Origin of the sequence: Microbacterium sp. NPDC056057, from assembly GCF_042266945.1 — a bacterium.
In the GTDB taxonomy this organism is placed as follows: Bacteria; Actinomycetota; Actinomycetes; order Actinomycetales; family Microbacteriaceae; genus Microbacterium; species Microbacterium trichothecenolyticum_C.
In genome coordinates, this window is the sequence record NZ_JBHJWS010000001.1 from 1,027,804 (window position 1) to 1,084,305 (window position 56,502).

The window sequence follows — 56,502 nt, forward strand, 5'->3', positions numbered from 1 at the left end:
CCTCACGAGCGTGCTGACCGTGATCGGCGTGCTCATCATGATGCTGACGATCTCGTGGCAGCTGACCCTCGTGGTGCTGGTGAGCTTCCCGCTCATGGGCATCCTGTTCGGCGTCATCGGGCCGCGCTCGCAGAAGGCGTTCGGCATCCAGTGGCGCAAGGTCGGCCGGCTCAACGCGCGTGTCGAGGAGTCGTTCTCGGGGCATGCGCTCGTCAAGGTGTTCGGCCGCGAGCAGGCGTCGCGCGAGGCGTTCCGCGAGGAGAACGAGGAGCTGTACCAGGCCTCGTTCAAGGCGCAGTTCCTGTCGAACATCATGATGCCGGCGATGATGTTCATCGGGAACCTCACCTACGTGGGCATCGCGGTCTTCGGCGCGCTGATGGTCGCGGGCGGCCAGCTGCGCCTCGGCGACGTGCAGGCGTTCATCCAGTACTCGCAGCAGTTCACGCAGCCGCTGGCCGAGCTCGGCGGCATGGCGGCGGTCGTGCAGTCGGGCACGGCCTCGGCCGAGCGCGTGTTCGAACTGCTCGACGAGCCCGAGCAGGAGCCCGACGCCGAGGACGCCCCGGCGCTCGTCGAGGGCGACGGCACGATCGAATTCCAGGACGTCGCCTTCTCCTACTCGCCTGACCGGCCGCTCATCCACGACCTGTCGTTCCGGGTCGAGCCGGGGCAGACGGTCGCGATCGTGGGTCCGACCGGTGCCGGCAAGACGACGCTCGTGAACCTGCTGATGCGCTTCTACGAGCTCGACGGCGGTCGCATCCTCCTCAACGGGCAGAACATCGCCGACCTCACGCGCCGCGACATCCGCGCCGAGACCGGCATGGTGCTGCAGGACCCGTGGCTGTTCGCCGGCACGATCCGCGAGAACATCCGCTACGGTCGGGCCGACGCCACCGACGACGAGATCCTCGCCGCTGCGCGGGCGACCTACGTCGATCGGTTCGTGCACTCGCTGCCCGACGGGTACGACACGCTCCTCGACGAGGACGCGTCGAACATCTCGGCGGGCGAGAAGCAGCTCATCACGATCGCGCGAGCGTTCGTCGCGCAGCCCTCGGTGCTCATCCTCGACGAGGCGACGAGCTCCGTCGACACCCGCACCGAGCTGCTGCTGCAGCACGCGATGGCGGCCCTCCGCGAAGGACGCACGTCGTTCGTGATCGCGCACCGCCTGTCGACGATCCGCGACGCCGACCTCATCCTCGTGATGGAGAACGGCGGGATCGTCGAGAAGGGCACGCACGACGAGCTCATCGCGGCGAAGGGTGCGTACTTCCGCCTCTACAACTCGCAGTTCGAGCAGGCCGCGGCCGATCTCGACGAGGAGGCCCGCGCCCTGTCCATCGACGCGGAGTCCGGCGAGCGCACCGCGCCCGCTGAGGACGACGCCACCGAGGACGAGACCGCACCGGTCGTCTGATCCCAGCGACGCTGCCCGTCCCGATGCACCCATCGGGGCGGGTAGCGTTTTCTCATGGTCAATTACCGGTACCTCGGAAACAGCGGTCTCAAGGTCAGCGAGATCACCTACGGCAACTGGGTCACTCACGGCTCGCAGGTCGACGACTCGGCCGCCATCGCGACGGTCCACGCGGCGCTCGACGCCGGCATCACCACATTCGACACGGCAGACGTCTACGCCAACACGGCCGCCGAGGAGGTCCTCGGCAAGGCGCTCTCGGGTCAGCGCCGCGAGTCCCTCGAGATCTTCACGAAGGTCTACTTCCCGACCGGCCCCCAGGGGCCGAACGACACCGGCCTCAGCCGCAAGCACATCTTCGAGTCCATCAACGGGTCGCTCAAGCGCCTCGGCACGGATTACGTCGACCTCTACCAGGCGCACCGCTTCGACTACGAGACGCCGCTCGAAGAGACCTTCCAGGCCTTCGCCGACGTCGTGCGTCAGGGCAAAGCGCTCTACATCGGCGTCTCGGAGTGGACGGCCGAGCAGCTGCGTGAGGGCCACGCCCTCGCCAAGAGCTACGGCGTGCAGCTCATCTCGAACCAGCCGCAGTACTCGGCGCTGTGGCGCGTCATCGAGGGCAAGGTCGTGCCGGCGTCGGAGGAGCTCGGCATCTCGCAGATCGTGTGGTCGCCGATGGCGCAGGGTGTGCTCTCGGGCAAGTACCTGCCGGGTCAGCCGGTGCCCGAGGGCTCGCGCGCGACCGACGACAAGAGCGGCGCCCGTTTCATCCAAGGCTTCCTCCGCGACGACGTGCTCGAGGCGGTCCAGCGCCTGAAGCCGGTCGCCGAGCAGGCGGGCCTGTCGATGCCGCAGCTCGCGATCGCGTGGGTGCTGCAGAACAAGAACGTCGCGTCCGCGCTGGTGGGGGCATCCCGTCCCGAGCAGCTCGCCGAGACCGTCAAGGCCTCGGGTGTCGTGCTCGACGCCGACACGCTCGCGGCGATCGACACCGCCCTCGGCGACGTCGTGTTCAGCGACCCCGAAGACACCTACACGGTGTCGCCCAAGACCCGTATCGTCTGAGCCGTGATCACCAGCGCCGGCATCCTGCTCTACCGGATCGCGCCCGAACCCGAGGTGCTCATCGCACACATGGGCGGGCCGTTCTGGGCCAGCAAGGATGCCGGCGCGTGGTCCGTCCCCAAAGGCGAGTTCACCGAGGGGGAGGAGAGCGCGCTGGATGCTGCGCGCCGTGAGTTCCGCGAAGAGCTCGGCATCGATCCGCCTGAGCCGCCCTACGCCGAACTCGGCACGTTCGCGTATTCGTCGGGCAAGCGCGTGACCGTGTTCATCGCCGACGGGACCGGGTTCTCGCTCGACGGCCTCGAGTTCGGCGAGTTCGAGCTGGAGTGGCCGCCGCGTTCCGGGAAGACGGCGCGCTTCCCCGAGGTCGACCGCGCGGAATGGACCTCCCTCGGCACCGCCCGCGACCGCCTGGTGAAGGGTCAGCGTCCTGCGATCGACGCCATCGAGCGCCATCTCGCCGAGGCCGCGTCCGCCGGCTGACCCGCCTTTCCCGCGAGAGTACAGCTGGTCGCCGAGAGTGTGGGTGGTTCCCCACCTCTCGTCCACCAGCTGCACTCTCGCGGTCTCTTGCGGGGCGGGCGAGCGCGGCGGAGACTGGCCGGGTCCCAAGCCGAACGAGAGGAAACCCCATGGCTCACGGCGACATCACGCACATCGACATCCCGGTCAGCGACTTCGGCAAGGCGACCGCGTTCTACTCCGACCTCTTCGGGTGGCAGATCGCCGAGGTCCCCGGGTTCGAGGGGTATCCGATGTGGCAGGCGCCCAACAAGATCTCGGGCGGCGGCCTCGCCCCGCGCGAGGACGGCTTCACCCAGCCCCGCTCCTACGTCGAGGTCGATTCGATCGACGACGCCGTCGCGAAGGCGACGGCCGCCGGCGGAGAGCTGCTGCGCGAGAAGGGCGAGATCACGCCGACCAGCTGGTGGGCCGTCATCAGCGACCCCGACGGCAACGCGGTCGGTCTCTTCGAAGGCACGATGGAGGGCTGAACCCGGCCAGGATCGAGATCCTCATTCGAGGGTGAGAGCCGAGATGAGGGGCCGCGAGGCGCATCGGCTCCGCATCCCGGCCCACGTCCTCAGTTGAGGACCGCCGCTGTAGGCAGCACCGGCCGGGTCAGCGCCCGTTCTTCGGGCGGGACGAGACGTCGATGCGGTCCTGCGCGCCGAGCGACGACCATGCGCTCGCCGTGCCCTTGGCCGCGTGCTCGGAGGCGCGCACCGCGCGCTCGTCGGCCCATGCGTTGAGCACGTGACCGGAGTGGCCGCGCACGTGCTCGAGCTGGACGTCGGGGAGGCCGGCCGCCCGGCGGGCGTCGCGCGCGACGATGAGCTGCTCGAGGATGTCGACGTTCTTCGTGGGCGCGCCCGTCGATGTCTTCCAGCCGCGGCGGCGGTGGCCGTCCATCCACTTCGTGTACGTGTCGATCGCGTATTTGGAGTCGGCCTGGATCACGAGGTTCGCGACGTCGCTGTGGTCCTCGATGGCCTTGAGCAGGCCCATCAGCTCGCCGACGTTGTTGGTGCCCGAGGGGATCGCGCCGGCTGCCCAGTGCCCGTCCTCGCCGACCCACGCCCACCCCGTCGGTCCGGGGTTGCCCTTGCAGGCTCCGTCGGTGGCAACGATGTAGCGGGTCGCGTCGGTCACTCGGGCAAGGCTACCCGGCCGCGGTCCCTTCCCCGGGCGCGTCGCGGCCTGCACGCCACTCGGCCGCGAGCTGCGGCATCCGTTCCGCGAGGTAGCGGAGGAAGTCCGCGATCTCGTGCGCCCGCGCGGCTGACGCCGGAGCCCCGGGGTTCTCGTCGGCGATCCGGTCGAGCGACGCCGCCAGGGTCCCGTACAGCGGTGCGTTCGCCGTGATCATGCCCGACCAGGAGTCCTCCGCGAGGTCGTAGCGGTCGCGCCGATCGCCGGGGCGCGAGAGCCGGTGGATGAGGCGCATCGAGACGAGGTAGCGCACCGCGCCCGACACGGCCGCCGCCGACACCCCGAGGCGGTCGGCGAGGTCGGCGGCGGTGTACCCCTCATCGGGCGAGCCGGCGAGGGCCATCATGACCCGCGCCGGCATGCGCGGCATGCCGACCGCGGTGAGCATCGCCGCCGCCTGCTCCGCCGCCTCCGCGCCGGGGTGCTCGTTCGTCATCGCGGTCGCCTACCCGGCCGAGGCCAGTTCGCGCCGCCGCATGAGGGTGAGGGATGCTGCCGCCCCGACGCCGACGGCGAGCACGAGCCACCACATCCCCCGCAGATCCACGTCGCTGCCGCTCGGCACCGGCGCGACCGAGAACGGCGACAGGTTCGTCACCCATTCCGGAAGGCCGAGGAGCGGACCGAAGAGGCCGAAGACGATCGCGGCGGTGACGAGGGTCCACCCGAGCGGGATCGTCCAGCGCGGGGCGATCGCGAAGACGAGCGCGGTGAGGACGAGGAACACGGATGCGGCGATGACCTGCCCCCACGCCGCGACGAACGCATCGCCGGTCAGGGCACCGTTGTCGAGGTTCGCGGCTCCGGCCCACGCCCCGACGAATGCGGCGGCGCAGGTCAGGACGATCGCGATGAACCCCACCACGACGTAGTCGGCGAGCCACCGCACCCGCTGTACGGGGGTCGCGAGGACCGGCTCGGCGGTGCCGTGCGCCTCTTCCTGGCGAGCGCGGGCGACGGTCTGCACGCCGGCGCAGGCGGCGAGGAGCCCCACCATGGTGAAGAAGACGACGATGACCGCCTGCTCGAGGTCGGCCTCGGCCGAGAGTGCCTTGAGCATGTCGGCGACGGCCGGGTTGTCCGACCCCATCTCGTTCACGACCGCGCCGAGCGAGGTCGAGAGGGCCCCGGCGAAGAAGGCGCCCGCCATCCAGCCGATCGTCGAGCCGGTGGCGAGGCGCGTGACCAGCGCCGTCGGCGTCGACAGGGTCGCGCGCGCGGCGGCGCGCCCCCGCCGCTCGGGCACGATGCTCGCGCCGAGGTCGCGCACGGTCTGGAGCGCCAGGGCCACTCCGGCCAGCACGACGAACGCGGCGAGGCAGAGGAACGCGGGCCACCACAGGTTCTCGTCGAAGGCGCGGGTGTTCTCGGCCCAGCCGAAGGGCGAGAGCCACGTCAGCCACGAGCTCTGCATGTGGGTGAGGTCGTCGCTCGGGGTGCCGAGGGCGTTCCCGATCCCGGCGATGAAGTAGGTGACGACGAGCACCCACACGGCGAGGGAGTTCGCGCCCCGCGAGGTCCGCATGAGCTGTGCCGCCAGGAGCGCGACGCCGAGGTACGTCAGCCCGCCGCACGCCGCGGTGAACCCGGCGAGCCACGACCCCTCAGCGGGCGAGCCGCCGGCGAGGAAGGCGGCGGCCACGAGGACGCCCAGCACGACGTTGGCGAGCACGCCGTGGACGATCGTCGCGACCGTCGGCACGGCCCTGCCCGCCGTCGTCGCCGCGACCGGTTCGAGACGCCCCGCCTCCTCGTCGCCGCGCGTGTGGCGCACCGCGAGGAAGGTGCTCATGAACGCGGGCATCATCACGAGGAACGGCATCAGGAGGAAGACGATGAACGCCTGCTCGCCCGGCCCGGACGGCAGCCCACGGAACAGCAGGATCACCGGGTTGGCCATGACGGTGGCGAGCAGTGCCGTGCGCTCCTGCTCGGTGCCGTAGGTGTTCGCCGCGCCCGACAGCCCTGCGAACGCGAGCGCCAACGTGCCGAAGATCCACAGCGTCAGCTGCAGCCAGTCCCGCCGCAGCCGCTGCCCGAGCAGCGTCGACAGTCGGCTCATCGTCCGTTCCTCTCCAGCACGGCGAGGTCGTCGCCGTAGTGGCGCAGGAACAGCTCCTCGAGCGACGGGGGAGCGACGCGCAGTCCCGCCACCCCGAGGCGCGAGAGCTCGGGCAGCACGCCGGTGACCTGATCGCTGTCGACCGTGAAGCGCACGCGGCCGTCTTCGACCAGCGCGTCATGGGCCGCCGCGAGCGTGGCCACGGGCGCAGCATCCGTCCCCTCGAAAGAGACCTCCGTGCGCGTGAGGTGACGCATGTCGGCGAGGGTGCCCGATTCGACCACGCGCCCGGCGCGGATGATCGAGACGCGATCGCACAGCTGCTCGACCTCGGAGAGGATGTGGCTCGACAGCAGCACGGTCGCCCCCGCGGCGTGGACGCGCGAGACCTCGCGGCGGAACATCACGTCCATGAGCGGGTCCAGGCCGCTGGTCGGCTCATCGAGGATGTAGAGGTCGGCGGGCACGGCGAAGGCGGCGATGAGCGCCACCTTCTGCCGGTTGCCCTTCGAGTAGGCGCGACCCTTCTTGCGCGGGTCGAACTGGAACGCCTCCATGAGGCGCGCCTTCTCGTCGGCGTACGCCCTGTCGTGGCGCGCGGCGCCGCGCAGACGGGCGAGGAGGTCGATCGCCTCGCCCCCCGACAGGTTCGGCCATACGCTCACATCGCCGGGGATGTACGCGACGCGCCGGTGGATCTTGACGGCGTCGCGCCACGGCTGGAGACCGAAGACGGATGCCTCGCCCCCGGTCTTGCGCGCGAGTCCCAGCAGGATCCGGATCGTGGTGGACTTGCCCGCCCCGTTGGGTCCGAGGAACCCGTGCACCTGGCCCTCGTCGACAGCGAGGTCGAGTCCGTCGAGGGCGTGGACGCGGCCGTAGTGCTTGGTGAGGCCGCTCGTGCGGATGACTGTGGTCATGGCGCTGAAGCTACGCCGGTTTCACAAAGTTGTGAATACTCCTCACGCTTTCCTCACGGCGCCCCGATCGATCAGGAGTTCAGGGCGCCGAGGGTGTGGTGAACTCGATGAGGTCGTCGCAGAAGTCGCGCCCCTCCGTGTCGCCACGTCCGCGGAGGTGGTCGTCGATGAACTCGACGAAGTCACCGTTCTCGTCCACCTCCACGGTGACGGTGTTCGCGCCGGCGTCGTGGAACGCGGCCCGACCCAGGTCGTCCGTCCAGAAGACGTTGAAGCGGTCCATGAACGTGACGGTGAGTCCGCCGATGTCGTTGGGCACGAGCTTCTGGTCCTTGCTGTTGACGCGCTGGTCGTAGTGGTAGGCGAGGCCGGTATCGACGTTCGTGTAGGAGCCGACGAGCGTCGCGTTGTATCCGCCGTACCCCTGCCCTTGACGCTCGGTGATCCGGAACGAGCCGACCTCGTGCTCCTCCCACTCGACCGGGAAGTCGAGCAGGCCGTCGCAGAGGTCGGGATCGTGTGCGGTGAAACTCTCCTGGTGGACCTCATCGAAATGGTCGACGTGACCGGGTGCCGCGGAGGCGGCAGCGGTCGCTCCCATGCCGAGAACGACTCCCGATACGGCGGCGATGGTGGCGGCCGCTCGCATGTGCTTCATGGCAACTCCTTCGTTCAGCGCCCCGGTGATGCGGAAGCTACACCTGTTGAACGCGCGCCGACATCGGGCGATTTCCCTACGGAGTGCGTTTGTATACGCATGGCCCTCGATTGGGGCACCCGGTAGGTTTGCAAGAGCTTTGTGTATACACTGGCCGAGGTGTCGAACGAGGAGGTGATGCGAATGCGTGCCAGTGACCGCGCATACGCGACCCTCCTCGACGAGATCCAGTCCGGCGTCCTCCGACCCGGCGCCGTGCTCGGCGAGGTCGAGCAGGCCGCCCGCCTCGGAGTCAGCCGCACGCCGCTGCGTGAAGCGCTGGGCCGGCTCGCAGCCGACGGGCTCGTCGCGCAGCAGTCGCCGCGCGTCACCGTGGTCACCGCGATCGACGCCGACGACATCCGCGAGATCTTCGAAGTGCGCCGCGCCCTCGAGGAGTCCGCCGCGCGGCTCGCCGCAGAGCGCGGAGATGCCGCGGCCTTCGCGGAGCTCGCCCACGATTTCTCCCGGGTCGATCTCGACGGCCACGATGCGGGCGCGGACGGGCGCGACGCCTACTACGCCCTCATCGCAGACTTCGACCTCGCCCTCGACGCCGCCGTCGCGAACGACTACCTCACCGCCGCCCTGCGCACGGTGCGCACGCATCTCGTCCGGGTGCGACGGCTCGCACGCGACAATCCCGCCCGGCTCGCCGCATCCGTCGCCGAGCACCGGCTGATCGCCGCCGCGATCTCCGCGCGCGACGCGGATCTCGCCGCCCACGCGACGCACGTCCACCTGCACAACGCGCTGCACAGCATCCTCGAATCCCTCACCGCCTCGACAAGCTCCGCGACCGGTGCATCCGCTGCTCCGGTCGCTGAGTCTGTCGAATCGCGCCCCCGACTCTGAAAGGCCGGTCATGACCGTCATCCACCACCTCCGCGTCCACCGCAGCGACGAGCACCTCGCGCGCGAGGGGCAGCTCGCGTGGCACATCGCCGAAGTCGCCGCCGACCCCGTCGAGGTCGACGCGGATGTCGTCGACATGATCATCAACCGCGTCATCGACAACGCGGCGGTGGCCGCAGCATCCCTCACCCGTGCTCCGGTGAGCGCAGCCCGCCAGCAGGCTCTCGACCACGCGGTGTCGGTCGGCGGCTCGGGGGCCACGGTGTTCGGCTGCGCCCTGGACCGCAAGACGAGCCCGGAGTGGGCGGCGTGGGCGAACGGCGTCGCCGTGCGTGAGCTCGACTACCACGACACATTCCTCGCGGCCGACTACTCGCACCCGGGCGACAACATCCCACCGATCGTCGCGGTCGCCCAGCACGTGGGCGCCGACGGCGCCGCGCTGGTGCGCGGACTCGCGACCGGGTACGAGATCCAGATCGACCTGGTGCGCGCCATCAGCCTGCACAAGCACAAGATCGACCACGTCGCGCACCTCGGCCCGTCGGCCGCGGCCGGCATCGGCACGCTCCTCGGCCTTCCCGTCGAGACGATCTACCAGGCCGTCGGCCAGGCGCTTCACACCACGACGGCCACGCGCCAGTCCCGCAAGGGCGAGATCTCGACGTGGAAGGCGCACGCCCCCGCGTTCGCGGGCAAGATGGCGGTCGAGGCCGTCGATCGTGCGATGCGCGGCGAGACCTCGCCGAGCCCGATCTACGAGGGCGAGGACGGCGTGATCGCGTGGCTGCTGGACGGACCGGACGCCTCGTACGAGGTGCCGCTGCCGGGTCAGGGCGAGCCCAAGCGGGCCATCCTGGACTCGTATACGAAGGAGCACTCGGCCGAGTACCAGGCGCAGGCCTGGATCGACCTCGCGCGCAAGCTCCACGGCGAGCACCCGGAGCTCACCGACCCGGCGAACGTCGAGGCGATCGTGCTGCACACGTCGCACCACACGCACTACGTCATCGGCTCCGGCGCGAACGACCCGCAGAAGTACGACCCCACCGCGTCGCGCGAGACGCTCGACCACTCGATCCCGTACATCTTCGCGGTCGCGCTCCAGGACGGCGGCTGGCACCACGTCGACTCGTACCTTCCCGCGCGGGCAGGGCGCGAAGACACGGTCGCGCTGTGGCACAAGATCACCACCGCCGAGGATGAGGAGTGGACCCGCCGGTACCACTCGGAGGACCCGGACGAGAAGGCGTTCGGCGGCCGCGTCGAGATCCGCCTCACCAACGGCGAGACCATCGAGGACGAGATCGCCGTCGCCGACGCACACCCCCTCGGCGCCCGACCCTTCGTCCGCGAGGACTACGTGCGCAAGTTCCGGTTGCTGGCCGAGCCCGTGCTCTCGTCCGATGAGATCGAGCGCTTCCTCGACCTCGCCCAGCGCCTGCCCGAGCTGACGGCCGAAGAGGTGCAGCAGCTCTCGATCGTCGCCGAGTTCGGCGTGCTCGCCGCAGCGCCGGCCCCGAAGGGCCTGTTCTGATGCTGTACTCCACCGTCCCCGCGCACGAGAAGCGGCGGCTGTTCCGCAAGCGGCTCGCGAGCGGAGAGCTGCTGCGGTTCCCCGGCGCGTTCAATCCGCTCAGCGCGCGGCTCATCGAGCGCAAGGGCTTCGAGGGCGTCTACATCTCGGGTGCCGTGCTCAGTGCCGACCTGGGCCTGCCCGACATCGGCCTGACCACCCTCACTGAGGTCGCCGCACGGGGCCAGCAGATCGCGCGGATGACCGACCTGCCCGCGATCATCGACGCCGACACCGGGTTCGGCGAGCCGATGAACGTCGCCCGCACGATCCAGACGCTCGAAGATGCCGGCCTGGCCGGCACGCACATCGAGGACCAGATCAACCCGAAGCGGTGCGGTCACCTCGACGGCAAGGCCGTGGTCGACGAGAACACCGCGATCAAGCGCATCCGGGCGGCGGCCGACGCACGCCGCGACCCGAACTTCCTGATCATGGCCCGGACGGACATCCGCGCCGTGGAGGGGATGGATGCCGCGATCGACCGTGCGAAGGCGCTCGTGGACGCGGGGGCCGACGCGATCTTCCCCGAGGCGATGCGCACGCTCGAGGAGTTCGCTGCGATCCGCGCCGCCGTGGACGTGCCGATCCTCGCCAATATGACCGAGTTCGGGAAGTCGGAGCTCTTCTCGGTCGACCAACTGCAGAGCGTCGGCGTCAACATCGTGATCTGGCCGGTCTCACTCCTGCGGATCGCGATGGGCGCGGCATCCCGCGCTCTCGATACGCTCATCGACGACGGACACCTCACCTCCAGGCTCGGCGAGATGCAGCACCGCGCCGACCTCTACGACCTCATCGACTACGAGCAGTACAACCACTTCGACCAGGACGTCTTCAACTTCCAGATCCAGCGCTGAGTCACCGACCCGAAGGAGCAGTCATGACCGATCCCGACATCAAGAAGGGCCTCGCCGGCGTCGTCGTGGACTACACGGCGGTCTCGAAGGTCAACCCCGAGACGAACTCGCTGCTGTACCGCGGGTATCCGGTGCAGGAGCTCGCGTCGACGCAGCCGTTCGAGGCGGTCGCCTACCTGCTGTGGTACGGCGAGCTGCCGACCGATGTGCAGCTCGCGCAGCTGCGCGCGACCGAGCGCGCCTACCGGCACCTTCCCGCCGAGGTCCGTGCGGCGATCGACCTCGTTCCGATCGACGCGCACCCCATGGACGAGGTGCGCACGGCCGTGAGCCTGATCGGCGCGCGCGACCTCGCCGGCACGGGCTCCGTGCTGGAGGTGAGCGGGAGCGCGGAGGAGAACCTGGCCCGCAGCATCCGTCTGTTCGCGGTACTCCCCGCGATCGTCGCCTACGGTCAGCGCCGCCGTCGGGGCCTGCAGCCGGTCGCACCCCGCGACGACCTGGACTACGCGGCGAACTTCCTCTGGATGACGTTCGACGAGCAGGCCGACGACATCGTGGTCGACGCGTTCAACCGCTCGATGATCCTGTATGCCGAGCACTCGTTCAACGCCTCGACCTTCACGGCGCGCGTCGTGACGTCGACCCTCAGCGACCTCTACTCGGCGGTCGTCGCGGCGATCGGCGCGCTCAAGGGCCCGCTGCACGGCGGGGCGAACGAGGCCGTGCTGCACATCTTCGACGAGATCGGCACCGCCGACAACGTCGGGCCGTGGCTCGATCAGGCGCTCGCCGAGAAGCGCAAGATCATGGGCTTCGGACACCGCGTGTACAAGAAGGGCGACTCGCGCGTGCCCACGATGAAGGCGGCGCTCGACACCCTCGTCGAGCACTACGACCGACCCGATGTGGCCGCGCTGTACGAGACGCTCGAGAGCGAGTTCGTGAGCCGCAAGGGCATCTACCCGAACCTCGACTATCCCTCGGGTCCCGCCTACAACCTCATCGGCTTCGACACGCTGACCTTCACGCCGCTGTTCGTGGCGGCGCGCGTCACCGGCTGGACCGCCCACATCATGGAGCAGCTCGCCTCGAACGCGCTCATCCGCCCGCTGTCGGAGTACAACGGCCCCGACGAGCGCCACATCGAGGGCTACGTGGCGGATGCTGCGCACCTGGCCGCCGTCGACCGTGAAGAGGAAGCCGCGGGGTGAGGCCGTGAGCCTCTGGTTCGGCGACGTCGCCGCGATCGACCTTTCGGCGATGGCGCCGGGCACCCTCATCGAGAACCTCGGCATCGAGATCGTCGAGATCCGCGACGACGCGCTGGTCGGACGGATGCCTGTGGACCACCGCTCCGTGCAGCCCGCGGGTGTGCTCCACGGCGGGGCATCGGTCGCGCTCGCCGAGACCCTCGCGTCGTGGGCCGGCTACCTCGCCGTGGACCGTGAGCGGTTCCACGTCGTGGGCATGGAGATCAACGCCAACCACCTGCGCCCGATCTCGTCCGGCTGGGTCATCGGCACGGTCACGGCGATCAACGTGGGGCGTCGCGTGCACGTGTGGGAGATCCGCATCGCCGACGAGGCCGGGCGCCTCGTGTGCGTCTCCCGCTGCACGCTCGCGGTCATCGAGCAGCGCAGCACCTACGCGACTCCCGACGCGCGCGCCTGATTCCGGATGCCTCGACCCGCGGGCGTGCGGTGGGTCGAGGCATCCGTCATCCGTGGAGGGCGACGGGGCGGTCCTCCACGTGCTCGAGGACGAAGTAGAAGGCGCGGCCGCGGTCGTCGGTGTCGCGGCCGGTCATGACGCCGAACACCGTGCCGGGCCCGAGCCGCACGAAGTGGTCGATGATCGGCTGCCCGTCGTAGACCATCGACGCCGTGGCGACGCCGTCGTGCACGATGGTGCGCAGCGTCGCACCTCCGCGGGCGAGGCCTGCGTCGGCGACGAGCGTGCCGTCCTCGGTCTCGCACACGAGGGGTGCGACGTCATCGTCGGAGCGGAAGAGCTTGCCGTACCACCGGCTGCGCTCGAGCAGTCGCCCGGCGCGGTGGCCGCGCGTCGCGGCCCAGCCGCGCCAGAGCCCGCGCAGTTCCGCCGTCCGGACCGGGGGGAGCGAACGCCACAGCGCGGCGAGGTCGTCGTCGGGCACGCCGTCGCGGAGCCGGTCGACCAGAGGGCGGACGGATGCTGCGGCCGCAGCATCCGTCGCCATCTCCATCTCGAGCACCGGCTTGACGACGCGTCCCGCGCGGGCGTCGGCGATCGCGGCCTGCGCGTCGGCGAACGCGTACGTGCCGATGAGACGCTCGACGGGGAGCCGGCCCGCGCGCCACAGCGCCGCCATCAGCGGCACGTCGCGGGCGACGTCGGCGTCGCCCTCGATCACACCGGTGAGAGTGCGGCCCCACAGCAGGCGCGATTGCGACACGGTCACCGGGTTGGCGCCCGGCTTGAGCGCGACGGTGGCGGCGATGCCGCGCGGCGCGACGACGGCGAGGGCGGCGTCGATCGACGACTGCGTGCCGGCGGTGTCGAGCACGTGGCTGAACGACGGGGCGGGACGCTGCGCCGCGAGGTCGTGGGGGGAGAGCGCCTCGGTCGCGCCCACCTCGAGCGCGAGGACGCGGCGCGCCTCGACCGGGTCGCTCACGACGATGCGCGCGACGCCCCGGTGCGCCGCAGCCAGGACCGCCGCGAGCCCGGTGGTGCCGGCGCCCAGAACGAGAAGCGCGTCGCCGGGGGCCGGGCGCAGCACATTGAGCACGGTGCCGGCGCCGGTCAGGATGCCGCAGCCCAGCGTCGCGGCCACCGCCCAGGGCACGTCGTCGCCGATCGGCACCGCGCTCGACTCGTGCACGACGACGCGGGTCGCCCAGGAGGACTGGGCCATCCACCCGGTGGTGACGCGCTCGCCACCGTCGGCGGCCGCATCGGAGCGCGGAGCGTAGTTGAGCTCGGCGAACCGGTCGCAGTACGCGGAGTGGCCGTCGCGGCACGGGCCGCACGCGCCGCACGAGCCGAAGCCGAGCACGACCCGGTCGCCGGGCCGCACGCGCGTGACCTCCGCGCCGACGGCTTCGACGACGCCGGCGCCCTCGTGGCCGAAGACCGCGGGGAAGCGGTCGCCGGCCCCGCCGTCGATGCCGAACAGGTCGGTCGGGCAGACGCCGGAGGCCATCACCCGGACGACGAGTTCGCGCGGGTCGGGGGAGCGCAGGGTGACGTTCGTGAGCGCGACGGATCCGCCGCGCTCACGAACGAGCGCGGCCACAGCAGCTGTCATGGCCTACGCCGGGGTCAGCTCGCGGTCGGCCGCGCGCAGCGCGACCTTGTTGACCTTGCCGCCGGCGTTGCGGGGGAGGGCCGACACGACGACCAGCGCCTTGGGCTGCTTGAAGCGCGCGAGCTTGTCGCTCAGCCACGCCTGCAGCTCGTCGATCGTGAGCTCCTCGCCCGGTGCCAGCGCGACCGCCGCGACCGGGACCTCGCCCCAGCGCTCGTCGGCGCGGCCGTAGATCGCGACGTCGAGGATCTTCGGGTGGGCGAACAGCACGTTCTCGACCTCGGCGCAGTAGATGTTCTCGCCGCCCGAGATGATCATGTCCTTCTTGCGATCCACGACCCAGACGAAGCCCTCGTCGTCCTGGCGGACCAGGTCGCCCGAGTGGAACCAGCCGCCCTCGAAGGCCTCCGCGGTCTCGGCGGGCTTGCGCCAGTACCCCTTCATGAGGGTGGGGCCGCGGTACACGATCTCGCCGACCTCGCCGGGGGCGACATCGTTCATGTCGTCGTCGACGACGCGGTACTGGATGGTGGGGATCGGCCGGCCCACCGACCCGAGCTTGCGGAGGGAGTCCTCGCCACGGAGCACGCACGTGATCGGCGACAGCTCGGTCTGCCCGAACACGGCGACGTTCGTCGCGTGCGGGAACGTGTCGGCCATCGCGTGCAGCAGCGTGTCGGACGCGGGAGCGGCGCCCCAGCTGATGATGCGCAGGTGCAGGTCGCGGTCCGCGATGGTCGGGTCGGCGCAGATCACCTGCCACTGCTGCGGCACGTTGAAGACGATCGTCGCCTTCTCGCGCTCCCACGCGTCGAGAAGCTCGGTGGCGTTGAACGCGCCGAGCGGGTGGATCACCGTCGGGATGCCGAGGATGAAGTTCGGCGCGATCGAGCCGAGGCCGGCGATGTGGAAGAGCGGCGCCGTCAGGAACGAGATGTCGCTCTCGTCGACGACGTTGTTCGCGCGGATGCAGGTGATCGACTGCGCGTAGAGGTTGATGTGATCGAGCATCGCGCCCTTCGGGCGCCCGGTGGTGCCCGAGGTGTACATGATCAGCGCCGTCGTGTCTTCCGGGATGTCCTGCCCCTCGAACCCTTCGGGGTCTTCGGCGACGAGATCCGCCCAGGACTCCTGCCCGTCGCCGGCGTCGCCGATCACGATGACCCTCTTGATGCGGTCGGTGATCTGGGCGACCGCGCCGACGAGCGGGGCGAGCGGCCACTCGACGATGAGCACGTCCGCGTCGGCGTCGTCGACGATGTAGGCGATCTCCGGCGGTGTGAGCCGGATGTTGATCGGCACGGCGATCGCGCCGATCCGGTTGATGCCGAACACCGAGATCACGACCTCCGGGCGATTCAGCGTGAGCAGCAGCACGCGGTCGCCGGCGGCGACGCCGCGGCGCGCGAGGGCCGCCGCGAACGCGTCCGTGCGGTCCCGCGTCTCGCGCCACGTCGTGGTGGCTCCGAGGAAGCGGAATGCCGCGGCATCCGGCTTCATCTCGGCGTGCGTGGCGACCTGGTTCATCCAGTGGTTGCGCCGCGCGGATGCGGGGATCGCGGTGGGGGCGGAGTCGTTCATCGGGTGGCCTCTCGTCACGTCATCGTCAACGGATGCCGCGACCCTGCGGCACCGGTGGCTCGTGTCGAGTATGGCAGGCGCGTCGCCGGATGTCACGACTTTTGTTAACCGGAATTCACATCACGTGCCGCGTCGGAAGTGAACGCGGCGTCGCAATCTAGGCCGCCCGCTGAAGCCCGCGAGTAGGCTGTCCGCATGCCCGCTGCCGCGCCACCCGCCTCACGCACGAGGCCGCGGGACCGCAAGCGCCGCATCGAGGAAGCCGCCGCCCTCGCCTTCGCGCAGAACGGCTATCACGCCGTCGCCATGCAGGACATCGCGGCGGCCGTCGGCATCTCGGCGCCCGCCCTGTACCGGCACTTCCCGAACAAGTACGCGCTGTTCGTGCAGACCGCGTTCACCATCGCGCATCGCCTCATCGAAGACACCGACGCGGCCGCCGCGCTCCCGCTCGACTCGCCCGATGAGGCCCACGCGGCGCTCGACGCCCTCGTCGACGCGGTCATCGCGACCACCGTCGAGCTCCGCGCGACCGGCGGGATCTACCGGTGGGAGGGGCGCTACCTCGAGCACGACGACCGCGAGCTGCTCACCTCCGAGTTCCGACTCCTCCGCCAGCGGTTCGAGGCGGCGCACGTCGTCTACCGACCCGACGTCGACGAGACCGACCGCCGGCTGCTCGTCCTCGGGGCACTGAGCGCGGTCGCGAGCATCACCGCGCATCGCACGGTGGTCGGCGCCAGGGCCTTGCGCGGCCTCCTGGCGGGGGCCGGGTGGCACGCGCTCGACGGCTCGCTTCCGGCTCCCGACGCGGTGACGGCGACGGATGCTGCGCCCCCGCCTCCGCCCGACGACGAAACCGCCTCCGAGCAGGGACGCCGGGCGCGTCTCATCGACGCCGCGATCCGCCAGTTCGCCGCGCGCGGCTACAACGAGGTCACCATCGAGGACGTCGCGGTCGAGGTCGACCTCACGCCGTCGGGCGTGTACCGCCACTTCGACGGCAAGTCCGCGCTGCTGCTGGCCGCGTGCGATCGGGCCGCGGTGGAGCTCGAGCGCGCAGCGCTGCACGCACGGGAGTCGGCGTCCTCGCCCGAGGACGCGCTGCGCCGCCTCTGTCGCGCGTACGTCGACCACACGTTCTCGCACCTCGCGCTGATGCGCATCTACTTCTCCGAGATCGGCAACCTCGCGCCGGAGGAGCAGCGGCGCCTGCGCGCGATGCAGCGGGCGCACATCGCGGACTGGGCGGCGCTGCTGCAGGCCGTGCGTCCCGAACTCGGCGGGCGCGAGGCATCCGTCCTCGTCCATGCCGGGCTGGGCGTGGTCGCCGACCAGGCGCCGCTGCTCACGATGCGCGACGACGCGGCTGCCGCGCGGCTGACGTGCCTGGTCGAGATCGTGCTGGGCATCGACGCGCGTTGACGCCCCGCGGTGGGGTCAGCGCGCCTTGCCGTGGAGCATCGGGATCATGCGCTCGACCATGTGCATGTCCTTGGGGGACCGCTCGAGCGTCAGCAGGTTGAGGGCCGCCTTGCGGGTCTGGCGCGCGATCGACTTCGGCACGCTGAACTCGCGCAGGCCGTCGGCGCCGTGGATGCGGCCGAAGCCCGACCCCTTGACGCCGCCGAACGGGAGTGCGCCGATGGCCGCGAAGCCGAGCACGGAGTTGATCGTGACGACGCCGGCGCGCAGCTGCGCCGCGATGCGCTCGCCCTTCTTCGCGTCCTTCGTGAAGACGGCGGCACCGAGTCCATACTCTGTCGCGTTGGCGCGGGCGACGGCTTCGTCGAGGTCGGCGACGGCGTTGATGACCACGGTCGGTCCGAAGGTCTCCCGCTGCACGGCGTCGGAGTCCTCGGGGACGTCGACGAGCACGATCGGCGTCACCGTGCGGTCGGCGACCGACTCGGGGCCGCCGAAGACGGCCGTGCCGCCGCGGGCGAGGGCGTCCTCGACGTGGGCGGAGACGACGTCCGTCTGGGTGGCGAGGGTCATGGGCCCGTACGTCGGGGCGTCGCCGGTCACGACGATGCGCTTCGCTCGTTCGACGACCTTGTCGACGAGCGCATCGCGCACGCGCTGCTCGACGTAGACGCGCTCGACGCCCACGCAGGTCTGACCGGCGTTGCCGAGAGCGCCGAACGCGATGAAGTCTGCCGCGGCGTCGAGGTCGGCATCCGTCGCGACGATCAGCGCGTCCTTGCCGCCGCACTCGGCGACCAGCGGGGTGAGGGTCTCGGAGCACGCCGCCATGACCTTCTTCGCGCTGGCGGTCGAGCCGGTGAACGCGACCTTGTCGACACCTGCCCGCACCAGGTCCGCGCCGGTCGCGCGGCCGCCGGTCACGACCTGGAGAACCGGTCGGTCGCACACCTCGCGCCACTTGTCGGCGACCCAGACGGCGGTGCCGGGCGTCAGCTCGCTCGGCTTGAAGACGACGGCGTTGCCCGCCGCGAGCGCGTACGAGATCGACCCCATCGGCGTGTAGAACGGGTAGTTCCACGGGCCGATCACGCCGACGACGCCGTAGGGCACGTACCCGAGCGTCGCGTGCTGGTTGTAGTTGACGAGCCCCGCCTTGACCTTGCGCCTCTTGAGCACCGGCTCCGCGTTCTTCGCGGCCCAGTCGAGGTGACCGAGCGTGAGCATCACCTCGAGGAGGGCATCGCCGTCGGGCTTGCCGGTCTCGCGCGCGATCATCGCGGCCAGCGCTTTCGCGTCGCGCGCGATGGCGGCCTTGAACGCGATCAGCACGCGCCGGCGCTCGGAGAACGAGAGACCCGCCCACCACGTCCCGGCTTCGCGGCCGCGATCGACGGTGCGCCGCACGTCGTCGGCGGACGCCACGGGGTACGAGGCGATCGGGCTGCCGTCGCGGGGGTCGGTGGTGGTGAGGACAGACGTGCTGTCGTCGTGCAGGAGGGTCATGTCGGGTCATTTCCATCTCGTCGCCGAGACTCGTCATTGAGGGCGGGAAGTGAATGGTGATTCACAATATCGCCGCCGTGTTCGCGCCGCAAGGGTCCGCGCGAAGATTTTCGAATCCTGGTTAGAATGTGAGCAACGAGAGGGGTCCGGGTGTCGCAGAGCAGCGAGGACGGCGCGACGGCGAAATCGCAGCGCACACGTCAGCGCATCCTCGACGCCGCCGCCCAGGTGCTCAGCCGCAAGGGCTACGCCGGCACGCGGCTCACCGACGTCGCCGACGTCGCCGGCGTGCAAGCGCCCGCGATCTACTACTACTTCGGCTCGCGCGACGACCTCGTCGAAGAGGTCATGTGGGCCGGCGCGCACCGCGTGCGCGTCCACGTCGAAGAGGTGATCGCGGCGCTGCCCGGCGACGCCACGCCCCTCGACCGCATCCTCGCCGCAGTCGACGCGCACCTGCGCTACGAGCTGCAGATCTCGGACTACACCACGGCATCCGTGCGCAACGCCGGGCAGGTGCCCGAGCACCTCCGTGTGCGCCCCGCCGCCGAAGAGGCGTCCTACAGCCGCATCTGGCGCGACCTCTTCCACGCCGCCCAGGACGCCGGCCAGCTCCGCGCCGACCTCGACATCAACATCTTCCGTCTGCTGCTGCTGGGCTCGATGAACTGGGCCGTGGAGTGGTGGAACCCCCGCACCCGCAGCCTCGACGACCTCGTCCGCCAGACCCAGGACCTCGTCCGCCACGGCGCCGGCGCCTGACCCCGCCCCGTCGACCCGCAGCCTCCGCTGTTCCGCAGTCACTTTGTGAGGGTCGCGCGGCGTCTGGCCCGCACAACGTGACTGCGGAACAGTTCCGTCCTCTGTTGCGCAGTCGCTTTGTGAGGGTCGCGCGCCGTGTAGGCCGCACTTTGTGACTGCGGAGCGGGGCTCGGGACGGCGATGGGGACGGATGCCTCGGGTCGAGGCATCCGTCCCGGTGGGGGATCCGCCGTCAGGCGAACAGGGACAGGCGCTGCGACAGGACCTCGTGGGCCTGCGACACCGTGCGGCGGACGACCTCGCCCGCGGGCGGGATGTCGTGGATCAGGCCCTGCACCTGGCCCACGGTCCAGATGCCGGCGTCGAGGTCGCCGTTCTCGAAGACCTTGCGGCCGCGGGCGCCGGCGACGAGCTCGCGCACGTCGGGGAACCGGCCGCCGTCGGCGAGGATGCGCACCACCTCGTCCGACACCGCGTTCTTCGCGACGCGCGCGGTGTTGCGCAGCGACCGGAAGATGAGGTTCGTGTCGAGCTCGCTCGCCTCGACGATGCGCTCCTTCACCGCCTGCGACACGGGCGACTCCTCGGTGCACATGAACCGCGAGCCCATGTTCACGCCGTCGGCGCCGAGCACGAGCGCTGCCGCGAGACCACGGCCGTCGGCGAACCCTCCGGAGGCGATGAAAGGGATGCTGAGGGCATCGGCCGCGGCCGGGATCAGCACGAGCCCCGGCACGTCGTCTTCGCCCGGATGCCCCGCGCACTCGAACCCGTCGATCGAGACCGCTGTAACCCCGACCTTCTCGGCCTTGAGCGCGTGCCGCACCGACGTGCACTTGTGGATCACCCGCACGCCGTGCTCGCGGAACATGTCCATGTGCGGCTCGGGGTTCGCACCCGCCGTCTCGACGATCGTCACGCCCGCGTCGATGATGGCGCGGCGGTACTCGTCGTACGGCGGAGGGCTGATCGACGGCAGGATCGTGAGGTTCACGCCGAACGGCTTGCCGGTCAGCGTCCGCGCGCGCTCGATCTCGTTCACGAGATCGGCCGGCGTCGGCTGGGTCAGGGCGGTGATCATGCCGAGGCCGCCGGCCTCCGAGACGGCGGCGGCGAGTTCGGCCCGGCCGACCCACATCATGCCGCCCTGCACCACGGGGTGCTCGATGCCGAGCGCCGCGGTGAAGCGGGTCTTGAGTCGCGGCTCGGCGAGCGTCGTGTCACTCATAGGTCTCATCCGCCTCCGCCTTGGCGATCAGCGATGCCGGCGGCAGGAACCGGTCGCCGTACCGCTCGGCGAGCTCGCGAGACCGGGCGATGAAGCCGTCCAGCCCGCCCTCGTACTGGTTCACGTACTGCAGCACGCCGCCCGTCCACGCCGGGAACCCGATGCCGTAGATCGACCCGATGTTGGCGTCCGGCACCGAGGTGAGCACGCCGGCGTCGAGGCACGCGATGGTGTCGAGGGCCTCGGCGAACAGCATCCGTTCCTGCAGGTCCTCGAAGGGGAGCACCGTGCGCCCCGAGCCGTACTTCTCGCGCAGGCCCGGCCAGATGCCGACGCGTCTGCCCGACTCGTCGTACTCGTAGAAGCCGCCGCCCGCGCGGCGCCCCGGTCGCTCGGCGTCGACGACCATCCAGTCCATGACGGCCTCCGACGGGTGCTCGATCCAGATGCCTCCCTCGGCCTCTTCGGCGGCGCGCGTCTCGAGGCGGATCTTGCGCGAGAGCGAGATGGTCAGCTCGTCGAGGAGCTGCAGCGCGCCCGCCGGGTACCCGGCCTGGAGCGCCGCCTGCTCGACCGACGCGGGTTCGACGCCCTCGCCGACCGCAGCGACCGCCTCGGCGATGAACCGGCCGATGACGCGCGAGGTGAAGAAGCCGCGGGCGTCGTTGACGACGATCGGCGTCTTGCGGATCTGCTGGACGTAGTCGAACGTCCTGGCGAGCACCTCATCGCTGGTGCGCTCGCCGCGGACGATCTCGACCAGCGGCATCTTGTCGACGGGGGAGAAGAAGTGGATGCCGATGAAATCGTCGGTGCGCTCGACTCCCTTCGCGAGCAGCGTGATCGGCAGCGTCGAGGTGTTCGAGCCGAGCACCGCGTCGGGCTCGACGAGGTGCTGGATCTCCTGGAACACGCCCTGCTTGACGGGCACCGATTCGAACACGGCCTCGATCACGAAGTCGACGCCGGCGAAGTCGGCGGGCTCGGCGGTCGGCGTGATGCGCGCCAGCAGCGCCTCTGACTTCGCGGCCGTCGTGCGCCCCCGCGCGAGCGCTTTGTCCTCCAGCGCCCGCGAGTAGTCCTTGCCCTTCTCGGCCGCCTCGAGCGAGACGTCCTTCAGAACCACTTCGATGCCCGCCTTCGCCGACACATACGCGATCGCGGCGCCCATCATGCCCGCGCCGATGACACCGACCTTCTTCGCCTGGTAGCGCGGGTATCCGTCAGGGCGCGACCCTCCGGCGTTGATGTGCCCGAGATCGAAGAAGAACGCCTTGATCATGTTCTTCGCGACCTGACCGTGGGTGAGTTCGACGAGGTAGCGGGTCTCGACCTTCGACGCCGTCTCGAAATCGACGTAGGCGCCCTCGACCGCCGCGGCCATCGCGGCGCGCGGCGCGGGCAGCGGCGCGCCCTTCACCTGCTTGCGCAGCGACGCCGGGAACGCCGGCAGCGCGCCCGCGAGCGACGGCGAGTTCGGCGCGCCGCCGGGGATCCGGAAGCCCTTCACATCCCACGGCTTCACGGGTGCGGGGTTCGCGGCGATCCACGCCTTGGCCGCGGGCACCAGCTCCTCGGGAGTCGCGACGAGCTCGTCGACGATGCCCACCGCAAGGGCGTCCGACGGCGAGAACTTGGTCGCCGGCAGGATGACGTCGGTCAGCGCCTTCTGCAGCCCGAGCATGCGCACGAGGCGCGTGATGCCGCCACCGCCCGGCAGGAGGCCGAGCGACACCTCGGGCACCCCGAACTGCGCGCCGCGCACGTCGGCGGCGATGCGGTGGTGCGCCGCGAGGGCGACCTCGAGGCCGCCACCCAGCGCCGTGCCGTTCATCGCCGCGACCACGGGCTTGCCGAGCACCTCGAGCCGGCGCATGTCAGCCTTGACGGCGTCGATGTGGGCCGTCTCCTCCGCTGCCCGGGAGGGGGCGGCGGCGCGCAGCAGGTTGAGGTCGCCGCCGGCGAACCAGCTCTTCTTCGCCGACACCAGGATGACCCCGCGGATGTCGTCGCGCTCCGCTTCGAGCCGGTCGGCCGCCGCCTTCAGCGCCGCCACGAAGTGCGGATTCATGGTGTTGACGCTGCTGCCGGGATCGTCGAGGGTGATGACGACGTCGCCGTCGGCATCCTGCTCCCACGCGTACCCCTGGTACACGGTCGTGTCGTCGATCGTGGTGCTCATAGGTGTTCTCTTCTCAGGTCGGTTCAGACGGATGCCGCGGGCTCAGACCCGCTCGATGACGGTGGCGATGCCCATGCCGGCCCCGACGCACAGCGTCGCGAGGCCGCGCTTCTGGTCGCGGCGCTCGAGCTCGTCGAGGAGGGTGCCGAGGATCATGGCGCCGGTCGCGCCGAGGGGGTGGCCGAGCGCGATCGCGCCGCCGTTGACGTTGACCTTGTCGTGCGGGATGTCGAGGTCCTTCATCCACTTCATGACGACGGCGGCGAACGCCTCGTTGAGCTCGAAGAGATCGATATCGGATGCTGCCAGCCCGGCTTTGTCGAGCGCCTTCAGCGTCGCCGGGGTCGGGCCGGTGAGCATGATCGTCGGCTCGGAGCCGGTGACGGCGGTCGACACGATCCGGGCACGCGGAGTCAGTCCGAGCCGCTCGCCGGCCTCCTTGCTGCCGATGAGCATGAGCGCGGCACCGTCGACGATGCCCGACGAGTTGCCCGCGGTGTGGACGTGGTCGATGCGCTCGACGGCGTGGTACTTCTGCGTCGCGACGGCATCGAAGCCGGCGCTCTCGCCGAGCGCCGCGAAGGCGGCGGGCAGGTTGCCCAGCCCGGACGTGTCGGGACGGCGGTGCTCGTCGGTGTCGAGCAGCGTCACGCCGTTCTGGTCCCGGACCGGCACGACGGATCCTTCGAACCGCCCCTCGCGCCACGCGGTGTCGGCACGGCGCTGCGACTCGGCGGCGTACGCGTCGACGTCGTCGCGCGAGAAACCCTCGAGGGTGGCGATGAGGTCGGCACCGATGCCCTGCGGCACGAAGTAGAGGTCGTAGTTGGTGGTCGGGTCCTGCGCGTAGGCGCCGCCGTCCGAGCCGATCGGCACGCGCGACATCGACTCGACGCCGCCGGCGAGCACCAGGTCCTCGAAGCCGGAGGCGACCTTCTGCGCCGCCACGTTGACGGCCTCGAGGCCCGACGCGCAGAAGCGGTTGAGCTGCACGCCGGCAACCGTCTCGGGCAGTCCCGCGACGAGGGCCGCCGTGCGGGCGATGTCGCCGCCCTGCTCGCCGATGGGCGACACCACGCCGAGCACGATGTCGTCGATGAGCGCGGGGTCGAGCCCCGGGTTGCGCTCGAGGACCGCGTGGATGAGCCCGACGACGAGGTCCACGGGCTTGGTGCCGTGCAGCGCGCCGCCGCGGTTCTTGCCGCGCGGGGTGCGCACGGCGTCGTAGATGTATGCGTCAGCCATGTGGCCTCTCCTCACAGTCCCAGGCCCCGGCCGACGATCTCTTTCATGATCTCGGTCGTGCCGCCGTAGATGGTCGTGATGCGCGCGTCCTCGTAGTCGCGCGCGATGCGGTACTCGCGCATGTAGCCGTAGCCGCCGTGCAGCTGCAGGCAGCGGTTCACCACCTGCACGAGCTGCTCGGTGGTCCAGAACTTGGCGGCCGCCGCGTCTTCGGCCGAGAGCTCGCCGGCCGAGTGCAGGCGGATGCAGCGGTCGATGTAGGCGCGACTGACGTCCGTCGCCGTCACCATGTCGGCCAGCTCGAACCGGGTGTTCTGGAACGACCCGATCGGCTTGCCGAACGCCTTGCGATCCCTGACGTAGGTGAGCGTGCGCTCGAGCACGCCCTCACTGGCGGCGACGGCCGCGGCCGCGATCGACAGGCGCTCCTGCGGCAGGTTGCGCATCAGCCCGATGAAGCCGGCGCCCTCGGCGCCGAGCAGGTTCGCGGCCGGCACACGGACGTCTTCGAAGACGAGCTCGCTCGTGTCCTGGGCATGCAGCCCCACCTTCTCGAGGTTGCGCCCGCGCGAGAACCCGGGGGTGTCGGTCTCGATCACCAGCAGGCTGAGCCCGCGGTGCGGGTCGTCGCTCGTGCGCACGGCGGTCACGACCAGGTCGGCGTTCTGTCCGTTCGAGATGAAGATCTTCGTGCCGTTGACGACGTAGTCGTCGCCGTCGCGCACGGCGGAGGTGCGGATACCCGCCAGGTCGCTGCCCGTGCCCGGCTCGGTCATCGCCACCGCGACGATGAGCTCGCCCGCCGCGATGCCGGGCAGCCACCGCTGCTTCTGCTCGTCGTTCGTGAGATCGGTGAAGTACGGGATCACGATGTCGTTCGACAGTGCGATGCCCGCCATGCCGTCCGAGACGGGGTTGTGCGCGAGCTCCTCGCCCATGATCGCGTGGAAGCGGAAGTCGTCGGCTCCGCCGCCGCCGTACTCCTCCGGGATCGCGAAGCCCAGGATGCCCGCCTCCGCCGCCTTCGTGAACAGCCACCGGTCGACCTTGCCCTCGGCGCTCCACCGGTCCGCGTTCGGCCGTGCGTGCTGCTCGACGAATGCCCGCACCACCTCGCGGAACTGCTCGTGGTCCTCGTCGTAGATGTCTCTCTTCAGCGTCATCGCCGAACCTCCGTGTCGCGGATGCGGCGTCCTCGCCGCGAAGCATGTTTTTATTATGCATTAGAAACTGGATGCTGCAACCCGGTGCTTCCCGCCGGATCACAGGGTTGTGCCGGTGAGATTTCTTACGCACGATTAAATGCAGGCGCCGTAGCCCCGTCGGCGACGACGCCGCCCGAGAGTGAGGACGACGATGACCACACCGCTGAGCGGACGCACCGCGATCGTGACGGGGGCGAGCCGTGGCATCGGCCTCGCGATCGCCTCGCGGCTGGCTGCCGAGGGGGCGCGCGTGTGCCTGACGGCCCGCCACCCCGAGGAGCTCGAGGAGGCCGTCGCGTCGCTGCCGACCGGCTCCGCGATCGGCGTCGCGGGCGGGGCCGACGACCCCGGTCACCGGGCCGAGACGCTCGACCGCGTCGTCCGGGAGTTCGGCGGCATCGACATCCTCGTGAACAACGCGGGCATCAATCCGGTCTATGGTCCTCTGGCCGACCTCGACCTCGGCGCGGCGCGCAAGATCCTCGGGGTCAATGTGGTCTCGACGCTCGCGTGGACGCAGGAGGCGCTGCGCCGCGGCCTGGGTGAGGGCGCGCGCGGCGGCAGTGTCGTGAACCTCTCGTCGGTATCGGGTGCCGTGCCCTCGCCGGGCATCGGCTGGTACGGCGTCACGAAGGCCGCCGTCGCGCATCTCACCACGACCCTCTCGGTCGAGCTCGCCCCGCGCGTGCGAGTGAACGCGGTGGCCCCCGCGGTGGTGAAGACGCGGTTCGCCCGCGCACTGTACGAGGGGCGCGAGGAGGAGGTCGCGGCCGGTTATCCGCTCGGGCGCCTCGGCGTCCCTGAGGACGTCGCCGGCGCGGTCGCGTTCCTGGTGGGCGACGACGCCTCGTGGATCACCGGCCAGGTGCTGACCCTCGACGGCGGCCTGCTCGGCGCGGGAGGCACGGCATGAGCCCGACGGCAGTCGACGACCTGCGCGACCGAACGCGAGCCTTCATCCGCGAGGTCGTCCTCCCGGCGGAGCCGAAGCCCGGTGCGCCGCTCGACGATGCGACCCTCGACAGCGTGCGCGCGCAGGCCCGCGAGGCCGGGGTGTTCGCGCCTCACGCACCCGTCGAGTACGGGGGTGGCGGCATCCCGATCGATCAGTGGTCGCCGATCTTCCAGGAGGCCGGGTACTCGCCCATCGGCCCGGCGGTGCTCAACATCATGGCGCCCGACGAGGGCAACATGCACCTGCTGCACGTCGTCGGCACGCCCGTGCAGCACGAGCGCTACCTCGCGCCGCTCGTGCGCGGCGACATCCGCTCGAGCTTCGCGATGACCGAGCCCCACCCGGGCGCGGGCTCAGACCCTCGCGCGCTCTCGACCACCGCGGAGCGGGTCGACGGCGGTTGGCGCATCACCGGACAGAAGCGCTTCATCAGCGGGGCGAACGGCGCAGCCTTCGCGATCGTCATGGCGCGCACGCCGGCGGTCGAGGGTTGGGACGAAGGGGCGACGATGTTCCTGCTCCCGCTCGACGCGCCGGGCGTCACGGTCGGCCCCGACGTCCACACGATCGAGGGTGCGATCGCGGGCGGGCACCCGTATGTGAGCTTCGACGGATGCCTCGTCCCCGACGACGACGTGCTCGGCGGACCTGGTCAGGGGTTCCGGTATGCGCAGGTGCGCCTCGGCCCCGCGCGGCTCACCCACTGCATGCGCTGGCTCGGCCTCGCGCGTCGCGCGCACGACACCGCCCTCGACCGGGCCGACGCGCGCGAGCTCTTCGGCTCACGCCTGCGCGACCTCGGCGTCGCGCAGGCGCTGCTCGCCGACAGTGTCATCGACCTCGAGACCTCCGACGCGATCATCGACAAGACGGCACGGATGCTGCGCGCCGACCCCCGCGCGGGAGAGGCGCTGTCGTCGGTCGCCAAGGTGCACTGCTCCGAGGCCGTGTTCCGCGTGATCGACCGGGCCGTGCAACTGTGCGGCGGCGACGGCGTCACCGACGCGCTGCCCCTCATCCAGTACCTGAACGAGGTGCGTCCCTTCCGGATCTACGACGGGTCGAGCGAGACCCACCGCTGGGCGATCGCGCGGCGCGCAGCGTCCGCTCGCTCCCGCGAGGTCGAGGCGGGCGCGGCCCGGCTCGACGAGGTGACCCCGTGATCGCTGTGGCCGACGGCGTCGAGGCGGTGGCGACCTGGGCGGACACGGCCGGGCTCGAGCGGCCGCCGCTGCTCGTGGTCGATGCGGTCGAGGAGTACCTGCGGGGTCTCGGATTCGGCGACGGAGCGCTCGCGTGGGAGCGGATCGGCGAGGGTCATTCCAACGTCACCTATGCCATCGCGTACGCGGGCCGCGACCTCGTGCTGCGGCGCGGGCCGCGCCCGCCGCATCCGCCGTCCACGCACGACATGGCCCGCGAGGCGCGCGTGCAGCGGGTGCTCGGCGCGGCGGGCGTGCCGGTGCCGGTGATCGTCGCCGAGTGCGACGATCATGCCGTGCTGGGCGTGCCGTTCTACGTCATGGAGCGCGTGGACGGGGAGGTCATCACGGATGCTGTGCCCCCACCACTCGACGACGCCGACGGCCGTCGCGGCATCGGCTTCGCCGCCGTCGACGCGCTCGCCGACCTGCACGCGGTGCGCGTCGACGCCGGGGAGGTCGCCACGCTCGGACGACCCGACGGCTATCTCGCACGCCAGGTCGGCCGCTTCGCGGCGCTGTGGGACGTGAACTCGCGGCGCTCGTTCCCCGCGGTGGCCGAGCTCGCCGCGTGGCTGGCCGAGCGTATGCCCGAGACCCAGCGCGCCGCCGTCGTGCACGGCGACTTCCGCATCGGCAACCTGATGTACGCGCCGGGAACTCCGGCGCGGGTCGCGGCGATCCTCGACTGGGAGATGGCGACCCTGGGCGACCCGCTCGCCGACCTCGGCTACTTCACCGCCACGTACGCGCGCCCCGGATCCGCGCCCACGCCGCTCGAACTGACGCCTGTCACCCGACTCGACGGGTTCCCCGAGACCGCCGAGCTCGTCGCGCGGTATGCGTCGCGGCATCCGCTCGATCTGTCGATGCTGCCCTGGTACGAAGCGCTCGCCTTCTTCAAGGCTGCGGTGTTCTGCGAGGCGCTGTACACCCGGTGGCTCGACGGCCAGCGCCCGGGTGACACGTTCGGCCCGACACTCGAGGACGGAGTGCCGCGGCTGCTCGAAGCAGCGCAGGACAGGGCCGCGGCGCTGCGGGGCTGACGCCGGAATCGGAGATCCCGCCGGAGTCGGACCGATGCGCGCAGGCCCACCGCTTCTCGCGGGATCTCCGATTTTCGCAGGAAGGCGCCGGGGCTGAGACCCAGGCATAGGCTCGATGAAGGAGGTCTCCCATGCCCCACGCTGTCATCGTCGATGTGGTCCGCACCCCGTCCGGGCGCGGCAAGCCCGGGGGAGCGCTCAGCGCGGTGCACCCCGTCGACCTCGTCGCGGGGGTGCTCACGGCGCTGCTCGAGCGCAGCGGCCTCGAGTCGCGGCAGATCGACGACGTGCTGATGGGATGCGTCAGCCAGGTCGCCGACCAGTCCCTCAACATCGCCCGGCAGGCGGTGCTCGCCGCCGGGTTCGACGAGACGGTGCCGGCCGTCACCATCGACCGCCAGTGCGGCTCGAGCCAGCAGGCGGCGCATTTCGCCGCGCAGGGCGTGATCGCCGGGGCGTACGACATCGTGGTCGCCGCCGGCGTGGAGTCGATGAGCCGCGTGCCGCTCGGGTCCAACGCCCACGGCGGAACCGTGTCGCACGGCGTCGCCCACCGCTACCCCGATGGTCTCGTGAACCAGGGCGTGTCGGCCGAGCTCATCGCGCACAAGTGGGGATTCAGCCGTGAGCAGCTCGACGCGTACTCCGCCGAGTCGCATCGACGGGCGGCGGATGCCTGGACCCGCGGTGCGTTCGATTCCCAGGTCGTGCCGGTCTGGGGCGGTGGTCCCGAGGCCGTCGCGTTCGACGAGACGGTGCGGTCCGGCACGACCGTGGAATCGCTGTCCGGGCTGAAGCCGGCCTTCCGCACCGACGAGCTCGCCGCCCGGTTCCCCGACCTGGACTGGCGCATCACGGCGGGCAATTCGTCGCCGCTCACGGATGCGGCATCCGCTGCTCTCATCATGAGCGAGGAGAAGGCCGCCGAATTGGGCCTCACGCCCCGGGCGCGCTTCCACTCGTTCGCCGTGGTCGGCGACGACCCGATGATGATGCTCACCGGACCCATCCCCGCGACCCGCCGCATCCTCGAGCGCAGCGGCCTGTCGATCGGCGACCTCGACGCGTACGAGGTGAACGAGGCGTTCGCCTCGGTGCCGCTCGCGTGGCAGCACGATCTCGACGCCGACCCGGCGAGGCTGAACCCCTGGGGCGGTGCGATCGCGCTCGGCCACGCGGTCGGCGCGTCAGGCACGCGCCTGCTCGGCACGCTGGTGTCGTACCTCGAGGCGACCGGCGGCCGCTACGGCCTGCAGACGATGTGCGAGGGTGGCGGCATGGCGAACGCGACGATCATCGAGCGCCTCTAGGGCGCACGCGCCGGCGCCGTTTCGTCGAGGCAAAGGATTTCCGCCGAGACCGGGGACGTCGCCCTGGGTTTCGGCGCCGATCCCTTGTCTCGTCGATCGAGCCCGTGCTCTTCCCGCGGCGCCGGGTTCTCACCTATCGTTATTCGATGGATTACGATCGAGAAACGATAGGTGCGAGCACCGGCGACAGGCGTCGGGTTCTCCGCGCGGTGGGGCGGATCCTCGGGGTGCTCCTCGCCGTCGCGGTCGTCGGTGGCACGCTCGTGCTGTGTGCGGGGGCGTTCCTCGTGGGCGTGCTCGCCGACGACACCGGCTACAGCGAACCCCGCACCGCGGTGGACTGGATGCAGGCGATCGACCGGGCGACCTCGGCCCTGATGTTCGCGGCAGGGGCGCTCGCGGTCGCGCTCGTGGTGACGTGCCTGATCGCCGTGGCCGGCGCTTTCGCACGGCGCACGAGCTGGACCGTGATCGGTGTCGTCTGCAGCGCGCTCCTGGCGCTTGCCATCGTGAGCGTGAGCGTCAGCGGCCAGGTCGAGTCCCTCGTCGCCCGTGCCACATCGGCGGTCGGGAACGTCCCCGCGGTGGCGCCGATCCCCTCACCGCCTCCCGCGCCCGACACGCTCACCGTCGACGACGCCCGCGAGGAGATGCTCGTGATGCTCTCCACGACGATCGACGCCGCGGCGGCGCCCGTCACCACAGCCGACGGCTCGCCGCCGATCGGGGACCCCGCGCAGCTGCGAGCCGCGCCGTGCGGCGAGGTCGGCTCCCGCCTGGCATTGACCACGGAGCTGGCGACCGCCGACAACGCGGCCTCGCTCGTCGCGATCCTCGCCGCCTGGGACGCCGCCGGCTACCTCCCCGACCGCGCGGTGCAGGAGGACATCCGCTACAGCACGACCCTTCCGGTCGAGCGCCTGAGCATCCGCGACAAGAGCACGGTCGACGGGCTCCTCCACGTGAGCATCCAGAGCGCGTGCGCGGTCGCCGGCGGCTGACGCTTACGGCGCCTGCAGCCGGGCCTGCCACCGATGGTGCTCGCGCACCACGAGCAGGGCGAGGATGCTCCAGACGCCGAGGTCGTCGGCGAATCCGAGGGGTCCGAGGACGAGCTCGGGGATCAGGTCGATCGGCGAGACCGCATAGACGATCGCAGCGGTCGCGGCGATCCATGTCGTCGGCGCGACGCGGTGCTCACCGCCCTTGAGTGCCTTGAGGAAGCTCCACCACATGCATCGAGTGTGCGCCGCGATCGACCGATAGCGGCCCGGCGAGATCAACTCGTGATGCTGAGCGTTCGCTGATCGTCTCTGCAAGCGGTTGCGTGAACGGGAGGAGAACGGATGCCTCGGGCCGCGGCATCCGCTCGATTAAGGCCTTCTCATGATGTAAGCGCTTGCAGTTCTTGTGAACCTGCTGTTAGTGTCGGCCGCACAACTGCACCGCGGGCACGTCGGCGTGCCCACCGCCCCACCCCAGGAGCTCCCGTGTCGAAGTCGACCTCAGGACGTGCCCGCATCCTCACCGCCAGCCTTGCCGCGGCGGCGCTCGTATTGACGGGGGGAGTGGTCGCCATCGCGCCCGCAGCCGCCGCCGAGCGCACGTTCGCGCTCGTCGGCAGCCTGCAATCCGAGCTCGGATGCGCCGACGACTGGAAGCCCGACTGCGCGGCGACCGAGCTCGCCGCCACCGACACCGCGGGCGTCTACGCCGCCGAGTTCGACGTGCCGGCAGGCTCGTACGAGTACAAGGTGGCCGTCAACGACGCGTGGGACGAGTCGTACGGTCTGGGCGGCGGGGGCGACAACATCCCGCTGACGATCGACGGGCCGTCGACGCTGCGCTTCGTGTTCGACGACAACACCCACCGCGTCGGCCTCGAGGCGAAGAGCCTGCGCGCCGGGTACACGGTCGACGACGAGGCGCTCGTCGCCGCGCCGGTGCGGCAGCCGGGAAGCCAGGAGCAGTTCTACTTCGTGATGACCGATCGCTTCGCGAACGGCGACACCGCGAACGACCAGGGCGGGCTCGCCGGCGACCGTCTCACCACCGGCTTCGACCCGACCGACAAGGGCTTCTACAACGGCGGCGACATCGCGGGCCTGCGCGAGAAGCTCGACTACATCGACGGCCTCGGCACGACCGCGATCTGGCTGACCCCGAGCTTCAAGAACAACCCCGTGCAGGGCGAGGGCGCGAACGCGAGCGCCGGTTACCACGGGTACTGGATCACCGACTTCACGCAGATCGATCCGCACCTCGGCACCAACGCCGAGCTCGAGGCGCTCATCGCCGAAGCGCATGCCAAGGGCATCAAGGTCTACTTCGACATCATCACGAACCACACGGCCGACCTGATCTCGAACACGCAGGGGCAGTACTCGTACATCGACCAGGCGACGAGCCCGTACAAGGACGCCTCGGGCACGCCCTTCGATCCGGCCGACTACGCGGGCACCGACACCTTCCCGGAGCTGGACGCCGCGACCTCGTTCCCCTACACGCCCGTCGTGAACGACGCGACCGCGAAGGTGCCGGCGTGGCTGAACGACCCGACGCTCTACCACAACCGCGGTGACTCGACCTGGTCGGGCGAGTCGGTCACGTACGGCGACTTCTCGGGCCTTGACGACCTGATGACAGAGCACCCGACGGTCGTGAACGGCTTCGTCGACGTCTACCAGACCTGGATCGACCTCGGCATCGACGGCTTCCGCATCGACACCGCCAAGCACGTGAACTTCGAGTTCTGGCAGACCTGGACCACCGAGGTGCTCGACTACGCGCACTCGCTCGGCAAGGACGACTTCTTCATGTTCGGCGAGGTCTACGACGCCGACCCGGTGAAGCTGTCGCCGTACGTCCGCGACACCGACATGAACTCGGTGCTCGACTTCACCTTCCAGTCCTCGGCCGTCAGCTACGCCGCGGGCAACAGCGCGAAGGGACTGCAGTCGCTGTACGCGGGCGACGACTGGTACACGACGACCGACACGTCGGCGACGGCGCTGCCGACCTTCCTCGGCAACCACGACATGGGCCGTGTCGGCTACATGCTGCAGTCCACCCCGAGCGCGCTCGAGCGCGACCTGCTCGCGCACGACCTGATGTTCCTCGGTCGCGGACAGCCCGTCGTGTACTACGGCGATGAGCAGGGCTTCGCGGGCACCGGCGGTGACAAGGACGCGCGCCAGACGCTCTTCGCGACCCAGGTCGCCGAGTACCAGAACCAGAAGCTGATCGACGGCACCACCGCCGGATCGGTCGACCGCTACGACACGAACGCGCCGGTCTACGAGCGCATCGCCGATCTCGCCGCGCTGCGTGAGGCCCACCCGGCCCTGGTCACCGGCGCGCAAATCGAGCGCTACGCCGACAACGGCGCCGGCGTCTACGCCTTCTCGCGCGTCGACCGCGACGAGAAGGTCGAGTACCTGGTCGCGCTCAACAACACGACGGCCGCCAAGACCGTGAACATCTCGACGCTCACCGCGAACGCCTCGTTCGCCCCCGTGCACGGCACCGCCACGGGCGTGTCGACGGATGCCTCGGCCGAGGCATCCGTCACCGTCCCGGCACTGTCGGCCGTCGTCTACCGCGCCGGGACCACGGTGTCGGCTCCGGAGTCGCCGCTCGCCATCTCGGTGAGCGCGCCGGGCGCAGGCGCCGCTCTCACGGGCTCGGTCGCCGTCAGCGCCGACGTGGACGACGCGACGTGGCAGGAGACGAGCTTCTCGTGGCGCGTCGCCGGGTCCGACGAGTGGCACGCGCTCGGCACGGCCGAGGACACCGACCCGCGCGTCTTCCACACGGTGAAGGGCCTCGCGGACGGCACGCTCGTCGAGTACCGCGCGGTCACGACCGACGCCGCAGGGCACCACGCCGCCGCCTCGACCTACGCGTCGGTGGGCAACTCCGTGTCGCTCGTCGTGGAAGAGGAGCCCGAGTCGCCGATCGACATGGTGACCGTGCCCGGAAGCCTCAACTCCGAGATGGGCTGCGCCGGCGACTGGACCCCCGGCTGCGAGGCGGCGAAGCTCACGCTCCGCGCCGACGGCATCTGGGCCGGCACGTTCGACCTGCCCGCGGCCGACTACGAGTACAAGGTCGCGATCAACGGCACGTGGGACGTCAACTACGGCGCGAACGGCGTCCCGGGCGGCGGGAACGTCACGGTCTCGCACGCCGGCGGCCCGATCACGTTCTACTTCGACCCGCGCTCGAACATCGTGCAGTCGACGGCGGAGGGCCCCATCGTCACCCTCCCGGGTTCGGCGCAGAGCGAGCTGGGCTGCGCCGGCGACTGGGCGCCCGACTGCCTCGCGACCCTCATGGCCGACGGCGACAAGGACGGCGTCTACGAGTTCTCGACCGACGAGATCCCCGCGGGTGCGTACGAGATCAAGGTCGCGCACGGCCTCAGCTGGAACGAGAACTACGGCGTCGGCGGAGCCGCGGGCGGCGCGAACTACTCGTTCAGCGCGAGCAACGGCAAGCTGATCGTCTTCCGCTACACCCTCGCCACCCACGTGCTCGAGATCGAGGTCACCGACCCGCCGCTCGCCGGCGTGGGCGAGCAGCGCGCGCATTGGATCGACGCCCGCACCATCGCGTGGCCGGCCGACCTCGGCGCGATGCCCGCCGACGCCTCCTGGCAGCTGCACGCCTCGGCGGACGCCGGCATCGCCCTCGTGGACGGCGAGGTCACCGGCGGCGAGGCGATCGACCTCGCGGTCGTCGACGGCGGCCTCACCGCCGAGCAGAAGGCCGGCTTCCCGGCTCTCGCGAACTTCGTCGCGCTGCGCGTGCCGGATGGAACGGATACCGCCGCCCTCGTCCGCGGCGAGCTCGCGGTGTCGCAGCGCGACGCCGAGGGTGCGCTCTCGGGCTTCACCGGCGTACAGATCCCGGGTGTGCTCGACGACCTGTACGCGGACGCCGTGGCCGATGCCGCGCTCGGCGTGAGCTTCACGGCCAACAAGCCGACGTTCCGCCTGTGGGCGCCCACCGCCCAGAGCGCGACGCTCCTCACGTGGGACGCGGGTGCCGACGGCGACCCCGTGCGCCACGAAGCGGCGTGGGACGCGGCATCCGGAATCTGGACCGTCGCGGGCACGAAGGCGCTGAAGGGCGACGAGTACCTGTGGGAGGTCGTCGTCTACGCGCCGACCACCGGAGCGATCGAGACCAACCAGGTCACCGACCCGTACTCGGTCGCGCTCACGACGAACTCCGAGCGCTCCGTCGCGATCGACCTCGCCGACAAGCAGTGGCGCCCGAAGGCCTGGGAGAAGACGAAGGCGCCCGTGATCGACCGCCCGGTCGACCGCGCGATCTACGAGCTGCACGTGCGCGACTTCTCGATCACCGACGAGTCGGTGCCCGAGGCCGAGCGCGGCACGTATCGTGCCTTCACCCGTGACAGCGCGGGCACGAAGCAGCTGCGCCAGCTCGCCGACGCCGGCATCAACACGGTGCACCTGCTGCCGACCTTCGACATCGCGACGATCGAGGAGGACCGCTCGAAGCAGGCCGTGCCCGACTGCGACCTGGCGTCGTACGCGGCCGACAGCACCGAGCAGCAGGCGTGCATCGAGAAGATCGTCGACGCCGACGGCTTCAACTGGGGCTACGACCCGTTCCACTACACGACACCCGAAGGCTCGTATGCCGTCGATCCCGAGGGCGGGGCGCGCGTGGGCGAGTTCCGTGAGATGGTCGGCGCGCTGCACGGCATGGGCCTGCAGGTCGTGCTCGACCAGGTGTTCAACCACACCTCGGCGTCGGGTCAGGCTCCGACGTCGGTGCTGGACCAGGTGGTGCCCGGGTACTACCAGCGCCTCAACCTCGCGGGCGGCGTCGAGACCTCGACGTGCTGCCAGAACGTGGCGACCGAGCACGAGGTGGCGCAGAAGCTGATGGTCGACTCCGTCGTGACCTGGGCTCGCGACTACAAGGTCGACGGCTTCCGCTTCGACCTGATGGGCCACCACTCCAGGGAGAACATGCTCGCGATCCGCGCGGCGCTCGACGAGCTCACACTCAAGGGCGACGGCGTCGACGGCGCGGCGATCTATCTCTACGGCGAGGGCTGGAACTTCGGCGAGGTCGCGAACAACGCCCTCTTCGAACAGGCCACGCAGGGTCAGCTCGGCGGCACCGGCATCGGCACGTTCAGCGATCGGCTGCGCGACGCGGTGCACGGCGGCAGCCCTGTCGCGGGCGAGACGATCCAGCAGCAGGGCTTCGGCACCGGCCTCGGCACCGACCCCAACGGCGCGCCGATCAACGGCACGATCGAGCAGGCCCTCGCGGACCTCGCGCACCAGACCGACCTCGTGAAACTGGGACTCGCGGGCAACCTCCGCGATTACACGCTGACCGACCACACGGGCGCGGTGAAGGCGGGCGACGAGCTCGACTACCGCGGCTCGCCGGCCGGCTACGCCGACCAGCCCGACGAGATCATCACGTACGTCGACGCGCACGACAACGAGACGCTCTACGACCTGTCGGTGCTGAAGCTCCCCGCCGACACGACGATGGCCGATCGCGTGCGCATGAACACGCTGTCGCTCGCGACCACGGCGTTCGGGCAGACCCCGTCGTTCTGGCACGCCGGCACCGAGCTGCTGCGCTCGAAGTCGCTCGACCGCAACAGCTACAACTCGGGCGACTGGTTCAACCGGATCGACTGGACCGGCCAGGAGTCGACCTTCGGGTCGGGCCTGCCGCGGGCCGCCGACAACGAGACGTCGTGGGCGATCAAGCAGCCTCTGCTGGCGAACCCGGCGAACAAGCCGGCGGCGTCCGACATCGCCACGGCCGAGGCATCCGCTCTCGATCTTCTGCGCGTGCGGGAAGAGGTCGGGCTGCTGCGTCTCGGGTCTGCCGAGCTGATCGGCGAGAAGGTCACGTTCCCGAACAGCGGGCCGGATGCTGCACCCGGCGTGCTCACGATGCTCATCGACGACCGGGTCGGCGAGGATGTCGACTCCGAGCTCGCAGGTGCGCTGGTGGTGTTCAACGCGGGAGTCGAACCGACGACCCAGACGATCTCGTCGCTCGCCGGCCGCTCGTTCTCGCTGACGCCGGCGCTCGCGAACGGCTCGGACGCGGTGGTCAAGACGACCACGTGGGATGCCTCGACCGGCACCGTGACGGTGCCCGCGCGGTCCGCGGTGGTGCTGGTCGATCGCGAGCCGGTGGCCACGTCGACCCTCGTCGCGCCGACGAAGCTGCTGGTCAAGGCGGGCGGCAGCGTGACCGTGGCGGGCAAAGTCACCGCCGCCGACGGGTCCGCGCCGGTCGGCACGGTGACCGTCACCGACAACGGCAAGGTCGTGGCGAGCGTCGAGCTCACTGCGGCGGCGAAGGGCAAGGTCGCGGTCGACGTGAAGCTCTCGGGCCGGGGCGTGCACCTGATCCGCACCGCGTTCACCGGTGCCGGCGACTACGAGGGCTCACGGGCGGCGATCCCCGTCCCCGTGCTCGTCTACTGACAGGTCCTGCCGGGCGGGCGCATCCCGCCCGGCAGGACGTTGCGGTCAGAGCGCGAGCCGGGTGAGCAGGAGGTCGGCGGTGCGGGAGACCGCCGACAGCTGCCACGGCACCACGACGAGGGCGATGACGGCGAAGATCGCGATCGTCGACAGGCTCGCCCGGCGGACGATGCGGTCGACGAGCAGTCCCAGGACGGTGATGATGGCAACGGTCGCGCCCGCGACGCTCGCGAACGCCATCCGCACGGAGGCGGCGTCGTCGGGAGCTTCGTAGCCGGTGGTCAGCAGCGCGAGCCCGATCGGCACGATGACGAGGCCCCCGAGAAGGATGAGAGGCGCGGAGAAGCCGCGCAGGCTCGTACCGGGGCGGGGCTTCGTCGCGACGTCCGTCATGGCGCGAGCTTAGGGGAGCGGGGACCCGATGCGCAGCAGATCTCCGTTGCGATCGACGACGGGGAACTCGCACATGCCGTCGGCGGTGTCGACCGGGGCGACAGAGCTAGAGCAGCTCCATCAGCTCCGGGCCGAACACCGCGACGGCGGCCGCGGCGACGCCTGCCACTCCGATGGCGGCGATCGTCACGACGACGATGTTGCCGCCGATCGTGAGGAGCAGTGCGGCGGCCGTGGACAGCTCGCGGTGGCGGGTGACCGGGACGGTGGATGTCGTGCTGACCATGCCTTCGACGCTACGGAGCGGGTCGCGGCGCCGCGTCAGCCCGGAGTCTCATCCGGGTCCACCCGGAGGATGATCTCTGCGGTCGAGCCAGGGCGGGAATCCGCGTGGAAGAACTTTCTCGTGCGAAGTGTCGACATCGTCGCCGGTCAGGCGACGACCGGAGTGAGGCTGGCGGACAGCCGCCCACAACCGGAAGGATCACCCCATGAAGTACATGATGTTCGTCGTCACGTCGCTCGAGCCCGATGCCGAGACCGACGAGTCCGACGTCGACCTGTGGGTCGACCCGCTCGACGCGAGCGGCAAGCGCGTCATCGGCGAGGTGCTCGCGCCGCAGGCCGACTCCACGGTGGTGAAGGTGCGTGGCGGCAAGGTTCTCACGAGCCGCGGTCCGTACGTCGAGACGGCGGAGGTCATCTGCGGCTTCGACATCCTCGAGGTGGACAACCTGGAGGAGGCGATCGAGATCGCGTCGCGGCATCCGATGGCACGGAACGGCCAGCTCGAACTGCGCCCGTTCATGGTCTGGGACCAGTGACACGAAGAGGCGGCCCCCACCCGGAGGTGGGGGCCGCCTCGTGTGCGGTCTGTCAGTCCGCGGTGCTCTCGCGACGCTTGCGGATCACGAAGAGCGCCGCGCCTGCGACCATCAGCAGCGCTGCGCCGCCGACCGCGATGCCCCACGGGAACTCCGAGCCGGTCGCGGCGAGGGCTCCGGGAGCCACGACCGTGACGCCCACCTCGATCGGGTCGAGACCCGCCGACGTGATCACCAGGCGGTGGTCGCCGAGCGCGATGTCCGACGGGATCGCGACGGCGAAGCTCAGACGGCCCTGCGCGTCGGCGGCCGGGATGCCCGAGACCACGACCGGGTCGCTGAAGAGCGTCGCGGCCACCGTCTGGCCCGGCTCGAGGCCCGAGAGCGAGACGCGCAGCGTGCCGCCCTGCTCGACACGGCCGGAGCCCACGTCGACCGTCGCCCAGTCGCCGCCGCGCTGCACGCCCGCCGCCGGCGGGTTGCCGCCGGGGTTCACGGGTGTGGGCGGGGTGGTGGTGCCGGGGTCGGTACCCGGGTCGGTGCCCGGGTCCGTTCCGGGGTCGGTGCCCTCGACCGGGGGCTGCTCGCCGATCAGGTACGCGCGGTTCGCGGGCGACGGTGCGACCGGCCCACCGGCGGCGGCGAAGAAGTCCACCGTCGCCTGCAGGTCGATCTGGCCCGAGTCGAGCACGTTCGTGCCGTCGGCGAAGGAGAAGAAGTTGTCGCCACCGGCCGAGAGGAACGAATTCGTCACGACGCGGAAGGTGTCCGTCGGGTCGATCTCCTCACCCTGGTACTGCATCGATACGACGTGGGCACCGCGAGCGGCCGCCGGGTCGTACTCGAACGTGAAGCCCTTCGAGACGCCGAGGGCGAGCTTCGGGCGCGACGCGCCGTCGGGCTGCCACTGCTGCTCGAGGATCTCCTTGATCTGCACGCCGGTCAGGTCGAGCGTGACCAGGGTGTTGCCGAACGGCTGGACGTTCGCGACCTCGCGGTACGACATCGCGCCGTTGTCGTCGCCGAACAGCAGGTCGTTGCGGAGGCCGCCCGGGTTCATGAACGCGATCTGGGCGTTCGCGCCGCCGTAGTTCGGGTTCGCGCTCGTCGCCCACAGGTAGACGTCGGCGACGGTGTTGCCGAGCGTGGAGTGCACGCCGCGGTCCTCGCTGCCGGTCGAGGTCTTGCCGCGGAGGATGTCGGCCGTGATCGAGCCGACCTGCACCTGGCCCTTCTCGTTCGCGACCTTCACGGCCTCGCCGACGATCGAGGTCGTGTCGGTCTGCGGGTACGCGACGTGCTGGCTCACGACCGAGTCGTACAGCGAGACGGTGCCACCCGTGATCGACTCGAGTTCGCCGGTCTCGGTCAGCTCGATGTCGAGCGTGCCGAGGGCGGTGCCGTACTGGTGCGCCTGGATGACCGGGCGACCGCCGATCTCGTGCGCATACCTCTGGTGCGTGTGCGCCGAGACGATGGCGTCGATGTCGTCCGACGCGTTCTCGACCAGGTCGCCGAACGCGTCGTCGGCCTGGCTGGCCTCGAGCGCCGAGCTCGCGGCGCCCTCGTGGGCGAGCAGGATGACGACGTCTGCGCCTTCGTCCACAGCATCCGCTGCCGCGTCGTTGGCCGAGTCGACCAGGTCGCGGAACTCGATGTCGGCGATGCCGTCGGGGCTCACCATGCCGGCCGTCTGCGTCGTGACCACGCCGACGAAAGCGATCTTCGTGCCGTTGACCGTCTTGATCGTGTACGGCTGCAGCGCGTGCTCGTCGGTGCCCTTGGTGAAGACGTTGGCACCGAGGGCGAAGTCGCTCATCGCGTCGGCGTTCTGGTCGCCCTCGTAGCTCGGGATGACGTCGTTCACCAGGTCGTCGAAGCCCTGGTCGAACTCGTGGTTCCCGACCGCGCTGGCGTCGAGGCCGGCCGCGACCAGCGCGTCGATCGTCGGGTCGTCGTCGTCGATGAACGACTCGAACGCCGAGGCGCCGATGTTGTCACCGGCCGAGACGAAGAGCGTGTTCGGGTTCTGCTGACGGTACTTGTCGACCGCACCCGCGAGCACGGCCGCACCCGCGACTCCGCCGGTCTCCTGCACGAGGCGCCCGTGGAAGTCGTTGATCGTCAGCACGCGCACGTCGGGCTGCGAGGCGGTGAGCTGCTCGACGTCCCACACGGTGGTGGTGCCCGAGACCTCGCTGCCCACGACGACCTGCGGAGTGCCGGTCGACGAACGCAGCGCCGAGATGAACTGGATGCCCTCAGGGCCGAGGTCGCCGGCCGCGGACGTCTTCACGTCCTTCGTGAAGTCGCGGTTGTTGACGTACGTGACGTACTGCGCCGCCGCGGGGTCGGTGATGTCGTAGACCATCACGCCGCCGACGCGCTCCAGACCGACGAAGGCGTAGGTCTTGCCGCCGACGACGCCGACCGTGACGTTCTCGGGCTCGGGGCCCTTGTCGTCGCTGCGGTCGTTGCTGTTGTTGTTGTCGTTGCTGGCGTTGAAGACCAGTCCCGGGATCTGCGACGTGATCTGCTCGAAGTCGTCGCCCGAGTCGAACACCAGGTTGCCCTTGGTGTCCCAGATCGAGAACGAGCGACCGCCGTAGGAGTACAGCTCGCTGTAGCAGTCGGCGCCGTCGGCCTTGCCGAGGTCGGTGACCACCTTGAGGCGACCGAGGACGTCGTCCTTCTGGATGTTCGCGATCTCCGAGAGCGGCCCGGTCGCGCAGATGCCGGCGAGGCCGTCCTTGCCGAGGTCCTTGATGCGGGCCTCGTCGATGAAGTACGAGTCGGTGTCTTCCACGCCCCACTCGCGCGCGTCGCCCTCGTTCGCGGTGACGAGGTACGTCGCGGTCTTGCCGCCGACGGTCGCCTGGAACGACTGGATGCCGTCGGGCATGTAGAGGCCCTTGAGGCCGGGGTAGGTCGTGATGTTGACGGTCGGAGCGCCCTGCGGGTCGCGGTCGCTCGCGTCGAGACCGTTTCCTGCGGCGCCGTAGTCCTTGTACCCGAGCGGGAGGATCGAGGTGATCTCGGGCTTGGTGAGGTCGATGACCGCGATCGCGTTGGCCTCCTGCAGCGCCGCGTAGGCGGTGGTGCCGTCGACCGTGATGTACTCCGGCTCGAGGTTGCGGCTCACGCGGTTGGCCGTGAGCGGCTTGTCGCCCTGGTCGGGTGCTGCGACGTCGGGGCCGAACACGCGCACCTTCGGGTCGAGCGTCTTGGCGCCACCGGCCTCGAAGGCGCCGAAGCCGGCGGTCTTGACCGCACTCTGGGCCGGGGCGGCGACGCCGGCCGGAAGCGTCACGACGCTGATCGAGCCCTCGGGGTCCAGCGAGAAGTCGTCGGCGGGCTCGCCCTCGTTCGCAACGACCGCGTACTTGCCGTCCTTCGAGACGGTGACCATGTCGGGGAGGGCCCCGACCTCGACCTGTCCGAGCACTGCGGCTTCGGCCGAGTCCTTGTTCGCGTCGAAGAACACGAGATGACCCTTGTCGGTCTTCTCCTCGGCCTCGAAGGCGACGACCCCCAGGCCGTCGTCGCGGACGGCGAGGGAGTTGGCGACACCCGTCGAGGCGATCGAGAACAGTTCGGTCGGGTGCTCGGGGTCGGTGTTGTCGAGCACGACCACCGTGCCGGCCTGCGCGTTGACCACGAACAGGCGGTCGCGGTAGGCCTGCACGATCTCGGCGGCGGACTCCCCGTAGACGCCGGACTCGTGCGTGCCGAGCGGGGTCAGCGCGACTGCGGCGTTCGGGGCGGAGTCGCTGAAGTAGTCCGGAACGAGCGCGGCGGATGCCGCGGTGCTGCTTGTCAGCGCGAGAGCGCAGACGGCCGCGGTCGTCGCGGTGAACGCGACGGCGCGGCGGAGAAGATGCGAAGGCATGCGTGTCCTCGGTAAGGGGGTGACGGGTGCGACACGGAATGGAACCCAGCGTCCAGACCGAATCGGTTCGAGCCTCTCTAGCGAAGGTGACCCCAGGGTGAACGGCGCAAGACCACTCGGGTGCACGGATTACCGAGCAACTACATGGATGTCCTAGTATTCTGGAAGTCGTGACGAAGCCGTCACCCTGACTCACCGGAGAGACGTAATGGACGCCACCCCTGTCCCCGTGCTCGCTCCCGTCGCCATCAGCGAAGACGAGCGCGCAGCCATCATCGAAGCCGTGCGCGATTTCGCGCAGTCCGAGCTCGCGCCGCACGCGCTGGAGTGGGACGCGACGTCGCACTTCCCCCGCGAGACGCTGCAGCTCGGCGGCGAACTCGGTCTCGGCGGCATCTACGTCCGCGAGGACGTCGGCGGCTCGGGCCTCTCGCGCTCCGACGCGGCCGCCATCTTCGAGGAGCTGGCGAAGGGCGACCCCGCCATCGCCGCCTACATCTCGATCCACAACATGGTGGCGTGGATGATCGACACGTACGCCACCGACGCTCAGCGCCAGGAGTGGCTTCCGCTGCTGACCTCGATGCAGGGCTTCGGCAGCTACTGCCTCACCGAGCCGGGTGCCGGGTCCGACGCCGCCGCGATCGCCACGAGCGCGATCCGGTCGGGCGACGAGTACGTGCTGACCGGCGTCAAGCAGTTCATCTCCGGCGGGGGCGAGGCATCCGTCTACATCGTCATGGCCCGCACCGACGCCGACGCCGGCGCGCGCGGCATCACCGCGTTCCTCGTGCCGGCCGACACCGCCGGGCTGTCGTTCGGGCAGCTCGAGCACAAGATGGGATGGAACGCCCAGCCGACGCGGCAGGTGATCCTCGACGAGGTGCGCGTGCCCGCCGCGAACATCCTCGGCGGCGAGGGCCAGGGCTTCAAGATCGCGATGTCGGCTCTCGACGGCGGCCGCATCAACATCGCCGCCTGCTCGTTGGGCGGCGCGCAGTGGGCCCTCGACCGCGCGGTGACGTATGTGCACGAGCGCTTCACCTTCGGTGAGCCGCTCGCCGAGAAGCAGGCCGTGGTGTTCACGCTCGCCGACATGGCCACCGAGCTGCGCGCAGCGCGCGCGCTCGTGCGCGATGCCGCCGCCGCCCTCGACGCGAAGGCGCCCGACGCCTCCATGCAATGCGCGATGGCCAAGCGGTTCGCCACGGACGCGGGCTTCACCGTCGCGAACCAGGCGCTGCAGCTGCACGGCGGCTACGGTTACCTGCACGAGTACGGGATCGAGAAGGTGGTGCGAGATCTGCGTGTGCATCAGATCCTGGAGGGGACGAACGAGATCATGCGCGTGATCATCGGCCGCCAGCTGCTCGCGCACTGACGATCTCAGGACGAGGAGGTCCGACATGAAGGTCGCATTCCTGGGGCTCGGCCATATGGGCCTGCCCATGGCACGGAATCTCTCCGGCAGCGGACACGAGGTCGTCGGCTTCGACGTCTTCCCCGCCGCGGTCGACACGGCGCGAGAGGCGGGGTTGACCGTCGCGGAGTCGGGAACGGATGCCGCCACCGCCGCGGACGTCGTCATCACGATGTTCCAGTCCGGCGCGCAGGTGCTCGAGGCCTATCGGGGCTTCGGCGGGGCTCCAGGACTCCTCGGGGTCGCAGCATCCGGAGCCCTGTTCATCGACTGCTCGACCATCGCCGTGGACGAGGCGCGCGCCGCGCACGCGCTCGCCGAGGCGGCCGGGCACCGCTCGCTCGACGCCCCGGTCTCGGGCGGGGTGGTGGGCGCAGAGAACGCCACGCTCGCGTTCATGGTCGGCGGCACGGACGACGACTTCGAGGCGGCACGGGCGCTCCTCGAGGCGATGGGCCGCCGCGTCGTGCACTGCGGCGGCGCCGGGCTCGGCCAGGCCGCGAAGGTGTGCAACAACATGATCCTCGCGGTGTCGCAGATCGCGGTGGCCGAGGCGTTCGTGCTGGGCGAGCGGCTGGGGCTCTCGCACCAGGCCCTCTTCGACGTCGCCTCGAACGCGTCGGGCCAGTGCTGGGCGCTGACGACGAACTGCCCCGTGCCGGGTCCCGTGCCGACGAGTCCCGCGAACCGCGACTACCAGCCGGGCTTCGCGGGCGCCCTCATGAACAAGGACCTGGGCCTCGCCGAGCAGGCGATCCAGCTCACCGGGGTGGATGCCCGCATGGGCATGCTCGCGCGCGAGATCTACGCCCACTACGCCGACGGCCCCGGCGCGGGCCAGGACTTCTCCGGAATCATCAACTCGATCCGCGAGTTCTCCGACTGATCCGAGCCCGGCCCCGACCGCTCACCTGTCACGATCTGCCGCGGGGCGCGGCACTTTGTGACAGGTGAGCAGAATCTGCCTCGGCCCCCATCGGTTCACCTGTCACGAACTGCTGCCGGGGGCGACACAATGTGACAGGCGAGCAGCAACCCGCAACCGAGGAGAGACATGACCGAGTACGAGACGATCCTGGTCGACACCCGCGGCCGGGTCGGGTGGATCACCCTCAACCGGCCGGAGGCGCTCAACGCGCTGAACTCGCAGGTGTGCCGCGACGTGGTGGCCGCGGCATCCGTCTTCGATGCCGACGAGGGGATCGGCGCGATCGTCGTGACCGGCTCGGAGCGCGCGTTCGCCGCGGGTGCCGACATCAAGGAGATGGAGTCCAAGTCCGGGCTCGAGATGCTGATGGGCGACCACTTCGGCGGCTGGACGCAGTTCGCCGCCGTGCGCACGCCGGTGATCGCGGCCGTCTCGGGCTACGCGCTCGGCGGGGGGTGCGAGCTCGCGATGATGTGCGACATCATCCTCGCGGCCGACACCGCGACCTTCGGGCAGCCCGAGATCAACCTCGGCGTGATCCCCGGCATGGGCGGCTCGCAGCGCCTCATCCGCGCGGTCGGCTACTACAAGGCCGCCGAGCTCATCCTCACGGGACGGATGATGGATGCTGCGGAAGCCGAGCGCTCGGGACTCGCCTCGCGCGTCGTGCCCGCGGCCGACCTGCTCGCCGAGGCGCAGAAGACCGCCGAGGCGATCGCGTCGAAGAGCCTGCCGTCGCTGTACGCCGCGAAGGCCGTGCTGGACGCCGCGCTCGAGACCCCGATGGCCGAGGGCCTGCGCCTCGAGAAGCACGTGTTCGCGAGCCTCTTCGACACGGCGGACCAGAAGGAGGGCATGGCCGCCTTCCGCGAGAAGCGCGCCCCCGAGTTCACGGGGCGCTGACTCCCTGCTCCGCACCTTCGCGTCGAGACCGGGGATCTGCGCCGAGACCGGGGACATCGCCCTCTGTCTCGGCGGGAATCCCTTGGTTCGGCGACGGCCTGACGCAGCTGCGGGTCAGAGCGGGTCGGGCATCGGGCGGGGCTCGGTGAAGTCGCCGGAGTCCTTGCGGAAGCGCGCGATGATCCGCACGAGCTCGGTCGTGTCGGCGTCGGTGAGGCCCGGGTCCTCGAAGACCTCGGTGTTGAGGGCCGTCGTCGCGCGCTCCACGAGCTCGCGCCCGGTGTCGGTGAGCACGAGCATCGCCGCGCGGCCGTCTCCGGGGTGCGGCTCGCGCGAGACGAGGCCGTCGCGGGCCAGGCGGTCGACGGTGTTCGTGACGCTCGTCGGGTGCACCTGCAGGCGGGCGATGGCGCTGGCCATCGGCATCCGCCCCTCTCTGGTGAAGCCGAGCAGGCGCAGCATCTCGTACCGGGCGAACGACAGGCCGAACGGCTTGAGCGCGGTGTCGATGCGCGCGAACAGGAGCTGCTGCGCGCGGATGATCGAGGTCACGGCGGTCATGCCCGCGGCCGCGTCCTCCCAGCCATGGGCGATCCACTGGCGCTTGGCTTCGGCGATCGGGTCGACCGGAAGACGCCTGGGTGCTGCCATGTCGACCTCCTCGTCCCCACCGTACCGGTGGACGGGGCTGACAACGGACACGCGGATGCCTCGAAACGGCCGCTTATGTATACACACGGCGGGTCACGGGTCGGTCATCGCCGGTTCATTTCGCGGGATTGGGTACATTGCGGCGCGAGCCATAGACTCGTGCCCAGCGTGAGGAGATCGTATGAAGATCGTCGTCCTGGTCAAGGAAGTCCCGGATACCTATGGGGATCGCAAGCTGTCGCTCGAGACCGGCCTGGCCGATCGCGGCGCGAGCGAGACGGTGCTCGACGAGATCGGTGAGCGGGCGCTCGAGGTTGCCCTGTCGTACGCCGACAAGACGCCGGGCACCGAGGTGGTCGTCCTCTCGATGACGCCGGAATCGTCGGCGGCGACGGTGCGCAAGGGACTCGCGATGGGTGCCGCGTCGGCCGTGCAGGTCGTCGACGAGGGACTGCTCGGCGCCGACCTGGGGCTGACGGCCGAGGTGCTCGCCGCGGCGCTGCAGCGCACCGGGTTCGACCTGGTGATCGGCGGCAACCTGTCGACCGACGGGGTGGGCGGGATCGTCCCCGCGATGGTGGCCGAGATCCTGGACGTGCCGTCGGCGACGTACCTCAGCTCGGTCGAGATCCGCGAGGGCGAGGTGCTCGGCACGCGCGCCTCGGACGCTGCGACGCTCCAGGTGACGGCGGCGCTGCCGGCGGTCATCTCGATCACCGAGGCGCTGCCCGACGCGCGCTTCCCCAACTTCAAGGGCATCATGGCGGCGAAGAAGAAGCCGTTCGAGACCCTGTCGCTCGCCGAGCTCGAGATCGACCCGCACGATCCCGATGCGTCGCGGTCGATCGTGATCGCGCTCAGTGAGAAGCCGCCGCGCGAGGCCGGCGTCAAGATCGTCGACGAGGGGGATGCGGGCCAGAAGCTCGCGGACTTCCTCATCCAGAACCGGCTCGCGTGAGGGTGCTCCGATGACGTTTGCAGATGACTCGATCCTGGTCCTCCTCGACACCACGCCCTCGGGCGGGCTCGCCAAGACGGCGGCCGAGCTGCTGGGCGCTGCCGCCTCGGTGGGCACGCCGGTCGCGGTGATCGTCGGCGATGCCGCATTGGCGACGGATGCTGCGGCCCTCGGTGCCGCGTCGGTGCTGGTCGCGCCGGCCGGCGAGGGCCTGTCGGTCCCGCGCGTGGACGCTCTGACGGAGGCCGCCGACCTGGTGCGCCCGGACGCGATCCTGGTGGCGAACTCGGTGGAGGGCCGCGAGGTCGCCGGCCGGTATGCCGCCCGCACCCGCTCCGGCGTCGCAGTCGACGCCGTCGGTGTCTCGCGCGACGCGGAAGGCGTGGTCGCGCACCACTCGGTCTACGGCGGCGCGTACAACGTCGACTCGGCCGTCACCTGGGGTGCGCCGGTCATCACGATCCGCCAGGGCTCGATCGACGCCCGCGCCGACGCGGTCGCCGGAGTCGAGGGGGAGCCGCTCGAGGTGCGCGCCTCGAGCCGTCGCGCCGCGACCGTGACCTCGGTCGACGAGGCCGTGGTGTCGTCGTCGCGCCCCGAGCTGCGTGGTGCGGCGAAGGTGGTCTCGGGCGGACGCGGACTCGGATCCGGCGAGAAGTTCGAACTCGTCGAGCAGCTCGCCGACGCGCTCGGCGCCGCGATCGGCGCCTCGCGTGCCGCCGTCGACGCCGGCTACGTGCCGTACTCGTACCAGGTCGGGCAGACCGGCGTCTCGGTGTCGCCGCAGCTGTACGTCGCGCTCGGCATCTCGGGCGCGATCCAGCACAAGGCCGGCATGCAGACCGCGAAGACCATCGTCGCGATCAACAAGGACGCCGACGCCCCGATCTTCGAGATCGCGGACTTCGGCGTGGTGGGCGATCTGTTCACGGTCGTGCCGCAGCTGATCGCGGCGCTCGAGGCGAAGAAGGCGTAACCCGGCATGGCGACGTTCGGTTCCACGGTGCGCCGCGGCCTCCCGCGCGTGCCCGGCGGCGAGCCCTGGCCGCCCGCCGGCGCCGCGCCCGGCACCAACGGCAACGGTTCTGTCGCTGCGTCGACAGCCGAGGTCGCTGCCGCTCAGGTGGCGCAACACGCGGAGTCGGATGCCTCGACCCCGCGCGTCGCGACCCCCGAGGCCGGAGTCGCCCGCGATCATCCGGTTCCGCAGTCGGTTGTGGCGGGTGCGCAGGAAGATACCGCCCCGAAGGTGACGGAACCGCGAGGTGCGGTCGCTGCAGGCGCGCGGCGCCGGGGTCTGCCGCGCACGCCCGGCGGCGAGCCCTGGCCGCCCGTCGGTGAAGCGCCCGTGGTTCCGCAGTCGCTTGCGGCGGGTACCGAGACGGTTCATGCACCAGAAGTGACTGCGGAACCGCAGGGGCCTGGCTCGACCTCCGTGCCGCAGGGGGCCTCGCCGACCCCGCGCGCGGCCGCGCCGGGATCAGCTCCGACCGCCGCGGGCGACGGGGCCAAGGCGCTGCGCCGAGGCCTTCCCCGCGTGGCGGGCGGCGAGCCATGGCCGCCGGCAGGCTTCGCGCCGACCGCGACCGCAGCGGCGTTGACGGAGGCCGCAGCCGCACCGGCCTCGGAAGCGCCGACCGCGACTGCGGCGGCGATGACGGATGCCGCAGCCACGCCGGCTGCGGAGGCACCGACCGTGGCAGCTGCCGAGGTGGCGGCATCCGTTCCCGAACTCCCGGTGGTCGCGAACCCCACGGGCATCCCGCTGACGCAGCCGCTGCCGTTCCGTCGCACGGTCTGGGCCGGGGCCACCGCCAAGACCCACCCCGCGGCCAAGGCGGCGGAGCCGAAGCGGATCGGGCCGTTCACGCGCGGTCAGTGGGCCGGCGCGGTGATCGTCGGCGGCGCCGGACTGCTGTACGCGGCCGCCATGGCCGTGTTCGCGGTGCGATGGCTGCTCTCGACCCAATGGGGCGTGGACTTCCTCGCGGCCTACCCGGGCGAGTACCACCTGCCCGAGGGAGCGCCGGTGGGAGTCCCTGCGTGGCTCGGGTGGCAGCACTTCTTCAACGTGTTCCTGATGGTGCTGATCATCCGCACCGGTCTGCAGGTGCGCACCGAGAAGCGCCCGACCGTGTTCTGGTCGCCGCGCAGCAACGGCCGGCGCAAGATGAGCCTGAACCTGTGGTTCCACCAGTCGCTCGACATCCTGTGGATCGTCAACGGCGTGATCTTCGTGGTGCTGCTGTTCGTGACCGGCCAATGGATGAAGATCGTGCCCACGTCGTGGGAGGTGTTCCCCAACGCGATCTCGGCGGGCCTGCAGTACGTGTCGCTGGACTGGCCCACCGAGAACGGGTGGGTGAACTACAACTCGCTGCAGCAGCTGGCGTACTTCGCCACCGTGTTCCTCGCCGCACCCCTCGCGATCGCGACGGGGGTCCGGATGAGCCACGTGTGGCCGAAGAACGCGGCGGGGCTGAACAAGGCGTACCCGGTGGAGTGGGCGCGCGCCGTACACTTCCCGGTGATGCTCTACTTCGTCGTGTTCATCGCGGTGCACGTGTTCCTGGTGTTCGCGACCGGCGCCCTCCGCAACCTCAACCACATGTACGCCTCGCAGGGCTCGGTAGACCCGAACGCGTACGCGGACAACTGGACCGGGTTCTGGTTCTTCGTCGCCTCGCTCGTCGTGATCGTCGCCGCCTGGGTGGCCGCGCGGCCGCTCGTGCTCGCGCCGATCGCCCGCCTGTTCGGCAAGGTCTCCGGCCGCTGACGCGACCGGCCTATTCGACGACGATGCCGGCGAGGTCCGCGAGGGCCGCTGCCATGAGCTGCAGCTGCTCGGGCGAGATCGTCGCGCCGCGCAGGCCCTCCATCCCGACGACCTGACCCACGTCGGCCCCGCGCAGGTCGACGTCGGTGAGCCGCGCCCCGCTGGCGTTCAGAGTGCCGATGCGGGCGCCGTCGAACGCGACGCGGCGGGCCGAGGCATCCAGGAGGTCGATCTCGTCGATGGTGCAGTCGACGAAGGCGACGTCCAGCAGCTCCGCCCCGCGGAGGTTCACGTAGCCGAGCTTGCAGCGAGTGAATCGGATGCCGCGCCAGGCCACGTCGTAGGCCTCGACGGAGCCGAACCGGCTGTCGCGGAGCTCGACATCGCGCCAGCCGCCGCGCGCGGCGGAGACCGCGGGTACGTTCGCGCCGGCGAAGACGGACTCGACGAGGTGGGCACCGCGGAGCGCCCAGCTCTCGAGGTTGAGCCCGTCGAAGCGGCACGCCTCGACGGTGGCGCCGGACTCGAGCTGCCAGGTGTCACGGGCGATGCCCGAATACGCGACGCCGTCGAGGCGCCCGGAGTCGAGCATCTCGTCGTCACCGGGATCGAGCGCGCCCAGCGACGATTCGTCGAAGTCGAAGGAGGGCGGCTGGGTGCCCTGGGTCTTGCGGGATCTGGCAGCTGGCATCGCCAACACCCTAGCCCGTGCCGCCGACGCCGCACCTCGCAGAGCATCCGGAGAGGGGGGGATAACCCGAAGAGAAGTCTCCGGGTGCCTCGGGAGCGCGGCGCGGCGTGCGCGCCTAACTTTGGTGACATGACCTCCTCGGACTCTCCTCCCGTCCGCCCGGTGACGCGGCCCGCCCAGGTGGCGGGCGCCATCGCGCAGCTCGCGGCCCTCGGCGTCATCGGCGCCGCGGCATTCTCCCTCCTCTTCACACTGCTCGGCGTCGGCATCGGCCTCGTGTTCGTGATCGGCATCGGCCTCGTCCTCCTCGTCGGGCTCGTCTACGTGCTCTTCGCGCTCGGCTGGCTCGAGACCGAGCGCGTCGACGGGCTGTACCGGTTCGGTCTTCCGCGGCTGCGTCCGCGGACCAGCGGCCGGCCCGGCTTCGGCGGGCTCCTGCGCACGATCTGGATGCAGGCGATCGATCCTGGCACGTGGCGCGCGATCGCGAACCTCGCGATCGCGACGATCCTCGGTTGGGTCGTCGTGGTTCTCGCCGGACTCCTGGTGTCGGGCGCCGTCCTCGTGTTCGCGCCGCTGTTCGCCGATGCGAGCGCCGTTCGGCTCGCGCGCACCGGCATCGAGGTGCCGCTCGCGTGGGCGGTCCCCGTGGGCATCTTCGCAGCGCTCTTCTCGGCGGCCGCGCTCATCGGGCTCGGCGTGCTCCACGGCATCATCGCGCGGGCGATCATGGTCCCCTCACGTGAGGCCCAGCTCGCCGCCGCGGCGCGCATGTCGAGCCAGCAGCACGCCGGCGCGGTGCGCGCAGCCGACGTCGAGCGCACGCGCATCGAGCGCGACCTCCACGACGGCGTCCAGCCGCGGCTCGTGTCCGTCGGAATGACCCTCGGGCTCGCGCAGCAGAAGATCGACGCCGACCCGGAGGCCGCCAAGGCCCTCATCACCGAGGCGCACACCTCGACGAAGGCGGCCATCACCGAGCTGCGGCAGCTGGCCCGAGGCATCCACACCTCCGTCCTCGACGATCGCGGTCTCGACGCCGCCATCTCGGCGCTCGTCGCCCGCTCGGTCGTGCCGGTGCACACCGACGTCCGCCTCGATGGCCGGTGCAGCCGTGACACCGAGGCGGCCGCGTACTTCGTGATCGCCGAGGCCCTCACCAACGCCGCCAAGCACTCGCGGGCGACCGAGGTGCGCGTGGTCGCGCGACTGCGCGAGCCCGGCACGCTGTGGGCCCGCGTCGAGGACAACGGCGTCGGCGGCGCGCGGGTCATCCCCGGTGGCGGCCTCGACGGCATCGTCAACCGCGTCCTCGCGGCCGGCGGCGAGGCGCGCATCGACAGCCCCGCCGGCGGACCGACGAGCGTGGAGGTGAGCATCCCGTGCGCATCCTGATCTGCGAGGACTCGGCGCTGCTGCGCGCCGGCCTGGTGCGGGTGCTCGAAGACTCCGGCCACGAGGCGGTCGCCGCCCTCCCCGACGCGTCGCGGCTCGACGAGACCGTCGACGAGACGGCGCCCGACCTCTGCATCCTCGACGTGCGGCTGCCGCCGACCTGGGTCGACGAGGGCATCCGCGCGGCCCTGTCGCTGCGGGCCCGCCTGCCCCAGCTCGCAGTGCTCGTGCTCTCGCAGTACGTCGAGGAGCGCTACGCCGCCGACCTCATCTCGTCCAGCGGCGGAGCCCTCGGCTACCTCCTCAAGGATCGCGTGGCCGACGTCACCGACTTCCTCGAGGCGATCGAGCGCATCGCGGCCGGTGCCACGGTGCTCGACCCCGAGGTGGTCGCGCAGCTGCTCAGCCGAAGGACGAGGGACGAACGGATGCTGCGCCTCACCGAACGCGAGGCTTCGGTGCTCGCGCTCATCGCGGAGGGACGCTCCAACCAGGCCATCGCCAAGACGCTGCACGTCACCGAGGGCAGTGTCGAGAAGCACATCACCGCGGTCTTCCAGAAGCTGGACCTCGAACCCGACGAATCGGGCAACCGGCGCGTGCTCGCCGCGATCGCCCACCTCGAGCACGGCGGCCCGACGCCGCCGGCTCCGACGACACCGAGCGGCCGCGGGCCGCAGACAGGAACGAACCGATGAGCACGACCCTGACCCCTCCTCCCGTGGTGCCCGACAGCCCCGTCGAACCGCCGCGCCCCTCCTCCGGTGGATCGCGCGCCGTCGCGATCGTCGTGATCGTGCTGGGCGGCATCGTGCTCCTCGGCGCGGGGATCTCGGCCGCCGTCGGGACCATCGCCTCGGCAGCGGTCCACACCTCGACCCGCACGGCCGACGCGGCCGGCGTCGAGGAGCTCGACGTCGACGCCGCCGCCGGCACGCTGCGCGTCGAGTTCTCCGATGTTCAGGAGGCCGAGCTGGAGGTGACGAGCTCGTGGGGCGCCGGAGACTGGCGCCTCGAGCGCGACGGCGACACGCTGCAAGTCTCGTCGCCCGACCGCGACTGGTTCGGCTGGCGCGGATGGTTCGGCGACGGGGGAGCGGATGCCGTGCTGCGGCTGCCTGCGTCGCTGGAAGGACTGGACGCCGACATCTCTCTCGCTGCCGGTGAGTTCGTGACGGACGGCGAGTTCGGCGAGCTGGACCTCTCGCTCGCGGCCGGCTCGTTCGACGTGACGGGATCGGCGGATTCGCTCAGCGCGGATGTCAGCGCCGGACGCGGCACGCTCGAGCTCGACGGCGTGCGCGAAGCCGACCTCACCGTGAGCGCGGGCTCGCTCGACGCGACCCTGACCGGCACCGCGCCGGACGCGATCGAGCTCGACGTGAGCGCCGGTTCGCTGCGGCTCACGGTGCCCGAGGGCGAGTACGACGTGCGCTCCGAGGTCTCGGCCGGCCAGTTCGACAACAGCATCGGCTCGACGCCCGGCGCGTCCCGCACGATCGACGTGCAGGTCTCGGCGGGCCAGGCGGTGCTCAAGTCCGGGAGCTGACCGCCCCGCATCGAAGTCTGGGAGCTGCCCACCCGCGCTCCATCCGACCCGTCGTCGCGGCTCTGCGACGGCGGGTCGGTCCGCGTCTTCGGGGTCCGCCACCCCCGTTCGAGGAAGTCTGCGGGGCGATCGGGTGGCGCGGGATCGGGGGGTCAGGTCGAGACGGATGCTGCGCCCGCGGCGAATCCCTCGGCGTAGGCCTCGTCGGCGCCGAGGCGGAACATGTCCTTCTCGAGCGGGCGCACGATCGAACGGGCGCCGGGAAGATCCAGGGCGCCGACGAGGTCGGCGCGGCCGCGCACCACGGCGACGGGGCGCCGGGTCGCCTTGCCCTTGACGAGGTCCGCTGCGGCCGCGAGCTCGTCCCCGACGCACGGCATCGTGACGACCAGCGGGCGGCCCTCGGCATCCGTCCCTCCGCGCAGGTCCTCGAAGACGTGCACGCCGCCCGCGCCGATCGCGTGGTCGGTCTGGCCCTCCCGCCAGGCGCGGCCGAGCGTGTCGGAGACGATGACGCCGACCTGGGCGCCGAGGCGCTCCCGCAGGCCCGCGGCGATCGCCCGCGCGGACGCGTCGGGGTCGACGGGCAGCAGCAGCACCGTGCCCTCGGGGGTGTTGGACGCGTCGACGCCGGCCGCGGCCGAGACCATGCCGAGGCGGTTCTCGACGATGCGCGTCGTGGAGCCGTTGGGGGTGGTGCGGGATGCCACGACCCGCACGGTCTCGGACGTGATCGCGTCTTCGCGGTCGTCGGCGACGACGAAGCGCCCTTCTGCCTTCGACACGATCTTCGACGTCACCACGAGGATGTCGCCGTCCGTGAGCTCGTCACCCGCCGCGCGGGCGATCACATCGACGAGGTCGGTGCCGGCCTCGATCTCGGGAATGCCCTCGAGGGGCCAGACGGTGAGCGCGGTGCGAGGCGGCATGGGTCCAGTCTTCCGGATGCGCGGGCGCTCCTGCTCCGCCGTCGGAAACGTCGTGGGGGCGTATCCGGCGAACCGGACACGCCCCCACGGGACAGCGGTGGATCAGCGCACGAAGCGCACCTCGGTGAGGGTCTCGCCGAGGAAGGGCTCGGTGTGCGTCGCGCCGTCGAGCGCGAAGCCGTTGCGCGTGTAGAAGCGGTGCGCGCGGGGGTTGTCGTCGGCGACCCACAGGTACAGGCCCTCGGCGGGCTCGACGACCGCGTCGAAGAGCTTCTGGCCGATGCCGGTGCCGTGGTGGGCGTCGAGCAGGTAGATGAAGTACAGCTCGCGGAAGCGCGGCGCGTCCTTGTCGCGGGCGGGGCCGGAGCCCGCGAATCCGACGATGTCGCCGTTCACGAGGGCGGCGAACATCTTGAACTCGGGACCCTGGACGGCCCAGTGGGTCCAGAGCTCGGCGAGACGCTTGGGCGAGACGGCCTCGAGGGCGGCCTTGCTGATGAGGTGGTCGTACGTCTCGTGCCAGGCGGTCGCGTGGACGCGCCCGAGGGCCTCCGCGTCGACGTCACGCACCGGACGGACGACGATGTCGGTCTGGGTTTCGGCTTCCATGGCCAGACTCTACGCGCGTCGGCGCGAGACCCGAAATCGGGGCAACGCCGGGTGAACGAGGGGTGACGAACGGATGCTGCGCCCCGGAGGATCTTCGAATCTCACGGCGCACCGATCTGAGCGGGCGCCCGAGGGAAGCTGTCGGGAATCCACAACGGAATCGGCGGACCCGTCGAGGATCGCTACGATCGCACCTCGTGAACGTGATGTGGCGGACCCTGATCGTGATGGTGACCGCGCGGCGGAGGCTGCGGCGCGGCGGACGACTCGGTCCGAGCGAGATCAGCCGGATCCGGCTCACGACCCTGCTCACCGACATCGACCTTCTGCGTCACATGAACAACGGGCGCTACCTCTCGCTGTTCGACCTCGGCCGGTGGGACCTCCTCGTGCGGACGGGCCTGTGGGACGTCATGAAGACCTACGGCTGGTACGCCGTGGTCTCGAGCGAGACGGTGACCTTCCGCAAGTCGCTCAATCTGTGGCAGAAGTTCGACGTCGAATCGCGCATGATCGGCCACGACGACAAGGCCGTCTACCTCGAGCATCGTGCGGTGGTCGGCGGCGAGGTGTACGCCCGCGCGATCATCCGCGCCCGCATGATGAAGCGGTCCGGGGGGACGCTGTCGCACGAGGAGCTCTTCGCCGCGATCGGCCGCCCGGAAGGGGTTCCCGAGGTGGATGCGTGGGTGCACGACTGGGCGGCAGCATCCGCTCTGCCTCCCACGCGCGCGGAGGCGCCCAGCGTCTGGAGCTGAGACGTCAGCGCAGGATCGCCGTCGCGATCAGCGACATCGCGGCGAGGATGCCCACGTTGATGGTCGCGAGCAGCAGGGTCCAGTAGCGGCTCGGCTGCAGGTGGGTCCAGCTGCGGTGATCGACGGCGTCCAGCGCGGCGTCGAGGGAACGGTAGCGGCCGAGGGTCCGGCCACCGCGAGTCGCCACATAGCCGCGTTCGTCCCGCGT

Annotated in this window: 49 protein-coding genes (2 of these 49 cut by a window edge); 28 read left to right on the forward strand and 21 right to left on the reverse strand. The window is 70.7% G+C overall.

The features are described 5' to 3' along the window. From ACFC1K_RS04405 to ACFC1K_RS04420, 4 genes are all read left to right on the forward strand, one after another. Positions 1-1,426, forward strand: partial view of an ABC transporter ATP-binding protein gene (locus tag ACFC1K_RS04405; protein WP_310286165.1) — the 3' portion only. 698 nt of this gene lie to the left of the window's left edge; 1,426 of the gene's 2,124 nt are visible here — the last part of the coding sequence; its start codon lies beyond the left edge, outside the window; it ends in the stop codon at positions 1,424-1,426. Between the two features lie 54 nt (positions 1,427-1,480). After that, a complete protein-coding gene (locus tag ACFC1K_RS04410) occupies positions 1,481-2,494 on the forward strand; it encodes an aldo/keto reductase family protein (RefSeq protein WP_045298419.1) in 1,014 nt (337 codons plus the stop codon). Between the two features lie 3 nt (positions 2,495-2,497). After that, positions 2,498-2,977 (forward strand): NUDIX domain-containing protein, encoded by a 480-nt coding sequence (locus ACFC1K_RS04415; protein WP_310286163.1) that lies wholly within the window; start codon positions 2,498-2,500, stop codon positions 2,975-2,977. A gap of 149 nt (positions 2,978-3,126) precedes the next feature. Next, complete coding sequence (locus tag ACFC1K_RS04420; protein WP_310286161.1) at positions 3,127-3,489, forward strand: VOC family protein; 363 nt, start codon at positions 3,127-3,129, stop codon at positions 3,487-3,489. Between the two features lie 127 nt (positions 3,490-3,616). On the opposite strand, the gene ACFC1K_RS04425 is transcribed toward ACFC1K_RS04420, so the two are convergent. The 5 genes from ACFC1K_RS04425 to ACFC1K_RS04445 all read right to left on the reverse strand — a co-directional run bounded on the left by ACFC1K_RS04425 (position 3,617) and on the right by ACFC1K_RS04445 (position 7,847). Next, the gene (locus ACFC1K_RS04425; protein ID WP_375870602.1) at positions 3,617-4,147 is read right to left on the reverse strand and encodes a ribonuclease H; all 531 of its coding nucleotides are present in this window, start codon (positions 4,145-4,147) and stop codon (positions 3,617-3,619) included. A gap of 10 nt (positions 4,148-4,157) precedes the next feature. Then, complete coding sequence (locus ACFC1K_RS04430) at positions 4,158-4,643, reverse strand: GbsR/MarR family transcriptional regulator (protein ID WP_375870603.1); 486 nt, start codon at positions 4,641-4,643, stop codon at positions 4,158-4,160. Positions 4,644-4,652: 9 nt separating this feature from the next. Further along, positions 4,653-6,269 (reverse strand): ABC transporter permease, encoded by a 1,617-nt coding sequence (locus ACFC1K_RS04435; RefSeq protein WP_375870604.1) that lies wholly within the window; start codon positions 6,267-6,269, stop codon positions 4,653-4,655. Next, entirely contained in the window at positions 6,266-7,189 is a 924-nt protein-coding gene (locus tag ACFC1K_RS04440; RefSeq protein ID WP_310286155.1) for an ABC transporter ATP-binding protein, read from the reverse strand. The genes ACFC1K_RS04435 and ACFC1K_RS04440 overlap by 4 nt, the downstream gene beginning before the upstream one ends. Positions 7,190-7,268: 79 nt before the next feature. After that, positions 7,269-7,847 (reverse strand): hypothetical protein, encoded by a 579-nt coding sequence (locus ACFC1K_RS04445; protein WP_375870605.1) that lies wholly within the window; start codon positions 7,845-7,847, stop codon positions 7,269-7,271. 183 nt (positions 7,848-8,030) lie between these two features. Here ACFC1K_RS04445 and ACFC1K_RS04450 point away from each other — a divergent pair, with 183 nt between their 5' ends. Genes ACFC1K_RS04450 through ACFC1K_RS04470 form a run of 5 tightly spaced genes read left to right on the forward strand, consistent with a single transcriptional unit; the run spans position 8,031 to position 12,851 of the window. After that, the gene (locus tag ACFC1K_RS04450; protein WP_375870606.1) at positions 8,031-8,741 is read left to right on the forward strand and encodes a GntR family transcriptional regulator; all 711 of its coding nucleotides are present in this window, start codon (positions 8,031-8,033) and stop codon (positions 8,739-8,741) included. Between the two features lie 10 nt (positions 8,742-8,751). Next, on the forward strand, positions 8,752-10,278 hold the full coding sequence (locus ACFC1K_RS04455; protein WP_375870607.1) for an MmgE/PrpD family protein: 1,527 nt from the start codon (positions 8,752-8,754) through the stop codon (positions 10,276-10,278). After that, positions 10,278-11,177, forward strand: a complete 900-nt coding sequence (gene prpB, locus ACFC1K_RS04460) for a methylisocitrate lyase (RefSeq protein WP_375870608.1) — start codon at positions 10,278-10,280, stop codon at positions 11,175-11,177. The genes ACFC1K_RS04455 and prpB overlap by 1 nt, the downstream gene beginning before the upstream one ends. A gap of 23 nt (positions 11,178-11,200) precedes the next feature. Next, positions 11,201-12,391, forward strand: a complete 1,191-nt coding sequence (locus tag ACFC1K_RS04465; RefSeq protein WP_375870609.1) for a bifunctional 2-methylcitrate synthase/citrate synthase — start codon at positions 11,201-11,203, stop codon at positions 12,389-12,391. Positions 12,392-12,395: 4 nt separating this feature from the next. Beyond that, a complete protein-coding gene (locus ACFC1K_RS04470) occupies positions 12,396-12,851 on the forward strand; it encodes a hotdog fold thioesterase (RefSeq protein ID WP_375870610.1) in 456 nt (151 codons plus the stop codon). A gap of 46 nt (positions 12,852-12,897) precedes the next feature. Here ACFC1K_RS04470 and ACFC1K_RS04475 read toward each other — a convergent pair whose 3' ends face one another. Then, on the reverse strand, positions 12,898-14,469 hold the full coding sequence (locus ACFC1K_RS04475; protein WP_375870611.1) for an alcohol dehydrogenase catalytic domain-containing protein: 1,572 nt from the start codon (positions 14,467-14,469) through the stop codon (positions 12,898-12,900). A gap of 3 nt (positions 14,470-14,472) precedes the next feature. Next, positions 14,473-16,050, reverse strand: a complete 1,578-nt coding sequence (fadD5, locus tag ACFC1K_RS04480; RefSeq protein ID WP_375870612.1) for a fatty-acid--CoA ligase FadD5 — start codon at positions 16,048-16,050, stop codon at positions 14,473-14,475. A gap of 195 nt (positions 16,051-16,245) precedes the next feature. On the opposite strand from fadD5, the gene ACFC1K_RS04485 reads away from it, so the two are divergent. After that, positions 16,246-17,475 (forward strand): TetR/AcrR family transcriptional regulator, encoded by a 1,230-nt coding sequence (locus ACFC1K_RS04485; RefSeq protein WP_375870613.1) that lies wholly within the window; start codon positions 16,246-16,248, stop codon positions 17,473-17,475. Positions 17,476-17,490: 15 nt separating this feature from the next. Here ACFC1K_RS04485 and ACFC1K_RS04490 read toward each other — a convergent pair whose 3' ends face one another. Continuing rightward, positions 17,491-18,981 carry an aldehyde dehydrogenase family protein gene (locus tag ACFC1K_RS04490; protein WP_375870614.1) on the reverse strand — a complete coding sequence of 497 codons (1,491 nt, stop codon included), beginning with the start codon at positions 18,979-18,981 and terminating at the stop codon, positions 17,491-17,493. 150 nt (positions 18,982-19,131) lie between these two features. On the opposite strand from ACFC1K_RS04490, the gene ACFC1K_RS04495 reads away from it, so the two are divergent. Next, positions 19,132-19,743, forward strand: coding sequence for a TetR/AcrR family transcriptional regulator (locus ACFC1K_RS04495; protein ID WP_375870615.1), 612 nt, complete (start codon positions 19,132-19,134; stop codon positions 19,741-19,743). Between the two features lie 232 nt (positions 19,744-19,975). Here the strand turns inward: ACFC1K_RS04495 and ACFC1K_RS04500 are convergent, their stop codons facing one another. Genes ACFC1K_RS04500 through ACFC1K_RS04515 form a run of 4 tightly spaced genes read right to left on the reverse strand, consistent with a single transcriptional unit; the run spans position 19,976 to position 25,555 of the window. Beyond that, on the reverse strand, positions 19,976-20,971 hold the full coding sequence (locus tag ACFC1K_RS04500) for an NAD(P)H-dependent flavin oxidoreductase (RefSeq protein ID WP_375870616.1): 996 nt from the start codon (positions 20,969-20,971) through the stop codon (positions 19,976-19,978). Beyond that, the gene (locus ACFC1K_RS04505; protein ID WP_375870617.1) at positions 20,964-23,153 is read right to left on the reverse strand and encodes a 3-hydroxyacyl-CoA dehydrogenase NAD-binding domain-containing protein; all 2,190 of its coding nucleotides are present in this window, start codon (positions 23,151-23,153) and stop codon (positions 20,964-20,966) included. Before ACFC1K_RS04505 ends, ACFC1K_RS04500 begins: the two co-directional genes overlap by 8 nt. Positions 23,154-23,195: 42 nt before the next feature. Continuing rightward, complete coding sequence (locus tag ACFC1K_RS04510; RefSeq protein ID WP_375870618.1) at positions 23,196-24,398, reverse strand: acetyl-CoA C-acetyltransferase; 1,203 nt, start codon at positions 24,396-24,398, stop codon at positions 23,196-23,198. Between the two features lie 11 nt (positions 24,399-24,409). Beyond that, positions 24,410-25,555: an acyl-CoA dehydrogenase family protein gene (locus ACFC1K_RS04515; protein ID WP_375871150.1), complete on the reverse strand. Its 1,146-nt coding sequence runs from the start codon at positions 25,553-25,555 to the stop codon at positions 24,410-24,412. Positions 25,556-25,754: 199 nt separating this feature from the next. Here ACFC1K_RS04515 and ACFC1K_RS04520 point away from each other — a divergent pair, with 199 nt between their 5' ends. The 5 genes from ACFC1K_RS04520 (at position 25,755) to ACFC1K_RS04540 (ending at position 31,117) form a co-directional block, all read left to right on the forward strand. Further along, positions 25,755-26,516, forward strand: a complete 762-nt coding sequence (locus ACFC1K_RS04520) for an SDR family oxidoreductase (protein ID WP_375870619.1) — start codon at positions 25,755-25,757, stop codon at positions 26,514-26,516. Continuing rightward, a complete protein-coding gene (locus ACFC1K_RS04525) occupies positions 26,513-27,721 on the forward strand; it encodes an acyl-CoA dehydrogenase family protein (protein WP_375870620.1) in 1,209 nt (402 codons plus the stop codon). Before ACFC1K_RS04520 ends, ACFC1K_RS04525 begins: the two co-directional genes overlap by 4 nt. After that, complete coding sequence (locus ACFC1K_RS04530) at positions 27,718-28,806, forward strand: phosphotransferase family protein (protein ID WP_375870621.1); 1,089 nt, start codon at positions 27,718-27,720, stop codon at positions 28,804-28,806. The genes ACFC1K_RS04525 and ACFC1K_RS04530 overlap by 4 nt, the downstream gene beginning before the upstream one ends. A gap of 131 nt (positions 28,807-28,937) precedes the next feature. Further along, positions 28,938-30,116 carry a thiolase family protein gene (locus ACFC1K_RS04535; protein ID WP_375870622.1) on the forward strand — a complete coding sequence of 393 codons (1,179 nt, stop codon included), beginning with the start codon at positions 28,938-28,940 and terminating at the stop codon, positions 30,114-30,116. Positions 30,117-30,262: 146 nt separating this feature from the next. Continuing rightward, positions 30,263-31,117 carry a hypothetical protein gene (locus ACFC1K_RS04540; protein WP_375870623.1) on the forward strand — a complete coding sequence of 285 codons (855 nt, stop codon included), beginning with the start codon at positions 30,263-30,265 and terminating at the stop codon, positions 31,115-31,117. Positions 31,118-31,120: 3 nt separating this feature from the next. On the opposite strand, the gene ACFC1K_RS04545 is transcribed toward ACFC1K_RS04540, so the two are convergent. After that, on the reverse strand, positions 31,121-31,351 hold the full coding sequence (locus ACFC1K_RS04545) for a YkvA family protein (protein ID WP_375870624.1): 231 nt from the start codon (positions 31,349-31,351) through the stop codon (positions 31,121-31,123). 255 nt (positions 31,352-31,606) lie between these two features. Here ACFC1K_RS04545 and pulA point away from each other — a divergent pair, with 255 nt between their 5' ends. Continuing rightward, a complete protein-coding gene (gene pulA / locus ACFC1K_RS04550; RefSeq protein WP_375870625.1) occupies positions 31,607-37,621 on the forward strand; it encodes a pullulanase-type alpha-1,6-glucosidase in 6,015 nt (2,004 codons plus the stop codon). Between the two features lie 45 nt (positions 37,622-37,666). Here the strand turns inward: pulA and ACFC1K_RS04555 are convergent, their stop codons facing one another. Continuing rightward, the gene (locus ACFC1K_RS04555; RefSeq protein WP_375870626.1) at positions 37,667-38,014 is read right to left on the reverse strand and encodes a hypothetical protein; all 348 of its coding nucleotides are present in this window, start codon (positions 38,012-38,014) and stop codon (positions 37,667-37,669) included. A gap of 106 nt (positions 38,015-38,120) precedes the next feature. Further along, positions 38,121-38,300, reverse strand: coding sequence for a hypothetical protein (locus ACFC1K_RS04560; protein ID WP_375870627.1), 180 nt, complete (start codon positions 38,298-38,300; stop codon positions 38,121-38,123). A gap of 205 nt (positions 38,301-38,505) precedes the next feature. Here ACFC1K_RS04560 and ACFC1K_RS04565 point away from each other — a divergent pair, with 205 nt between their 5' ends. Then, positions 38,506-38,838, forward strand: coding sequence for a YciI family protein (locus ACFC1K_RS04565; RefSeq protein WP_310286114.1), 333 nt, complete (start codon positions 38,506-38,508; stop codon positions 38,836-38,838). 52 nt (positions 38,839-38,890) lie between these two features. Here ACFC1K_RS04565 and ACFC1K_RS04570 read toward each other — a convergent pair whose 3' ends face one another. Further along, a complete protein-coding gene (locus tag ACFC1K_RS04570) occupies positions 38,891-42,727 on the reverse strand; it encodes a choice-of-anchor I family protein (protein ID WP_375870628.1) in 3,837 nt (1,278 codons plus the stop codon). A 208-nt stretch (positions 42,728-42,935) separates the two neighbouring features. On the opposite strand from ACFC1K_RS04570, the gene ACFC1K_RS04575 reads away from it, so the two are divergent. From ACFC1K_RS04575 to ACFC1K_RS04585, 3 genes are all read left to right on the forward strand, one after another. Further along, positions 42,936-44,108 carry an acyl-CoA dehydrogenase family protein gene (locus ACFC1K_RS04575; RefSeq protein ID WP_375870629.1) on the forward strand — a complete coding sequence of 391 codons (1,173 nt, stop codon included), beginning with the start codon at positions 42,936-42,938 and terminating at the stop codon, positions 44,106-44,108. A gap of 25 nt (positions 44,109-44,133) precedes the next feature. Next, entirely contained in the window at positions 44,134-45,033 is a 900-nt protein-coding gene (gene mmsB / locus ACFC1K_RS04580; protein WP_375870630.1) for a 3-hydroxyisobutyrate dehydrogenase, read from the forward strand. Between the two features lie 168 nt (positions 45,034-45,201). Continuing rightward, positions 45,202-45,978: an enoyl-CoA hydratase-related protein gene (locus ACFC1K_RS04585; RefSeq protein WP_375870631.1), complete on the forward strand. Its 777-nt coding sequence runs from the start codon at positions 45,202-45,204 to the stop codon at positions 45,976-45,978. Positions 45,979-46,092: 114 nt separating this feature from the next. Here ACFC1K_RS04585 and ACFC1K_RS04590 read toward each other — a convergent pair whose 3' ends face one another. After that, positions 46,093-46,629, reverse strand: a complete 537-nt coding sequence (locus ACFC1K_RS04590; protein ID WP_375870632.1) for a MarR family winged helix-turn-helix transcriptional regulator — start codon at positions 46,627-46,629, stop codon at positions 46,093-46,095. A gap of 181 nt (positions 46,630-46,810) precedes the next feature. On the opposite strand from ACFC1K_RS04590, the gene ACFC1K_RS04595 reads away from it, so the two are divergent. From ACFC1K_RS04595 to ACFC1K_RS04605, 3 genes are read left to right on the forward strand one after another with little or no spacing between them, the layout of a single operon-like run. Then, positions 46,811-47,587 carry an electron transfer flavoprotein subunit beta/FixA family protein gene (locus tag ACFC1K_RS04595; protein ID WP_375870633.1) on the forward strand — a complete coding sequence of 259 codons (777 nt, stop codon included), beginning with the start codon at positions 46,811-46,813 and terminating at the stop codon, positions 47,585-47,587. A 10-nt stretch (positions 47,588-47,597) separates the two neighbouring features. Beyond that, on the forward strand, positions 47,598-48,563 hold the full coding sequence (locus ACFC1K_RS04600) for an electron transfer flavoprotein subunit alpha/FixB family protein (protein WP_375870634.1): 966 nt from the start codon (positions 47,598-47,600) through the stop codon (positions 48,561-48,563). Between the two features lie 6 nt (positions 48,564-48,569). Then, the gene (locus ACFC1K_RS04605; protein ID WP_375870635.1) at positions 48,570-50,363 is read left to right on the forward strand and encodes a cytochrome b/b6 domain-containing protein; all 1,794 of its coding nucleotides are present in this window, start codon (positions 48,570-48,572) and stop codon (positions 50,361-50,363) included. A 10-nt stretch (positions 50,364-50,373) separates the two neighbouring features. Here the strand turns inward: ACFC1K_RS04605 and ACFC1K_RS04610 are convergent, their stop codons facing one another. Next, a complete protein-coding gene (locus ACFC1K_RS04610; protein WP_310286096.1) occupies positions 50,374-51,054 on the reverse strand; it encodes a pentapeptide repeat-containing protein in 681 nt (226 codons plus the stop codon). A 129-nt stretch (positions 51,055-51,183) separates the two neighbouring features. Between ACFC1K_RS04610 and ACFC1K_RS04615 the strand changes: the two genes are divergently transcribed. From ACFC1K_RS04615 to ACFC1K_RS04625, 3 genes are read left to right on the forward strand one after another with little or no spacing between them, the layout of a single operon-like run. Then, positions 51,184-52,449 carry a sensor histidine kinase gene (locus ACFC1K_RS04615; RefSeq protein ID WP_375870636.1) on the forward strand — a complete coding sequence of 422 codons (1,266 nt, stop codon included), beginning with the start codon at positions 51,184-51,186 and terminating at the stop codon, positions 52,447-52,449. Continuing rightward, complete coding sequence (locus ACFC1K_RS04620; protein WP_375870637.1) at positions 52,437-53,147, forward strand: response regulator; 711 nt, start codon at positions 52,437-52,439, stop codon at positions 53,145-53,147. The genes ACFC1K_RS04615 and ACFC1K_RS04620 overlap by 13 nt, the downstream gene beginning before the upstream one ends. Beyond that, positions 53,144-53,998, forward strand: coding sequence for a hypothetical protein (locus ACFC1K_RS04625; protein ID WP_310286091.1), 855 nt, complete (start codon positions 53,144-53,146; stop codon positions 53,996-53,998). The genes ACFC1K_RS04620 and ACFC1K_RS04625 overlap by 4 nt, the downstream gene beginning before the upstream one ends. A gap of 152 nt (positions 53,999-54,150) precedes the next feature. Here the strand turns inward: ACFC1K_RS04625 and cofE are convergent, their stop codons facing one another. Next, the gene (gene cofE, locus ACFC1K_RS04630; protein WP_375870638.1) at positions 54,151-54,927 is read right to left on the reverse strand and encodes a coenzyme F420-0:L-glutamate ligase; all 777 of its coding nucleotides are present in this window, start codon (positions 54,925-54,927) and stop codon (positions 54,151-54,153) included. A gap of 102 nt (positions 54,928-55,029) precedes the next feature. Further along, positions 55,030-55,536 (reverse strand): GNAT family N-acetyltransferase, encoded by a 507-nt coding sequence (locus ACFC1K_RS04635; protein ID WP_056371891.1) that lies wholly within the window; start codon positions 55,534-55,536, stop codon positions 55,030-55,032. A 197-nt stretch (positions 55,537-55,733) separates the two neighbouring features. Here ACFC1K_RS04635 and ACFC1K_RS04640 point away from each other — a divergent pair, with 197 nt between their 5' ends. Next, on the forward strand, positions 55,734-56,294 hold the full coding sequence (locus ACFC1K_RS04640) for a thioesterase family protein (protein ID WP_375870639.1): 561 nt from the start codon (positions 55,734-55,736) through the stop codon (positions 56,292-56,294). Between the two features lie 4 nt (positions 56,295-56,298). On the opposite strand, the gene ACFC1K_RS04645 is transcribed toward ACFC1K_RS04640, so the two are convergent. After that, positions 56,299-56,502, reverse strand: the 3' portion of a protein-coding gene (locus tag ACFC1K_RS04645) for a hypothetical protein (protein WP_056371887.1). The gene runs 102 nt beyond the window's last position; only the last 204 of its 306 coding nucleotides appear in the window; its start codon lies beyond the right edge, outside the window — the gene reads right to left on this strand; its stop codon occupies positions 56,299-56,301.

What these genes read in the sequence shown, in the direction of transcription:
- ACFC1K_RS04410 (WP_045298419.1), top strand. Translation starts at nt 1,481, where the DNA reads ATGGTCAATTACCGGTACCTCGGAAACAGCGGTCTCAAGGTCAGCGAG.
- ACFC1K_RS04420 (WP_310286161.1), top strand. Translation starts at nt 3,127, where the DNA reads ATGGCTCACGGCGACATCACGCACATCGACATCCCGGTCAGCGACTTC.
- ACFC1K_RS04430 (WP_375870603.1), bottom strand. Translation starts at nt 4,643, where the DNA reads ATGACGAACGAGCACCCCGGCGCGGAGGCGGCGGAGCAGGCGGCGGCG.
- ACFC1K_RS04435 (WP_375870604.1), bottom strand. Translation starts at nt 6,269, where the DNA reads ATGAGCCGACTGTCGACGCTGCTCGGGCAGCGGCTGCGGCGGGACTGG.
- ACFC1K_RS04440 (WP_310286155.1), bottom strand. Translation starts at nt 7,189, where the DNA reads ATGACCACAGTCATCCGCACGAGCGGCCTCACCAAGCACTACGGCCGC.
- ACFC1K_RS04445 (WP_375870605.1), bottom strand. Translation starts at nt 7,847, where the DNA reads ATGAAGCACATGCGAGCGGCCGCCACCATCGCCGCCGTATCGGGAGTC.
- ACFC1K_RS04450 (WP_375870606.1), top strand. Translation starts at nt 8,031, where the DNA reads ATGCGTGCCAGTGACCGCGCATACGCGACCCTCCTCGACGAGATCCAG.
- ACFC1K_RS04455 (WP_375870607.1), top strand. Translation starts at nt 8,752, where the DNA reads ATGACCGTCATCCACCACCTCCGCGTCCACCGCAGCGACGAGCACCTC.
- prpB (WP_375870608.1), top strand. Translation starts at nt 10,278, where the DNA reads ATGCTGTACTCCACCGTCCCCGCGCACGAGAAGCGGCGGCTGTTCCGC.
- ACFC1K_RS04465 (WP_375870609.1), top strand. Translation starts at nt 11,201, where the DNA reads ATGACCGATCCCGACATCAAGAAGGGCCTCGCCGGCGTCGTCGTGGAC.
- ACFC1K_RS04475 (WP_375870611.1), bottom strand. Translation starts at nt 14,469, where the DNA reads ATGACAGCTGCTGTGGCCGCGCTCGTTCGTGAGCGCGGCGGATCCGTC.
- fadD5 (WP_375870612.1), bottom strand. Translation starts at nt 16,050, where the DNA reads ATGAACGACTCCGCCCCCACCGCGATCCCCGCATCCGCGCGGCGCAAC.
- ACFC1K_RS04485 (WP_375870613.1), top strand. Translation starts at nt 16,246, where the DNA reads ATGCCCGCTGCCGCGCCACCCGCCTCACGCACGAGGCCGCGGGACCGC.
- ACFC1K_RS04490 (WP_375870614.1), bottom strand. Translation starts at nt 18,981, where the DNA reads ATGACCCTCCTGCACGACGACAGCACGTCTGTCCTCACCACCACCGAC.
- ACFC1K_RS04500 (WP_375870616.1), bottom strand. Translation starts at nt 20,971, where the DNA reads ATGAGTGACACGACGCTCGCCGAGCCGCGACTCAAGACCCGCTTCACC.
- ACFC1K_RS04505 (WP_375870617.1), bottom strand. Translation starts at nt 23,153, where the DNA reads ATGAGCACCACGATCGACGACACGACCGTGTACCAGGGGTACGCGTGG.
- ACFC1K_RS04510 (WP_375870618.1), bottom strand. Translation starts at nt 24,398, where the DNA reads ATGGCTGACGCATACATCTACGACGCCGTGCGCACCCCGCGCGGCAAG.
- ACFC1K_RS04520 (WP_375870619.1), top strand. Translation starts at nt 25,755, where the DNA reads ATGACCACACCGCTGAGCGGACGCACCGCGATCGTGACGGGGGCGAGC.
- ACFC1K_RS04525 (WP_375870620.1), top strand. Translation starts at nt 26,513, where the DNA reads ATGAGCCCGACGGCAGTCGACGACCTGCGCGACCGAACGCGAGCCTTC.
- ACFC1K_RS04535 (WP_375870622.1), top strand. Translation starts at nt 28,938, where the DNA reads ATGCCCCACGCTGTCATCGTCGATGTGGTCCGCACCCCGTCCGGGCGC.
- ACFC1K_RS04540 (WP_375870623.1), top strand. Translation starts at nt 30,263, where the DNA reads ATGGATTACGATCGAGAAACGATAGGTGCGAGCACCGGCGACAGGCGT.
- ACFC1K_RS04545 (WP_375870624.1), bottom strand. Translation starts at nt 31,351, where the DNA reads ATGTGGTGGAGCTTCCTCAAGGCACTCAAGGGCGGTGAGCACCGCGTC.
- ACFC1K_RS04555 (WP_375870626.1), bottom strand. Translation starts at nt 38,014, where the DNA reads ATGACGGACGTCGCGACGAAGCCCCGCCCCGGTACGAGCCTGCGCGGC.
- ACFC1K_RS04560 (WP_375870627.1), bottom strand. Translation starts at nt 38,300, where the DNA reads ATGGTCAGCACGACATCCACCGTCCCGGTCACCCGCCACCGCGAGCTG.
- ACFC1K_RS04565 (WP_310286114.1), top strand. Translation starts at nt 38,506, where the DNA reads ATGAAGTACATGATGTTCGTCGTCACGTCGCTCGAGCCCGATGCCGAG.
- ACFC1K_RS04570 (WP_375870628.1), bottom strand. Translation starts at nt 42,727, where the DNA reads ATGCCTTCGCATCTTCTCCGCCGCGCCGTCGCGTTCACCGCGACGACC.
- ACFC1K_RS04575 (WP_375870629.1), top strand. Translation starts at nt 42,936, where the DNA reads ATGGACGCCACCCCTGTCCCCGTGCTCGCTCCCGTCGCCATCAGCGAA.
- mmsB (WP_375870630.1), top strand. Translation starts at nt 44,134, where the DNA reads ATGAAGGTCGCATTCCTGGGGCTCGGCCATATGGGCCTGCCCATGGCA.
- ACFC1K_RS04585 (WP_375870631.1), top strand. Translation starts at nt 45,202, where the DNA reads ATGACCGAGTACGAGACGATCCTGGTCGACACCCGCGGCCGGGTCGGG.
- ACFC1K_RS04590 (WP_375870632.1), bottom strand. Translation starts at nt 46,629, where the DNA reads ATGGCAGCACCCAGGCGTCTTCCGGTCGACCCGATCGCCGAAGCCAAG.
- ACFC1K_RS04595 (WP_375870633.1), top strand. Translation starts at nt 46,811, where the DNA reads ATGAAGATCGTCGTCCTGGTCAAGGAAGTCCCGGATACCTATGGGGAT.
- ACFC1K_RS04600 (WP_375870634.1), top strand. Translation starts at nt 47,598, where the DNA reads ATGACGTTTGCAGATGACTCGATCCTGGTCCTCCTCGACACCACGCCC.
- ACFC1K_RS04605 (WP_375870635.1), top strand. Translation starts at nt 48,570, where the DNA reads ATGGCGACGTTCGGTTCCACGGTGCGCCGCGGCCTCCCGCGCGTGCCC.
- ACFC1K_RS04610 (WP_310286096.1), bottom strand. Translation starts at nt 51,054, where the DNA reads ATGCCAGCTGCCAGATCCCGCAAGACCCAGGGCACCCAGCCGCCCTCC.
- ACFC1K_RS04615 (WP_375870636.1), top strand. Translation starts at nt 51,184, where the DNA reads ATGACCTCCTCGGACTCTCCTCCCGTCCGCCCGGTGACGCGGCCCGCC.
- ACFC1K_RS04625 (WP_310286091.1), top strand. Translation starts at nt 53,144, where the DNA reads ATGAGCACGACCCTGACCCCTCCTCCCGTGGTGCCCGACAGCCCCGTC.
- cofE (WP_375870638.1), bottom strand. Translation starts at nt 54,927, where the DNA reads ATGCCGCCTCGCACCGCGCTCACCGTCTGGCCCCTCGAGGGCATTCCC.
- ACFC1K_RS04635 (WP_056371891.1), bottom strand. Translation starts at nt 55,536, where the DNA reads ATGGAAGCCGAAACCCAGACCGACATCGTCGTCCGTCCGGTGCGTGAC.